Below are 57,251 nucleotides of genomic sequence, written 5' to 3'. Positions count from 1 at the left end.
GCGGCGCGCGCGTCAGACCGCGTTCTTCTGGCGCAGCGTGAGCACGTCGAGCAGCATGCGCGCCGTCGAGATGTTCGTTGCGCACGGCACGTCGTGCACGTCGCATGCGCGCACGAGCGCGTTGATATCGGGTTCGTGCGGCTGCGGAGTCATCGGGTCGCGCAGGAAGATCACGATGTCGACGTTGCCTTCCGCGAGCCGCGCGCCGATCTGCAAGTCGCCGCCGTGCGGGCCCGAGAGCATGCGCTCGACGTTCACGCCCGTCGCGGCCTCGATGCGCGAGCCGGTCGTGCCAGTCGCGACGATCTCGCAGTGACGCAGCGTATCGACGTATTCGGTCGCCAGCTTGACGATGTCATCCTTCTTGTGGTCGTGCGCGATCAGTGCGACGCGGGTTGGCATGGCGTAACTCTCCTTGGCGTGTGGTTTGCGTGCGTAATAGTCGTGCTGCGTGTCGTGTCGTGTCGTGTCGCGTCGTGGCGCGTCGTGTCGTGTCGTGTCGTGTCGTGTCGTGTCGTGGCGCGTCGTGTCGTGTCGTGTCGTGTCGTGTCGTGTCGCGTCGTGGCGCGGCGCGAGGAGCGCCGCGGCTGCCCAACGCCGGCTCGATTTCAGTAGGTGCCCGGATAAGCCCCGCCGTCGATCAGCCAGTTCTGCCCGGTGATATAGCCCGCGTGCACGCTACACAGGAACGCGCAGGCGCGGCCGAATTCGTCGGGCGTACCGAAACGTCCGGCCGGAATCGTCTTCATACGGCGCGCGCGCGCTTCCTCTTCCGAAATCTGGCTCGCCTTCGCCTGCGCGACGAGGGTGGCCTGGATGCGGTCGGTGTCGAACGCGCCCGGCAGCAGGTTGTTGATCGTGACGCCCGTGGCCGCGACCTGGCGCGCCACGCCCGCGACGAAGCCGGTCAGGCCCGAGCGCGCGCCGTTCGAGAGGCCGAGCACGTCGATGGGCGCCTTCACCGAGGAGCTCGTGATGTTGACGATGCGCCCGAACCCGCGCGCGATCATGGCGTCGATGGTGGACTGGATCAGCGCGATCGGCGTGAGCATGTTCGCTTCGAGCGCCGCGATCCACGCCTCGTGGGTGTACTTGCGGAAGTCGCCCGGCGGGGGGCCGCCCGCATTGTTCACCAGAATGTCCGGCGATGGGCAGGCCGCGAGCGCGGCGGCGCGGCCCGCTTCGGTCGTGATGTCGCAGGCCACCGCCTTGACGTCCACGCCCGTGCTCCTGCGGATCTGCGCGGCGGTTTCCTCCAGCGTCTGCGCGGTGCGCGCGACGATCGTCACGTTGACGCCTTCGGCGGCGAGCGCCTCGGCGCAGCCGCGTCCGAGTCCCTTGCTGGCCGCGCACACCAGCGCGTTGCGTCCTGCGATGCCCATGTCCATCGTTCTCGTGTCCTTTTTGCGTGGATGACCGTCCTGTGACAGGGCGGACACGGCCAGGCCTTGCGCCGCGCCGCCCTGCGACCTTTTTGGGATTCTAGAAGAATCGGGCGCGGCGCGTGGAAGGCCGATGGCGCGCGCCCCGGCAACCGGTGGGCAAAGTCGCGTCGCAACGCGCCATGCGCGCGCCGGTGCGGGCATGCTTACCGTATACTTGCGCCTGTAGCGCCGCCCGGCGCCCTCGCAAGCCTTGAGCGCTTGCCACGCGCGGCGGGCCGTGCTCGCCGCCACCGCGCAACCCGGGCATGCGCTTCGGGCTCGCGCGGCGACGGCACGACCGATTCTCCGATTCCCTTGCAGCCTTGTGCGCCCCGTCATGAAACAGGACAGCCGTTTCCCGAATCTCTTCATCCTCGATCACCCGCTGATCCAGCACAAGCTCACGCATATGCGCGACAAGGACACGTCCACGCGCACGTTCCGCGAGCTGCTGCGCGAGATCACGCTGCTGATGGGCTATGAAATCACGCGCGACCTGCCGGTCGCGTCGCGCCGCGTGCAGACGCCGCTCGTCGAGATCGATGCGCCGGTGATCGCGGGCAAGAAGCTCGCCATCGTGCCGGTGCTGCGCGCGGGCGTGGGCATGTCCGACGGCCTGCTCGAGCTGGTGCCCTCCGCGCGCGTCGGCCATATCGGCGTGTATCGCGCCGACGACCATCGCCCGGTCGAGTATCTCGTGCGGCTGCCCGACCTCGAGGACCGCACTTTCATTCTGTGCGATCCGATGGTCGCGACGGGCTACTCGGCGGCGCACGCCATCGACGTGCTCAAGCGCCGCGGCGTGTCCGGCGAGCGCATCCTGTTCCTCGCGCTGGTGGCCGCGCCGGAGGGCGTCGACGTGTTCCAGAAGGCCCACCCGGAGGTGAAGCTCTACGTGGCGTCGCTCGATTCGCATCTGAACGAGCACGCTTACATCATCCCGGGTCTCGGTGACGCCGGCGACCGGCTCTTCGGCACGAAGAACTAACCGCTGTGCCACGGTTGTCCAGGGGCGGCCAGCGGAAACTGGCCGCCCTCGCCCCTTACCCGCCTTGGGCCGGCACACCCGATCCTGCCCCCTTAGTGCCCTCGGCGGCCGGCGTAACCGGGAATCGTCTGGCGTTACGTTACGTAGGCAGGCGAAGCCGGTCGGTCCCGGCGTGATAAAATTCAGATCCACCTGAACGGGCGCTGCGTCCCGTCCTGCCGGCACATCGCGCTGCGCGGGTATGACGCGCGAGCCACGCGCAAAATTCTCGCGCGCCGCGCGAACGAGGCGCGAAGGCCGCACCCGGGAAAATCGCAACGACAACAGCACATTGCACACTGCACGCGCATGGCGCGTGCGACGGAGAAAGGTATGGCGGGTCATTCGAAATGGGCCAACATCAAGCACAAGAAGGCTGCTGCTGACGCGAAGCGCGGCAAGGTCTGGACGCGGCTCATCAAGGAAATCCAGGTCGCGGCGCGTATGGGCGGCGGCGATGCCGATACGAACCCGCGCCTGCGTCTGGCTGTAGACAAGGCGTACGACGCCAACATGCCCAAGGACAACATCAACCGCGCCATCCAGCGCGGTGTGGGCGGCGTCGATGGCGCGAACTACGAGGAAATCCGCTACGAAGGCTACGGCATCGGCGGCGCGGCCGTCATCGTCGACACGATGACCGACAACCGCACCCGCACGGTCGCGGAAGTGCGCCACGCGTTCTCGAAGTTCGGCGGCAACATGGGCACGGACGGCTCGGTTGCGTTCATGTTCGATCACGTCGGCCAGTTCGTGTTCGCGCCGGGCACGCCCGAAGACGAGCTCATGAACGCCGCGCTCGAAGCGGGCGCCGACGACGTCGTGACGAACGACGACGGCTCGATCGAAGTGGTCTGCCCGCCGTTCGACTTCACGAAGGTGAAGACCGCGCTCGAAGCCGCGGGCTTCAAGGCCGAAATGGCCGAAGTCACCATGAAGCCGCAGAACGAGGTCGAATTCACGGGCGACGACGCCGTGAAGATGCAAAAGCTGCTCGACGCTCTCGAAAACCTGGACGACGTCCAGGATGTGTACACCAACGCGTCGATCGCCGAGGAATAAGGCGTCGGCGCGGGAGGCCGCGTCGAGGTCTGCTTCGGCCCCGCCTCCTGCTTGCGATTTTCACGGCCGGCGCACTGCGCGCCGGCCGCAACTGTTTCTGGTCTTGGTCTTTCGGGGATTCTCATGAAGTTACTCGTCGTCGGTTCTGGCGGCCGCGAACATGCGCTGGCGTGGAAGCTCGCGCAGTCGCCGCGCGTGCAGCTCGTCTACGTCGCACCCGGTAACGGCGGCACCGCGCAGGACGAGCGGCTCGCCAACGTCGACATCACGGACATCCACGAGCTCGCCGATTTCGCCGAGCGCGAAGGCGTCGCCCTCACCGTGGTCGGCCCCGAAGCGCCGCTCGCCGCGGGCATCGTCAACGTGTTCCGCCAGCGCGGGCTGAAAGTGTTCGGCCCGTCGAAGGAAGCCGCGCAGCTCGAAAGCTCGAAGGACTTCGCCAAGGCGTTCATGAAGCGCCACAACATCCCGACCGCGGCCTACGAGACCTTCTCGGACGCCGCGGCGGCGCACGCGTACGTCGAGAAGAACGGCGCGCCCATCGTCATCAAGGCCGACGGCCTCGCTGCCGGCAAGGGCGTGGTCGTGGCGATGTCGCTGGAAGAAGCGCACCAGGCCATCGACATGATGCTCGCCGACAACAAGCTCGGCGACGCCGGCGCGCGCGTGGTGATCGAGGAATTCCTCGCGGGCGAGGAAGCGAGCTTCATCGTCATGGTGGACGGCAAGCACGTGCTCGCGCTCGCCTCGAGCCAGGACCACAAGCGCCTGCAGGACGGCGATCAGGGCCCGAACACGGGCGGCATGGGCGCCTACTCGCCCGCGCCCATCGTCACGCCGCAGCTGCACGCACGCGTGATGCGCGAAATCATCCTGCCGACCGTGGCGGGCATGGAGAAGGAAGGCATCCGCTACACGGGCTTCCTCTACGCCGGTCTGATGATCGACGCGCAGGGCAACCCGAAGACGCTCGAGTTCAACTGTCGCATGGGCGATCCCGAGACGCAGCCGATCATGGCACGACTGAAGGGCGACTTCTCCAAGGTCGTGGAGCACGCCATTGCCGGCACGCTCAACCAGGTCGAGCTCGAGTGGGACCGTCGCACGGCGCTCGGCGTCGTGCTCGCCGCGCACAACTATCCGGAAACGCCGCGCAAGGGCGACCGCATCAGCGAGATCCCCGCGGAAACGGCCGATTCGGTGACGTTCCACGCGGGCACGCAGATGGTGGACGGCAAGCTCGTGACCTCGGGCGGCCGCGTGCTGTGCGTGGTGGGTCTCGCCGATTCGGTGCGCAGCGCGCAGAACGTGGCGTACGAGACCGTGAACCGCATCTCGTTCGACGGCATGCAGTATCGCAACGACATCGGCTATCGCGCCGCGGGGCGCAAGCAGTAAGCGCAGCGCTTTGCCGGGGCGCCCGCTTCGATGCGAGCGGCCACGCCCCGGCGCGCTCACGGCGTATTCGTCTGGGCGGTTTACGCCCGCCGAAAAACCATCCACCGCGCAGCAGTCGGAAGCGCGTGCAGCCCGGCAGCCCACGCGGCCGCCGTTGGCGTCGGAGGGCGCGCCAATCGGCGCTACACTGCCGCTGTCAGGCCGCGCCGGGCGGTCTATCCGAGTCACCCAACGAATAACCCGACGAATAACCGATTCGAGCGCCCGCTCGCTGCCGTCCCCATTTCATCGATGACTGACACCTCTAACAGCGCCTACCCCGACAGCGCCGCCGTCCGCGCCTGGCTGGCCGGCCTGCAGACGCAGATCGCCGACACGCTCGGTGCCTTCGACGGCAAGCCGTTCGCCACCGACAACTGGCAACGCGGCCCCGGCGAGAAGCTGCGCGGCGGCGGTTGCACGCGCATCATCGAAGGCGGCGAGTTCTTCGAGCGCGGGGGCATCGGCTTCTCCGACGTTTCCGGCGACGCCTTGCCGCCCTCGGCAACGGCGGCGCGCCCCGAACTGAACGGCCGCGGCTTCGAGGCGATGGGTGTTTCGCTCGTGCTGCATCCGCGCAATCCGTATTGCCCGACCGTGCACATGAACGTGCGCATGCTGCTCGCCACCAAGTCGGGCGAGGCGCCGGTGTTCTGGTTCGGCGGCGGCATGGACCTCACGCCTTTTTATGGCTTCGAGGAAGACGCACAGCACTTCCACGGCGTGTGCCGCGACGCGCTCGCGCCCTATGGCGAGGACCTGTACCCGCGCTTCAAGCGCTGGTGCGACGACTACTTTTTCCTGAAGCACCGCAACGAAGCGCGCGGCGTGGGCGGCATTTTCTTCGACGATTACGCCACTGGCGGCTTCGACGAGGCGTTCGCCATGCTCAGGAGCGTGGGCGACGGTTTCCTGAAGGCGTATCTGCCGATCATCGAAAAGCGCCGCGCAACGCCCTACGGCGAAGCCGAACGCGAATTCCAGGCGTACCGGCGCGGCCGCTACGTCGAATTCAATCTGGTCTGGGACCGCGGCACGCATTTCGGCCTGCAAAGCGGCGGCCGTACGGAATCGATCCTCATGTCGATGCCGCCGGGCGCCACCTGGCGCTACGACTGGCAGCCGCAGCCGGGCACGCCGGAAGCGCGCCTCTACAGCGACTTCCTGCCCGTGCGCGACTGGGTCTGACGCCGTGACGCAAGCTTTCATCGTCCCGCCCAACGCGCTCGAACGGCGCGTCGGGCTGCTCGGCGGCACGTTCGATCCGATCCACGAGGGCCACCTCGCGCTCGCACGCCATTTTGCGCGCGTGCTGGGCCTGAACGAGCTGATCCTGCTGCCCGCTGGGCAACCGTGGCAGAAGCCGGGCGTGACCGCGGCGCAGCATCGGCTCGCCATGACGCGCGCCGCCGCTGCCGCGCTCGCGCTGCCGGGCGTGACGGTGACAGTGGACGCCGACGAAATCGAGCACAACGGCCCGACCTACACGGTAGAAACGCTGCGCCGCTGGCGCGAGAGGCGCGACGTCGACGGCAACGCGAGCAACGAGAAAGCGGCGCTCACGCTGTTAATGGGCGCCGATCAACTGCTGCACCTCGATTCGTGGCACGAATGGCGCGAGCTTTTCGCGCTCGCGCATCTGGGCGTGGCGAGCCGCCCCGGCTTCGACTTCACGGCGCTGCCGCCCGAAGTCGCGCACGAAGCCGCCGCCCGCCGCGCAAGCGCCGCCGCGCTTGCGACGACGCCGCACGGCCGCCTGCTGGTCGACGAAACGCTCTCGCTCGACGTTTCGGCGACCGAAATCCGGCGCGACCTGCCGGCCTGCGTGGCAAGCGGGCAACGTCGCGGCACCGCCGCCGACAAGCTTCCTGCGGCCGTGTGGGACTATATCCTTCAACATCATCTCTATCTGCATCACGGGTAACTATGGACATCCGCAAACTTCAACGCGCCATCGTCGACGGTCTCGAAGACGTCAAGGCACAAGACATCCGCGTCTTCAACACGAGCCATCTGACCGAGCTGTTCGACCGCGTGGTCGTCGCGAGCGGCACCTCGAACCGCCAGACCAAGGCGCTCGCCAACAGCGTGCGCGAGAAGGTCAAGGAAGCCGGCGGCGACATCGTCAGCACGGAAGGCGAGGACATCGGCGAATGGGTGCTCGTGGATTGCGGCGACGCGGTCGTCCACATCCTCCAGCCCGCGCTGCGCCAGTACTACAACCTTGAGGAAATCTGGGGCGACAAGCCGGTCCGCGTGAAGCTCGCGACCAACACGGGCTTCGTGGGCGCGCGCCCGAGCGAGCCGATGGACGACGAAGACGAAGACGAAGAAGTCGCGCCGGCCGTCAAGAAGCCCGCGCGCAAGAGCGCTGCGCGTAAAACCGCGAAGTAAGCGGCAGCGCGCTCGCAAACGACCATCGACCTGCACGATGAAACTGCATATCGTCGCCGTCGGCCACAAGATGCCGGACTGGATCGCTGAGGGCTTCGAGGAATATACGAAGCGCATGCCGCCGGAGCTGCGCATCGAGCTGCGCGAGGTGAAGCCCGAGCAGCGTTCGTCGGGCCGCGCAGCCGAGAGCGTCATGGCGGCCGAGCGCACGCGCATCGAAGCCGCGCTGCCGAAGAACGCGCGCATCGTCGCGCTCGACGAACGCGGCAAGGACTGGACCACGATGCAGCTCGCCCGTGCGCTGCCGCTGTGGCAGCAAGACGGCCGCGACGTGGCGTTCCTGATTGGCGGCGCGGACGGCCTCGACCCCGAACTCAAGGCGCGCGCCGACACGCTCCTGCGCCTGTCCTCCCTCACGCTGCCGCATGCGATGGTGCGCGTGCTGCTGGCCGAGCAGCTTTACCGCGCGTGGACCATCACGCAGAATCACCCCTATCATCGCGTGTGATGCAGGTATAAGCGCGAGAGCGCCGCTTTTCGTCGTGCGCCTGCGCGCAGCTTGCGCCCCGCTCGAGCCCCGCTTGCGCCCGAAATGGCAGGCGCGCACGTCAACCCGAAGTCCGTAACGACAAAGACGCTCCGATGCCCACCAACGCGCCCTATCCGTTCGTCTATCTCGCCTCGCAGAGCCCGCGCCGCCAGGAGCTGCTGCAGCAGCTCGGCGTGCGCTTCGAGCTGCTGCTGCCGCGCCCCGACGAAGACGCCGAAGCGCTCGAAGTCGCGCTGCCCGGCGAGCAAGCCGCCGTCTATGTCGAGCGCGTGTGCGCTGCAAAGGCCGACGCCGCCCGCGCGCGCCTCGTCGCTGGCTCGCACAAGCACGCGCCGATTCTGACCGCCGACACCACGGTCTCCATCGACGGCCATATTCTCGGCAAGCCGCACGACGCGGCCGTTGCCTATGCGATGCTCGAGCGCCTCGCCGGGCGCGAGCACGAAGTGCTCACGGCGGTGGCCGTGGTCAACGCCGAAGGGGTGTGCCTGCCCGTCGCGGTCTCGCGTTCGCACGTGCGCTTCGCCCCCGCGCTGCCCGCCGCGATCGCGCGCTACGTGGCGAGCGGCGAGCCGTTCGGCAAGGCCGGCGCATACGGCATACAGGGCCGCGCGGCGGAATTCGTCGAGCGAATCGACGGGTCCTATTCGGGTATCATGGGTTTGCCACTATTCGAAACGGCCGCTCTCCTGCGCGCCGCGGGCATCGACTTCTAGAACAAATCATGAACGAAGAAATCCTGATCAACGTCACGCCCCAGGAGACGCGCGTCGCATTGGTCCAGCAAGGCGCAGTACAGGAGCTTCACGTCGAGCGCACGCTGTCGCGCGGGCGCGTCGGCAACGTCTATCTCGGCAAGGTCGTGCGCGTGCTGCCGGGCATGCAGTCCGCGTTCATCGACATCGGTCTCGAACGCGCCGCGTTCCTGCATGTGGCCGATATCTGGCATCCGCGCATTGCCGGCGAAGCGCATGCGAGCGTGCATCATCAGCCCATCGAAAAGACCGTGTTCGAAGGGCAAACGCTCATGGTGCAGGTCGTGAAGGATCCGATCGGCACGAAGGGCGCACGGCTTTCGACGCAGGTGAGCATAGCGGGCCGCACGCTGGTCTATTTGCCGCAGGAACCGCACATCGGCATCTCGCAGAAGATCGAGAGCGAGGCCGAGCGCGAAGCGGTGCGCGCCCGCCTCACGGCCGTGCTGCCCGCCGACGAAAAAGGCGGCTATATCGTGCGCACGATCGCTGAAGACGCCACAAGCGAAGAGCTTGCGGCGGACGTCACGTATCTGCGCAAGACGTGGGCGACGATACTCGCCCAGGCGCAGCGCGTGCCCGCCACGAGCCTGCTGTATCAAGACCTGAATCTCTCGCAGCGCGTGCTGCGCGACTTCGTGAACGACGAGACCTCGCGCATTCAGGTCGATTCGCGCGAAACGTTCCAGAAGCTCACGGAGTTCGCCACCGAATTCACGCCCGCCGTGCTGCCGAAGCTGCATCACTACTCGGGCGAGCGGCCGCTCTTTGACCTCTACAACATCGAGGCCGAAATCCAGCGCGCACTCTCGCGCCGCGTGGATCTCAAGTCGGGCGGCTACCTCGTGATCGACCAGACCGAGGCGATGACGACCATCGACGTGAACACGGGCGGCTACGTCGGCGCGCGCAACTTCGACGACACGATCTTCAAGACCAATCTCGAAGCGGCGCATACGATCGCGCGGCAATTGCGTCTGCGCAATCTGGGCGGCGTGATCATCATCGACTTCATCGACATGGAGAACGTCGAGCATCGCGACCAGGTGCTCGGCGAGCTGAAGAAGGCGCTTTCGCGCGACCGCACGCGCGTGACCGTGAATGGTTTCTCGCAGTTGGGGCTCGTGGAGATGACGCGCAAGCGCACGCGCGAATCGCTTGCGCACGTGCTGTGCGAGCCGTGCCCGACTTGCCTCGGCAAAGGCCAGGTGAAGACCGCGCGCACCGTTTGCTACGACGTGCTGCGTGAAATTCTGCGCGAGTCGCGCCAATTCAATCCGCGCGAGTTTCGCGTGGTCGCTTCACAGCAGGTCATCGACCTCTTTCTCGAGGAAGAGTCGCAGCATCTCGCCATGTTGATCGACTTCATCGGCAAGCCGGTTTCGTTGCAGGTGGAGTCGAATTTGAGTCAGGAACAATACGACATCGTGCTGATGTAGCGCGACGCCGTGGCAGGCATCACCGGAGCACCGCAGTTGAATCACCAGCGCGTCACAATTGAACAGATCGGCGAATTCGACGAGATCGTCGACGTAAGAACGCCGCTCGAATTTGCCGAGGACCACGTTCCCGGCGCGATCAACGCGCCCGTGCTCAGCAACGAGGAGCGCGTGATCGTGGGGACGATGTACAAGGATTCGCCCTTCGAGGCAACGCGGGTTGGCGCGGCCATGGTGGCGCGCAATATCGCCACGCATCTCGACACGCTGTTTGCCGACCGTCCGCGCAACTGGCGCCCGCTCATCTACTGCTGGCGCGGCGGCAAGCGCTCCGGCTCGATGACGGCCTGGTTCAACATGATCGGCTGGCGCGCGCGCCAACTGGACGGCGGATACAAGGCGTACCGGCATACGATCGTGGAGGCGCTTGGCACGCTGCCCGAAGGATTTCGCTATATCGTGGTGGCAGGGCCGACCGGCAGCGGCAAGACGCGCCTCTTGAAGGCGCTGGGACAAGCGAACGCGCAGATGCTCGACCTCGAAGCGCTCGCCGCGCATCGCGGTTCGTTGCTGGGCGCGCTGCCCGAGCGGGTGCAGCCGTCACAAAAGTCGTTCGATACGGCGCTCGTGCAGACGCTGCGCGGCTTCGACGCCACGCGCCCCGTGTTTGTCGAGGCCGAAAGCCGGCGCATCGGCGTCATCACGCTGCCGCCCGCGCTCGTCGAACGTCTGCATGCCGCGCCTTGTGTCGTACTCGACGTCGCGCGCAAAGAACGTATCGACTTGCTGCTCGAGGAGTACGGGCATTTGTTCGATGAACGTACCTATTTCCGCGAGCAACTGAACAAGCTCACGCCGCTGCACGGGCGCGAGCGTATCGAATCGTGGTGCAAGCTGCTCGACGAAGATCGCAGGGCGGAGCTTTACGAGGCGCTCGTCGCGCAGCACTACGATCCCGCCTACACACGCAGCACGCGGCGCAACTTCGCGAAGCTCGAAAAATCGCTGCACTTCGCCTTCCGGCCCATGACGGGCGACACCCTCGCGCAAGCCCGCACGCTGCTCGCGCAACTGGAGGAAACGTCGTACGCCGCAGAACCTGCGAGCACCGAAGCCGAAGCGCCTCGCACCGTCTGACGCATCCCCTTCCCTCTTCGCGGATTTCACGAAAGGCGCGCGCGCCGCGATGGCTTAGCGCGAGTACATCGCGTTCCAGTCTTCGGGCGAAACCGTGCCGCGGCCGCCCGATTGCGAGGCGTTCGCCACGCCGCCGTAGCTGCTGTTTGCGCCATTCAACGCGGCGACCTTCGCCTGGGCGGCCTGGATTGCTTCGGGATAGTGGGCGTTGTCGCCATCACCGACGCGGTAGCCGACCTGCTGGAGCTGCACAAGTTCGGCGCGCACCTGGGCGCGGGTGATGGTCGAGTGTGACTGCGCAAACGAAGCGGTGGGCAGAGCGGCAGCGGCAAGAACGGTGGCGACGGCAACGGCTTGAATCAGGGACTTCATGGAAACGACCTCCAGTTGGATAGGCGGTCGACGTGCGACTGTGTGGGCATGCGACCGATGTACGCAGTCTAGGCTTGATGGAGATCAGGGTTAACCCTTGAACACCGAAAGGAGTCTTCCAGCGGACGGGAGAATCCGCGCGTGCCCCGTCAGACAGGCCTGAACGGGCGATGCGGAGGTCAAGGGCGCGTCCACGGGACGCCGGATGATCTGGCGCGTAATGTCGGGAGACCGCGGATGCGTCCCGCTGCAAAATCGCGAGCGGGACGCCAGTATCAGCGCGCAGCCGGTATGGGCGGCGTGGCGCGGCACATAGCCGGCAGCACGGCGGAGATGGCCGAGCAAACTTCGCTGATCTCGGCGGGACGCCCCGCGTCGCCGAGCGACATCGAGCGGCCGGGCACGTTGATGCCGAAGTGGCGCGCCGACGTCGCGGTGAAGATCATGACCGTGGGGCGGCCCACGGCGCTAGCCAGGTGCACGAAACCCGTGTCGGTGCCGACCACGAGCGCTGCGGCGTCGATATGCTGGGCCACCTCGGTCACGCTGAGCTTCGGCAGCACGACCGCGCCGGGGACACCTGCGGCAATCGCCTCGCCTTCGCGGCGTTCGGCCTCTGAGCCCCACGGCAGCAGCGCGGTCAGGCCCAATTCGCGCAGATGCGCGCCCACACGGTGCCAGTGCGTCACGGGCCACTTTTTCTCGTCGCTGGACGTCGCGTGAAAGAGCAGGGCGTAAGGCGCGTGCACGGCGCCGGCCAGCGGCGTGACGGACTTGGGGACGACGAGCCCGAAATCCGGCGCGCTATCGATCGTGTAGCCGAAGGTATCACCCACGGTCTTGCGCAGGCCCTCCCAGGCAAGCAGATCTTCGCGCGACGGGTAGCGCCGGTTGTAGGCGAATGCCGCGCCCGTCTCGCCGAGGCTTTCGCGCCGGTAGCCAAAGCGCAGCCGCCCGCGCGCGAGAAACGCGATGATCGCGCTTTTGTACACGCCGTGCAGGTCGAGGATCGCGTCGTACTTTTCAGCGCGCAACTCGCCGATCGAAGCGGCGATGGCTTTCAGGTCGGCCATGCTGCGCGCGCGCTTGAAGCGGCGCAGCGGCGCGCCGAGCACGCGGTCGATGCCGGGATTCCAGCTCAGGATGTCGGTGAATGCGCCGTCGGCCGCCCAGTCCACCTTCACGCCCGGGAAGGCTCGGTGCAGGTCCGCGACAATAGGTTGACCATGGACGATATCGCCCAAGGACGTGACTTTGACTATAAGAATGCGGTCCATGATACCGAAAACTGACGGACCAGGCGCGACTGCGGCAGCACGCTTGGCCGGGCGCGAGCAACGAGCTCGCGGGACCCGCGATTATACGTCAGCGCCCTGCTGTCAAGCGTGATCGCAAGGCTGCGAAAGCCTGACTGGGCGAACCCTGAGCAATCGTGGTCGCACCGGGCCCATGCGTTAAAATCTGTCGCCGTAGAGATCGCCCGGACCAAAATCGCGCCAATCTGGCCCCACTACAGCCTTTCAAAGGCAAATATTCCGGGTAGGAGCTTCCTGTTTGAAAATCCTGCTGACCAATTTTCACTACGGCCGCGGCGGCGGCCACGACACCTACATCGGGGTGATCGCACGGGGCCTTGCCGGCCGGCATCAGATGTTCGTCGCAGCGCCTGCGACGAGCCGCCTGTATGCGCATGCGCGCGCGATCCCCAATGTCACGGCGCTGCCGCTTGAATTTCCGGCCAAGCTCAAGGACGTACGCCGCATGGTGCCGGCGTGGCGGGCGCTGCGCGCACTGCTCGAACGGGAACGCTTCGATATCGTGCACGTGAACGGCTCGCCCGATCACCGGCTCGTGATGTTCAGCATGATGGGCATGCTAGGGCCGCGTCCGCGCGTGGTGTGGACCAAGCACAATTCGATCGCGATCAAGGCCGACTTTCTCACGCGCGTGCGCGCCACGCGTGCAACCGACGTAGTCATCGCCGTGTCGGATTCGACCGCCAATTTCGTCAGCGCCTCGGTCTATGGGAGTAAGCCAGTGACGGTGGTCAAGAACGGGGTCGACATCGACGCGTTCGAGCCCGCTACCCAGGCCGACGTCGCCCAGGCGCGCGCGTTGCTGCTCGGCGAAGCTCAGGCCGGCAAGCTCGTCTTGGGAACCGTCACGGGCTTCGATTGGTACAAGGGCACGATGGACGTGATTGCCGCGGTCGCCGCCCTGCCCGCCGCACAGCGCGAGCAATTCGTGGTCGTGGTCGCCGGCGTCGAGCCGAACGAAGCGCAATGGCGCGAGATCGACGCGCTCGGCATGCGCGAGCAGGTGCGCGTGGCGGGTTTCGTCGAGGACGTGAAGTCGATTATCCGCGCGTTCGACATCGGCTTCGTGGTCTCGTATGCGGTCGAAACAGTCTCGTTCGCGTGCCGCGAGATGATGGCCATGGGCAAGCCCGTGATCGTCGCGCGCTACGCGGGCTTGCCCGAGAACGTCGCCGACGGATCGGACGGCTGGATCGTCCCGCCGCACGACCCGCCTGCCCTCGCGAAAACACTTACGCAGATCCTGGCGGAGCGCGACGCGCTCGGCGCAATGGGCCGGCGCGCACGCGTGAAGGCCGAGCGCGAGTTTTCGCTTTCGGAGTTCATTGATCAGACCGAGCGGGTATATCTGCAGCAGCTTGCGAAGTCGCCACCGTCATCCTCATAGACGCGCGCGCAACACAGGCCCCACCGCAATTCCGCTTTCGGGGCCAACGAATAGTTATTGAACATGGCGAATCGGGTAATTCATCTTTTCAACGGTTTTCTGAATCCGAACGGCGGCAGTGAACTCGAAGCGCTCGCGCTCGCCGAGCAATTGCGCGCGCATGGCGACGTACGGCTGTGGGCGACGTCTTCGCGCAGTCCGGCGTCGTTGCGGGAGCGTCATAGCCTCGAGCGGATCGGTTTTGGCTCGGCGTGCCGCGGCATCCGCCCCGAAGGCGGCACCTATGTGTTCGTCGGCGCGCACTGGCGCAACAAGCTCTGGCCGTTCGCCGTGCCCGCGCCCGAGCGCCTCATCTACGTGTTCAACACGTTTCATCCGAAGATTCTTTCGTTGACCTCGCAACATCCGCGGCTGCTGCGCTGGCCGCGAACGGAATACGTCTTCATCTCCGAATTCCAGAGAACGCTGCTCGACACGCCGGGCGTGATTCATCCCTCACCGATCGATATCGCGCGCTTCACGCCCGCCGCGCATAGCACAGCGCGCCGCCGGCCGGTCATCGGGCGACTGAGCCGCGACACGCTCGAGAAGCACGACGCCGAAGACCTCTCGCTTTACCGCGAATGGGCCGCCAGCGGCGCGCACGTGAAACTGCAAGGCGCGACCTGTCTTGCCGACCTGCTCGAGCGCGGCGCGCAACTCGAACTCGCGCCCGAAGGCGCGGCGCCGGCCGTCGATTTCCTGCGCTCCCTCGATGTGTTCTACTACCGCACGGGCAGCCACGTCGAAACCTTCGGCCGCGTCGTATTTGAAGCGATGGCGTGCGGCTTGCCCGTTGTCTGCCATCGCCGTGGCGGCTACGCGAACAGCATCCGCCACGGCGAAAACGGGTTCCTCTTCGACACGAGCGACGAAGCGCGCGAGATCATGCGCGCACTGCTCGATCAACCTGCCTTGCGCGCGGCGATCGGTAAAAATGCACGGCGCACGGTCGAAGCGCTCTATTCGCGCAGCGCGCTCGCTCGCCGCGCCCAGTTTTACCTTCGCCACGCGATGTCCTCAGAGGCAGCGTAAAGGAACCCACACTCATGCAAACGACGCTCTCCGATCGAAGCCAGCCCATGCAGGCGCAATCCTGGCCTTTGCTGCTCGCGCGGTTTGCGGCGGTGCTCTCGCTCGCGGCCGTGCCGCTCTCCACGGCGGGCGTGAATCTCGGGAGCGGGCTCGTGCTGTTGTTCGCCGCGTGCTCGCCCGAGGCCTGGCGCGGCTTGCGCAAGATCCGAACGTCGCCCACGAGCGTCGCTGCCATCGTGCTCTTTGCCCTGCTCGGACTAAGCCTGCTGTATACGAAGGCGAGCATGAACGAGGCGATCAACTTCCTGCTGAAGTATCGCAAGCTGCTGATGTTCCCCCTCCTCTTGCTCGTGCTACGCGGTGAAGACAGCGCGAAGTGGGGAAGCGCCGCGATCTGGGCGCTTTTCGCCGCGCTCACGCTCACGATGTTCCTCACCTACACGAATGCGTTCGGCTGGACCGCCGTCGGTCCGATGCACGACACGCAGGGCCCGATGAGTAAGCCCTGGGTCTTCAAGGACCACATTTCGGGCGGCCTCATGATGGCGTTCCTCATGTGGCTCTCGATCGCGCTCGGCCAGTCGAAGACGAAGCCCGTGTGGCGCGCGCTCCTCTACGCGAACGCGCTGCTCGCGCTCGTGAACGTCCTGTTCGTGCTCCAGGGCCGCACCGGTCAGGTCGTTGCGCTGGTCTATATCGCCGTGTTCGTGGTGTGGCAGCTCGTGCATTTGCGCAGCGCGCGCGCCGGACGCATTCGCCTCGTTGCGACGCTCGCATGCGTCGTCGCCTGCATGGGAATCGCGTACTACGCGTTCACGGCGAAGGACTCGCGCCTCGCCGACACGAGCCAGGAAATCACGAGTTTCGAAAACAGCAACCAGGTCACTTCGGCGGGCGTGCGTCTCGAGTTCTACCGTCGCAGCGTGGATCTCTTCGCGCACCGTCCCATTGCAGGCTATGGCGTGGGAAGCGTGCTGCCCGAGTTCGAGCGTTTTGCGAAGAACCAGACCGGCGGCCGCGCAGTAATGGCCGGCAACCCCCACAACGAATTCCTGCTGATGGGTGTGCAGCTTGGCGTGATCGGCATTGCGCTCTTCATGTGGCTGCTCGTCGCGCTCTACCGCGAGTGCCGCCATGTAGATCCGCTCGCGCGCAATGTGATTTACGGCTATCTGCTGGCCTTCTTCGTGGGCTGCCTCGCGAACTCGCTGCTGCTGAATTTCACCGAAGGCAGTTTGTTCGTCCTGCTGAGCGGCATTCTGCTGTATAGCCGGCGGGTGAATAAAACGGCGCAACCGCGCTAACGCAACCGCGACGTTCTATCGGCAGAAACAAAAAAGGCGAGCGCGAGGCTCGCCTTTTTTCATGCAGCGCGCAAAGCGCAACTTATGCCGCGCCTTGCTGATACTGGATGCGGTGCAGATGCGCATAAAGCCCCTGCTGCTCGAGCAGTTCGCGGTGCGTACCACGCTCGACGATGCGACCTGCCTCCATCACGAGAATGCGGTCGGCGCGCTCAATGGTCGAAAGGCGGTGGGCAATGACGAGCGTCGTGCGGCCCTTCATCAACGTTTCCAGCGCGGCTTGCACATGACGTTCGGATTCCGAATCGAGCGCCGAAGTGGCTTCGTCGAGAATAAGGATCGGCGCGTCCTTATAGATCGCGCGCGCGATGGCGAGGCGCTGACGCTGGCCGCCCGAGAGCTTCATGCCGTTGTCGCCCACCAGCGTGTCCATGCCTTCGGGCAGCGCCGCGATCGTGTCCCACAGGTTCGCGGCGCGCAGCGCGTTTTCCACGCGCACGCGGTTGGCGGTCTCGCCATACGCCACATTGTTCGCGACCGTGTCGTTGAACAGCACCACGTCCTGGCTCACCATCGCGATCTGACTGCGCAGCGCGTGGATGTCGTAATCGGTGAGCGGCACGCCGTCCAACAGCAACTGGCCGCCCGTGGGATCGAAAAAGCGCGGCAGCAGGTTCACGAGCGTGGTCTTGCCGCTGCCCGAGGGGCCCGCCAGCGCCACCATCTCGCCAGGCGCCACGCGCAGCGTCACGCTGTCCAGTATATTGCGCGCATTCTCGCCATAGCCGAACGACACACCGCGAAACTCGATCTCGCCGCGTGCGCGCTCGAGCGGCACGCCGCCGCCCGCAGGCTCGGCCGGCTCGTCGATCAGGCCGAAAATGAGTTCCGCCGCCGTCACGCCGCGCTGCAGCGGCTGGTTCACGTCGATCAGGTGCTTGAGCGGCGAGATGACCAGCAGCATCGACGTGACGAACGCGACGAAGCCGCCGACTGTGGTCTGGTCGTGCGAGGCCTGAACGACGGCGATCGTGATGACGATGGCGAGCGCGATGGAAGCCAGGAACTGCGTCAGCGGCTGAGCGAGACCGCCCGAGATCGTCATGCGCATCTGGTATCCACGCAGGCGCTTGCTGAGCGCGCCGAAGCGGTCGATCTCGTACTTCTCGCCGTTGTGGACCTTGACGACCTTGTAGCCGCCCACGGTCTCTTCGACGATATACGACAGATCGTTCGTGAGAATCTGATGCTCGCGGTTCAGGCGCCGCAGCCGGCGGTTGATCTTGCTGACGAGCCAGCCGATGCCGGGCAGCAGCACGGCGACGATCAGCGTGAGCCGCCAGTTCAGAATGAACAGGTAGCCCAGCAGGAAGATCACGGTGAGCGAGTCGCGCACGGCGGTGACGAGCACGCCCATCAGCACGTTCAGGATCTGGTTGACCTCGAAGACGATCGCGTTGATGACCGTGCTGGCCGTCTCGCGCTGGAAGAAGCCGACGCTCGCGTGGATCATGCGCTCGAACATCTTGAGCCGCAGTTCCAGCAGAATGCGGTTAGACACGTATTGGAGCAGGTAGCCCGACGCGTACTGCGCGAGCCCGCGCACGAGCGCGAGACCGATCACGGCCACCGGGACGATCCATTTGGCGCTCGGGCTGCCTTTAGTGCCGAAGCCATGATCGAGGAGCGGCTTGAGAAGCGCCGGAATGCCGGCCTCGGTCGCCGCGACGATGGCCAGTGTGAGGATGGCGGCAATCGCCACCCCCAGAAGCGGTTTCAGATACGGCCAGAGCCGCCGCAGGACCGACATCGGGCTCGAAGCCGTGCCGGAGCCGCCGATCTGCTTGCTAAGTGTGGACTGGAGGGACTTCTCGCTCAAGGCATCCTCTGGAATAACGCGTTGCCGCTACAACAAACTGGAAATGCGGACTCGAACAGGCGGTGCGCCGCCTGACGGTGGGGTATCGCATTGTATATGGTCGGCGCACCGGGCCGCCGGGCTCCGGGGCGACAGGGGGCGTACGCCATGTATGCGCTCTATCTGTATACTTGCCGCTCGCGCGGCTGCGCCCGCTTCCCCTCCCATCCAGGCCGCATGAAAAACACCACGCTCGGCATCGCCATCATCACGAAAAACGCCGCATTGCGGCTCGCGCAGTGCCTCGATTCGGTGGCGTTCGCCGACGACATCGTGGTGCTCGACAGCGGCAGCACCGACGCCACGCTAGACATCGCCCGCGCCCACGGCGCGCGCGTGCTGCAAACGCCAGACTGGCCCGGCTTCGGGCCGCAGAAAAATCGCGCGCTCGAGGCGCTCGGCACCGACTGGGTGTTCTCGATCGACGCCGACGAAGTCGTCTCGCCGGAACTGGCCGCGTCGATCCGCGCCGCCATCGCTGCACCGCGAGCCGAAGTCTACGCTGTAGACCGCCTGTCCAGCTTCTGCGGCGCGTGGATTCACCATAGCGGCTGGTACCCCGACTGGATTCCGCGCCTCTTCAAGCGCGGCAAAGCGCGTTTTTCCGACGATCTCGTGCACGAGCGGCTCGTGTTCAACGCAAGCGACGCGAGCGCGCAGCGCCTCACCGGCAAGCTGCTCCACTACTCATACGAGGATTTCGACGCCGTATTGCGCAAGCTCGACGCCTATTCGGGCGCGGGAGCTCGCCAGCGCGCGGCAAGTGGCAAAAGCGGCAGCTTCCGCAAGGCTGTGGCACGCGGCGCCTGGGCGTTCTTGCGCACCTACGTGCTGCGCGCCGGGTTTCTCGACGGGCGAGCAGGTTTCCAGATCGCGGTATTCAACGCGGAAACCGTGTACTACCGTTTCCTGAAGCTCGCGCTGCTCGCCGGTCAGGGCAAGAACAGCGCGAACCCGGATCAGTAAACAATCTCGATTTCGCTGCCCGCGAACTCGCCACGCAGCGCGGCGAGCAGATCGTCGGTGGGCTTGACGCGCCAGGCGTCGCCCAGACGCACTTCGCCTTCCGCCCGATCGTTGCGATAAACGATCTGCACCGCGAGCCCGTTCGGAATGACCGCCTGCGCGCGCTCGCCGCGATCGCGTCCGAAGCCGCCGCGGCCGCGCGTTTCCGTGGCAGGCGCCGGCAGCGAGTCGTCGGGCTTCGCGCGATACGCTTCGAGCACCGTGCGCAGCGCGCCGGCATTGGCATTGCCGTTCATCTGCAGCTTCACGGCTTGCGCGTAGCGGCTGCGCGCGCGCTCCAGATCCATCACGGTATCCACGGTGAAGCGAATACCGCCCGTGAACGCGTCATTGCGCGCCCCGCCCTGCACGACGAGCAGCTCGTCTTCCTTGAAGAGCGCCTTGTGCGCTTCGAACTGCTCGTTGAACACCGTCACCTCGCACTGGCCGGTGCCGTCGTCGAGCAGCGCGATCAACATCTTGCCGCGCTGGGTCATTTGCGTGCGCAACGAGGCGATCACGCCCGCGATCAGCTTGTCGCGACCTTCCTTCAGCTCGCCGATCTTCTGGCGCACGAAGCGGCGCACTTCGTCCTTGTAGGCGTCGAACAGGTGGCCCGAGAGGTAGAAACCCAGCGCCGCTTTCTCTTCCTGGAGCTTGCGCTTCTCGCCCCATGCCGGCTCGTCCACCAGTTCGTGCGCGGCGAGCGGTGCATCGCCCATGTCGAAGAGGCCGGCCTGCATGGCGTTGGCGCTCGCCTGGTCGGCGGCTTCCATCGCCATCGGCACGGATGCGAGCAACTGCGCGCGGTTCGCGTGAATCGTGTCGAACGCGCCAGCGCGGATCATCGCTTCGATGGTGCGGCGATTGACGAGACGACGGTCGATGCGCTCGCAGAAGTCGAACAGATCCTTGAACGGACCGCCCTCTTCACGCGCGCGCAAGATTTCTTCGATGGCGTTCTGGCCGCTGCCCTTGATCGCGCCAAGACCGTAGCGGATCGTGCGCGAGCGCTTGCCTTCGGCCACGCTGGCGTCGGCCACCGGCTCGAAGCGGTACGCCGAGGCGTTCACGTCCGGCGGCAGCACGACCATCTTGTTGGTCAGGCAGTCCTCGAAGAGGATCTTCACCTTGTCGGTGTCGTCCATGGCGAGCGACATGTTCGCCGCCATGAATTCGGCTGGATGGTGCGCCTTGAGCCACGCCGTGTGATAAGCGAGGAGCGCGTAAGCGGCCGCGTGCGACTTGTTGAAGCCGTAGCCCGCGAACTTCTCCATCAAGTCGAAGGTCTCGTCGGCCTTCTCGCGCGTGAGGCCATTCTTCGCCGCGCCTTCCGCAAAAATCTCGCGGTGCTTGGCCATTTCCTCGGGCTTTTTCTTGCCCATCGCGCGACGCAGCAAGTCCGCGCCGCCGAGCGAGTAGCCGCCGATGATCTGCGCCATCTGCATCACCTGCTCCTGATAGACCATGATGCCGTAGGTCTCTTTCAGAACAGGTTCGACACGCGGGTCGGGATACTCCACCACTTCGCGGCCGTGCTTGCGCGCGCAGAAGCTCGGGATCAGGTCCATCGGGCCCGGACGATACAAGGCCACGAGCGCGATGATGTCCTCGAAGCGGTCGGGCTGCGCGTCCTTGAGCATGCCCTGCATGCCGCGGCTTTCCAGCTGGAACACGGCGACTGTATTCGCCTTCTTGAGGATCTGGAACGACGGCGCGTCGTCGAGCGGCACCTGGGCGAGCGACCAGTCCTTCTTCGACGGATCGAGCATGCGGATATAGCGCTCGGCCCAGTCGAGAATCGTGAGCGTGGTCAGACCCAGAAAGTCGAACTTCACGAGGCCGACGGCTTCCACGTCGTCCTTGTCGTACTGGCTCACGACGCCGCTTTCGTCGCCCTGCGTGTAGAGCGGGCAGAAGTCGGTGAGCTTGCCCGGCGCGATCAGCACGCCGCCCGCGTGCATGCCCACGTTACGCGTGAGACCTTCCACGAGCTGCGCGAGGTCGAGCAGCTGATGCACTTCGTCTTCGTTGTCGTAGCGCTCCTGCAGGAGCGGCTCTTCCTTCATCGCGTCGGCGATGGTGACGTGCTTGCCCGGCTTGAACGGAATCAGCTTGGCCACGCCGTCTGTGAAGTTGTAGCCGAGATCGAGCACGCGGCCAATGTCGCGCACCGCGGCCTTCGCGGCCATAGTGCCGAAGGTGGCGATCTGTGAGACGGCATCCGCGCCGTACTTCTCCTTCACGTACTGAATAACGCGATCGCGCCCGTGCTGGCAGAAGTCGATGTCGAAGTCGGGCATCGACACACGTTCCGGATTCAGGAAGCGCTCGAACAGCAGGTTGTAGCGCAGCGGATCGAGGTCGGTAATACCGAGCGCGTACGCGACGAGCGAGCCCGCGCCCGACCCCCGGCCCGGCCCCACCGGCACGCCGTTGTTCTTCGCCCAGTTGATGAAGTCAGCCACGATCAGGAAGTAGCCCGGGAAGCCCATCTTGATGATGGTCCCGCACTCGAATTCGAGCCGCTCGTTGTAGCGTGCGCGCTCCTGCTCGCGTTCGGCTTCGTCTGGATACAGCTGTACGAGGCGCTTTTCGAGACCCTCTCTCGAAAGCTGCACGAGATAGTCGTCGAGCGATAGGCCGTCCGGCGTCGGGAACAGCGGCAGCTTCGGCTTGCCGAGTTCGAGCGTCAGATTGCAGCGCCGCGCGATTTCGATGGTATTCGCGATTGCCGAAGGAATGTCCGCGAAAAGCGCGACCATTTCTTCCTGCGTGCGAAAACGCTGATCGGTCGTGAAGCGCTTCTGGCGGCGCGGATTCGCGAGGATGTCACCCTCCGAGATGCACACGCGCGCTTCGTGGGCGGTGTATTCCTCGTCGGTCATGAACTGCATGGGGTGCGTGGCGACCACCGGCAGCTTCAGTTGCGACGCGAGCGCCACCGCCTGCTCGACATACTGCTCGCCGCCGGGCTGGCCGCAGCGCTGCAGTTCGATGTAATACGCGTTCGGGAACAGCTTCGCCCAGCGCTGCGCATGGCGCTTCGCGCTTTCCGCATTGCCCGCCGCGAGCGCGAGACCCACGTCGCCCTGTTGCGCACCCGAGATCGCGAGCAGCCCCTCGGCGAGCCCTTGTTCGAGCCACGCAACGTCGACTTCCGCGCGACCGCGATACTGATTCGTGAGCCACGCCTTGGAAAGCAGCTCGCACAGATTCAGGTAGCCGCGCTTGTTCTTCACCAGCAGCAGCAGGCGCGACGGCTTGTCGCGGTCGTCGGGATTCGCGATCCAGACGTCGCAGCCGGCGATGGGTTTGACCCCTTTGCCACGGGCTTCGGTGTAGAAACGGACGAGGCCGAATGCGTTGCCGAGGTCGGTAAGCGCGAGCGCGCCCTGGCCGTCCTTGGCCGCCGCCTTGACGAGGTCGTCGAGGCGCACGATGCCGTCGGCAATCGAGAATTCGGAGTGGACGCGGAGATGGACGAAGCGGGGATCTGACATGGCCGTCATTGTACCTTTAGGGGCACGCGAATTTCGGCGCACGCTCGCATGGGCAATTGATGTTGGCCGGGGCGGCCCAACCAATCTGGCCTGGACCTTGCCGCGGGCGCTCGGCGCCGCATGGCGTGTCGACTACGCCGCAGGCGGCGCGAGGCGCGATTGAGGGATAATAGCGGATTGCGCCCGCCGCGCGCCCTGCCCCAATTCCCGTTTTTCGGGGACCCGCATCTGAAAGGCAAGCACGCGCGCCCGGCTCCAGTTTCACGCGCTTTTTTAATGGCGCTTTTCCAGTTGCACCATGCGTATCCTCAATCTTTCCGCTTACCAGTTCGCCACGCTCGACAGGACCGCCGAGTGGCGTCCGCTCGTGCTCGAGCGCTGCCAATCGCTCGATCTGCGGGGCACGATCCTGCTCGCGCCGGAAGGCATCAACCTGTTCGTTGCCGGCGATGAAGGCGACGTGCGCGCCTTCATGGACTTCATCAATCACGATCCGCTCTTCGAGGGCAAGTTCGCGACGCTGCAGTTCAAGGAAAGCTTCTCCCAAACGCGGCCGTTCAACCGTATGCTCGTGCGCCTGAAGCGCGAGATCATCACGATGAAGAAGCCCGCGATCCGCCCCGAGGAAGGCCGCGCGCCTTCCGTGGCGCCTGTCGTGCTCAAGGAGTGGCTCGACCGCGGCTTCGACGACGAATGCCGCCCCGTCGTCATGCTCGACACGCGCAACGCGTTCGAAATCGATGTCGGCACGTTCGACAAGGCGCTCGACTACCGCATCGACAAGTTCAGCGAATTCCCCGGCGTGATCGAGGCGAACCGCACCGATCTCGAAGGCAAGACGGTCGTGTCGTTCTGCACGGGCGGCATTCGCTGCGAAAAGGCCGCCATCCACATGAAGGAAATGGGCATCGAGCACGTGTATCAGCTCGAAGGCGGCATTCTCAAGTACTTCGAGGAAGTGGGCGGCGCGCACTACAACGGCGACTGCTTCGTGTTCGACCAGCGCACCGCGCTCAATCCGCAGCTCGAGCCGACGGACACCGTGCAGTGCTTCGCGTGCCGAGCCGTCGTGACGCCGCAGGAGCAGGCTTCGCCGCTCTACGTGGTGGGCAAGAGCTGCCCGGCGTGCCATCCGGAGCGCGCGGGCGCACCGGATGCAGCCGCTCAGGCTGCCGCTTAAGCTGCGCGCGTGAGCGCAACGCCACAAGGGTATCGCGGGCGCTTCGCGCCCTCGCCCACTGGCCCGCTGCACTTTGGCTCGCTCGTCTCTGCGCTCGCGAGCTGGCTCGACGCGCGAGCGCATGGCGGCGCCTGGCTCGTGCGCGTGGAGGACATCGACGGCCCGCGCACCGTGCCGGGCGCAGCCGAAGACATCCTCGCGACGCTTGCGGCCTTCGGCTTTCACGCCGACGAGCCGCCCGAATGGCAGAGCCGCCGCACCGGTCTTTACCGCGGGGCGCTCGACCGGCTGATCGCCTCGGGCCACGTCTATCCGTGCGGCTGCACGCGCAAGGAAATCGCCGATTCGCAACTGGGCGCGCATCAGCGCAACACCACGCTGATCTACCCTGGCACCTGCCGCGACGGCCTGCACGGCAAGCCCGCCCGCGCGTGGCGGCTGCGCGTGCCTGACGCAGCAACGGCGGACGAACCCGCAGGCGCGCACGCCAATCCCGCATTGATCCGCTTCGACGACCGCTGGCAAGGCCCGCAGCATCAGAACCTCGCAACCGAAGTCGGCGATTTCGTGCTGCTGCGCGCGGACGGCCAGTGGGCCTACCAGCTTGCCGTCGTCGTAGACGACGCGCAACAGCGCATCACGCACGTGGTGCGCGGCGCGGACCTGCTCGATTCGACGGCGCGGCAAGTCTGGCTCCAGCAGTGTCTTGGCGTGCCGACGCCCGCGTATCTGCATGTGCCGGTCGTCACGAACGCGGATGGCGAAAAGCTCTCGAAGCAGACCGGGGCGCAAGCCCTCGATGCGTCACGGCCGCTGGAGGCGCTGATGGCCGCGGCGCGGCACCTGGGACTCGAATTGCACGATACCGCGCCCGCGACGCTCGCAGCGTTCCAGCTCGATGCGATCGATGCGTGGAAGCGGCGGCTCGCGCAATTGCCGGCCGCTTAAACAAAAACGGCATGCCGCCCGAAGCGATATGCCGTCTTTCTGCACCGCGCGAATCTCTCGCCCTCGAACTCAGCTCGACTAAGACGACGTCGGCTTGTTGCGCCACGACGACCCCAGGCCGCCCAGCAGCGCGGCGAGCGGCTGCTTCGATTGCTGCTTTTGCGGCGCGGCATTCGCGGGCTTGTCTTCCGCCTTGCTGCGCGCGCTCGCCGAGGGCTCGTAGGGCTTCAGGAAAAAATCGTCGACGGGCTGCGAACGATGATGATGCGGGCGCTCGAACGACGCCGCGCGGCGGTGCGTGCCGCGCTCGCCGCGTTCACCGCGGCCTTCGCGGCCTTCATGGCCGTCGCGTTCGCGGCGGCGGCCGCCACCCTCGTGATGCGGCACCGGCACGTCGACCACGAGGCGCTCCACGGTCAGCGGACGCTTGATGAGCTTCTCGATATCGGCGAGTTGCTTCTTCTCGTTCGGGCTGCACAGCGAAAGCGCGTCACCCGAGGCGCCCGCGCGGCCGGTGCGGCCAATGCGGTGCACGTAGTCTTCGGCGTTGAACGGCAGGTCGAAGTTGATGACAGCGGGCAGTTCGGCAATGTCGAGGCCGCGCGCGGCCACGTCGGTCGCCACGAGCGCTTCGATTTCGCCGCGCTTGAACGCGTCGAGTGCCTGCATGCGCTCGCTCTGCGTGCGGTCGCCGTGGATCGCGGACGCGACGATGCCCTGCTTTTCGATCTGGCGCGCGAGACGGCTCGCACCGATCTTGCTGTTGCAGAACACGATCACCTGCTTCAGGCCCCGGTCGCGGATCAGCTGAACGACCGCGCCGGTCTTGTCGCCCTCGGCGACTTCGTACACCACCTGGGTGACGTTGGTCGCGGTGGAGTTGCTGCGCGCCACCTCGATGGTCTGCGGCGAGCGCAGATAGGTCGCGGCGAGCTTCTTGATCTCGCCCGAGAACGTGGCCGAGAACAGCAGCGTCTGGCGCTCCTTCGGCAGCAGGTTCAGGATGCGCTGCAGGTCGGGCAGGAAGCCCATGTCGAGCATGCGGTCGGCTTCGTCGAGCACGAGCATCTGCACCTGACCCAGGTTCGTGGTCTTTTGCTGCACGTGGTCGAGCAGGCGGCCAGGCGTCGCGATCAGGATTTCCACGCCGCGGCGCAGCTCGTCGGACTGCGGATTCATGTCGACGCCGCCGAACACCACCGCGCTGCGCAGCGGCGTGTGCTGCGCGTAGGTGCGCACGTTGTTGGCGACCTGGTCGGCCAGCTCGCGCGTGGGCGTGAGAATCAACGCACGCACCGGATGGCGGGCGGGCGAAGCGCTCGTGCTCGCCATCGGCAGGAGGCGTTGCAGGATCGGCAGCGAGAAGCTAGCCGTCTTGCCCGTGCCGGTTTGCGCGGCGCCCATCACGTCGCGGCCCGTGAGCACCACGGGAATCGCCTCCGCCTGGATCGGCGTGGGCGTCGTGTAGCCCTGCTCCTTGACCGCCCTGAGGATTTCGGGGGCCAGACCAAACTGGTCAAAGTTCGCAGTGCTGGGCGTGACGGCTGTGTCGGACATGGTGGCTTCGCTATAAAGGCGCTATTCGCGCAAGGCGCGGGAGCGCCTCAAATGGTCACTGCTGGGCATTGCAGGTCGATGCAAAGGCGCCGGACAACACGTCAGGCGCCCTCCTGCGACGGGCGGAACACACGCCCGCGAGGGCTTCCCGGCAAACGGATGGCCCGGGATGGCCTGTGGACGACGAGACAATCTGCCGGGGACGGGGCGCCGGCTGCATCGCCGCGCTCGCTCGGGTTCAACCCAGCCAGACTCGCTCGATTCCAGATGGTTCCGGCGCCGTCCTCGTCTCTTGACGGGCGCGCGCACCGGAAATGTGAAACGACTCGATCGGCGATTCAGCCGATCCAGCAAGCCGCAGGACGGCTTGCTGCTTGCTTGCTTGCTGCTTGTTGCCTGCTTTCGGCTTGCTTGCTGCCGGCGTTCTGCCCGCTCTTTGCGGCAGGCGCAAAGGGCCGAAAGGCCGGTATTGTAGCACCTCGGCATAGATCCCTATGGCAGCGGGCCAGGCGTTCTGCAACATGGCGCACCGGAAATTCCCGCGTGCCATGCGGCGATGCATCGCACCCTTTTCCGCCAAGCCGCCAGCCCGCCGCTCGCCATTCACCACGTCTCGCGGATCACCATCAGCCGCAGTTCGGTCATATCCTCGATCGCGTAGCGCACGCCCTCGCGCCCGAGGCCAGAGTCCTTGACGCCGCCGTACGGCATGTTATCGACGCGAAATGACGGAATATCGTTGATCACCACGCCGCCCACATCGAGCCCGTCCCATGCGCGGTGCGCGTTGGCGAGCGAATCGGTGAACACGCCCGCCTGCAGGCCGAAATCGCTGTCGTTGACAATCTCGATCGCCTGGCCGAAGTCGTCGAAACGCTCGAGGATCGCGACCGGCCCGAACGCCTCCTTGCGGTAAAGATCGGTGTCGCGGCGCACATCTTCGAGCAGCGTGGCCTCGAACATCGCGCCGTCCACCTTGCCGCCGGCGACAATCTTCGCACCCGCGAGCACCGCGCTCTCCATCCAGCCCGCGAGACGTTTCGACTCGGACTCCGAGATCATCGGTCCAACGAAGGTCGTTTCGTCCTTCGGGTCGCCCATCTTGAGCGTCTTGACCTTGGCGATGAGCTTCTCGCGCAGCGTGTCGTAGATCGACGCATGCGCGAGAATGCGCTGCACGCCGATGCAGCTCTGCCCCGACTGGTAGTACGCCCCGAAGGCCAGCCGGTCGACGACGTAATCGAGCTTGCCGCCCTGATCGCCGTCGACGATGGCCGCCGCATTGCCGCCCAGCTCCAGCACCACCTTCTTCTTGCCGGCCTTCTTTTTGAGATCCCAGCCGACCGCCGGCGAGCCCGTGAACGAGAGCAGCTTGAAGCGCTCGTCGGTGGTGAAGAGGTCGGCGCCGTCGCGGTGCGCGGGCAGGATCGAGAACGCGCCCTTGGGCAGGTCGGTCTCCGCCAGCACCTCGCCGATGATGAGCGCCCCAACCGGCGTGCGGCTCGCCGGCTTCAGCACGAACGGCACGCCGGCGGCCAGCGCCGGCGCGACCTTGTGCGCCGCCAGGTTGAGCGGGAAATTGAACGGCGAGATGAACGAGCACGGCCCGATCGGCACGCGCTTCACGTAGCCGTGATAGCCCTTCGCGCGCGCCGAAATCTCGAGATTCACGATCTCGCCGTCGATGCGCACGCTCTCTTCGGCGGCCACACGGAACGTGTCGATCAGGCGCGTGGCCTCGCCGCGCGAGTCGTTGATCGGCTTGCCCGCCTCGATGCACAGCGCCATCGCCAACTCGTCGAAGCGCTCGCGAAAGCGCGCCACGCAATGGTCGATCACGGCCTGACGCTTGTACGGCGGGTACGCGCGCATGGCGGGCATGGCGGCTTCGGCTGCCGCGATGGCCTGGTCGATCGCTTTCGCGTCGGCGAGCGCGACGCGCGTGGCGACTTCGCCGCTGTATTTGTCGGTGACTTCGAGGTCGGTATTGGCGGCAACGGCCTCGTTGGCCAGATAGTACGGATAAGTCGGTTTGAGCATGACGGGTTCTCCGTAAGTGCGGCGTCAAAGCTGCGCGCTCAGGCGCTTGATGTCGCGATTGAGCACGCGCTCGTTGTCCGAATAGTCGATGGGCACGTCGATTACATGCACGCCCGGTTGCACGAGGCACTGCTCGACGAGCGGCTTGAGCTGGTCCGCCGAGCCCACGCGGTGACCATGCGCGCCGTAGCTCTGCGCATAGTCGACGAAATCGGGGTTCTGCAGCGTCATCCCGTAATCGGGGAAATTCATGTTCTCCTGCTTCCAGCGGATCATGCCGAACGCGTCGTCGCGCAACAGCAGCACGACGAGATCGAGCTTCAGGCGCACCGCCGTCTCCAGTTCCTGCGAATTCATCATGAAACCGCCGTCGCCGCACACCGCCACGACCTTGCGCTGCGGATGCACGATCTTCGTGGCAATGGCCGAAGGCAGCCCCGCACCCATCGAGGCGAGCGCGTTGTCGAGCAGGATCGAATTGGGCTCACGCGCGCGGTAGTAGCGCGCGAACCAGATCTTGTACATGCCGTTGTCGAGGCACAGGATGCCGTCCTCGGGCATCGCGCCGTACACGTCGTGCACGAGCCGCACCGGATACATGGGAAAGCGCTCGTCGTGCTGGCCTTTGGCGAGATGCGCCTCGAAATGGCGCTTGATCTCCTCGAAGCGCGCGAAGTCCCACGCGTGCTCGCGCGGTTTCAGGCTCTCCTTGAGCTGCCACACCGCGTTGGCGATGTCGCCCACCACTTCGATCTGCGGGAAATACACGGGGTCGACTTCCGCGCCGAGAAAATTCACGTGGATGACGGTTCTCTCTTCCGCGCTGCGCATGAAAAACGGCGGCTTTTCGATCACGTCGTGGCCGACGTTGATGATGCAGTCGGCGTGCTCGATCGCGCGATGCACGAAATCGCCGTCCGACAGCGTGGCATTGCCGAGCCACAGTGGATGCGACTCGTCGATCACGCCCTTGCCCATCTGCGTGGTGAAGAACGGGATGCCGGTTTCGTCGACGAATTCGCGCAGCACGTTGCGCGTGGTCTTGCGATTGCCCCCCGCGCCGATCATGAGAAGCGGATGGCGCGCCTTGCAGATCGCCGCCACCGCGTGCGCGACGGCCTTTTCCTCGGCCACGGGCCGGCGGCTGAAGCTCTTGGGAATAGGCTTGCCGTCGCCCTCTTCGTCGGCCACGTCTTCGGGCAGTTCGAGATGCACGGCGCCGGGCCGCTCCTGCTCGGCCTGGCGAAACGCCTCGCGCACGAGCGCCGGAATGTTGCCGATGGAAACGATCTGACGCGCGTACTTGGTGAGCGGCTCCATCATGCGCACGACGTCGACGATCTGGAAGTGGCCCTGCTTGCTCGACTTGATGGGCTTCTGGCCCGTGACCATCAGCATGGGCATGCCGCCGAGCTGCGCGTAGGCGGCGGCGGTCACGAAGTTGGTGGCGCCGGGCCCCAGCGTGGCCAGACACACGCCGGTGCGGCCCGTCAGCCGCCCGTAAGTGGCGGCCATGAAGCCCGCGGCCTGCTCATGGCGCGTGACGATCAGACGAATCTTCGAGCGCCGCAGCGATTCGAGCAGGTCGAGGTTCTCTTCCCCTGGAATACCGAAGACATAATCGACGCCTTCTGCTTCGAGCGCCTTCACGAACAGATCCGATGCTTTCATCGACCACCTCGCTGGCAAGAGCGTGGCCGGCGGCGCGGGCGGCAGCCGGCCTTCGCGAACAGGCCGACAGGTTACTCCCGCCAGGCGGAATGCGTCGTGAAGCGTGCGTCCGGCGTCAGCGCATGATCGTCGCGCAGCCCGAGAGTACCGGCTTCGGACTAGCGTCGGACGTGACGTCGTAGAGATCCGCGCCGGGGCCCTTGGTCCACCACGTGTAGCGGTCGGCGACGTACTTCACGCCAGACGCAGCGATCACGCCGACGAACAGGAGCTTGCGGCCTTTCACCGGCACGACCGCGAAGCTCTGGCCGTTGGCCGCGTTCAGATAGGTGACCTTGAAGGTCTTGCTGTTGGCGCAGGTGTAGCTGAACGTGTGGCGCGACTGCACGTGAATATCGCGTATGTCGAGCGCTGCGCCCGGCGCGGCATTGCCCGATGCGGCATGCGCCGCGCTCGCGGCCAGGGCGCATGCGAGCGCCGGCACGGCCAGCGCGCGAGCGAACGAAAACGGGACATTGCGCTCGCGAGCGCGGCTTCGGCGTCGCTTCATCGAGTTCTCCGGAGATTGCCTGAATGGCGTGGATCGGGCAGCGCGCCAGGTCATGGACGCACGTTCAGGGGTCGATCGCATCCGCGCAGGCGTCGGTGGGCGCGGCCGCCAGGTGGCCAACGAGCGGCACGATCTTCAAACCCGCCGAGGCCACGCGGCACGGCGCGGCCGCCACACCGCAGCCCGCGAGCGCAAGGCCGCAGAGCGCGAGCACGCTCAGACGGCGCGCATGAAACACCAGTAGCTTGCCCATTCGCACCTTTTCACCTTTGGCTGACATGAGAACCCGGGACACGCGGCGCCTCTGTCGGGGCTGCCGGGCGCACGGCCGCGGGAAAGGGGGCGATTATCGTGCAATCGACGCGCTGGCAGCTTGTGGCAAATCAAACGCGGATCGAGCCGCGCATGCCGAGCCCGCTTTGGCTGGACTCAGTGTACGCCGTGGGCACGTTAGCTCGACACATCTGCCGCAACCGGACGCACCGCCGCAGCCGCTTCGCGGGCGCGCGAGCGGGCCTCGTCCGTGTCGGCGCCCGTGGCGAGCGCAACGCCCATGCGGCGCTTCACGAAGCTCTCGGGCTTGCCGAACAGGCGCAGATCCGCGCCCGGCACGGCCAGCGCCTGCGCAACGCCTTCGAATGCGATGCCGCGCGCGTCCATGCCGCCGTAGATCACGGCCGAGGCGCCCGGACCGCGCGCCGTCGTATCGACGGGCAGGCCGAGAATCGCGCGCGCATGCAGTTCGAACTCGGAGAAGCGCTGCGACGCGAGCGTGACGAGCCCCGTGTCGTGCGGGCGCGGGCTCACTTCCGAGAACCACACCTCGTCGCCGCGCACGAACAGTTCGACGCCGAAGAGACCACGGCCGCCCAGCGCCTCGGTCACCTTGTGCGAGATTTCGCGCGAGCACTCGAGCGCCTTCGCGCTCATCGGCTGCGGCTGCCACGATTCGACGTAGTCGCCGTCCACCTGGAGGTGGCCGATCGGATCGCAGAAATACGTCTGCACCTGGCCGCTGGCCGGGTCGATGGCGCGCACGGTGAGCTGCGTGATTTCGTAGTCGAAGTTGATGAAGCCCTCGACGATCACGCGACCGCGGTTCACTCGGCCGCCCGCGAGCGCGTATTCCCAGGCGCGCTCGACGTCGGCGTCGCTGCGCACGACCGACTGCCCCTTGCCCGACGACGACATCACCGGCTTCACCACGCACGGATAGCCGACCTTGGCGACGCCCGCCTTCAGCTCGTCGAGCGAATCGGCGAACGCATAGGGCGAGGTGGCGAGGCCGAGTTCCTCGGCGGCGAGGCGGCGAATGCCCTCGCGGTTCATCGTTAGCTGCGCGGCGCGCGCGGTGGGGATCACCTCGGCGACACCCTCGGCCTCGACGGCCGCTAGCGCATCGGTGGCGATCGCTTCGATTTCGGGCACGACGAGATGCGGGCGTTCGGCGTCGATGAGCGCGCGCAGCGCCTGGGGGTCGGCCATGTCGATCACGTGCGCGCGATGCGCGACCTGATGGCCGGGCGCGTTTTCGTAACGATCGACGGCGATCACCTCAACGCCGAGGCGTTGCAGCGCGATGATCACTTCCTTGCCAAGCTCGCCCGCGCCGAGCAGCATGACACGGGTGGCGGAAGCGGAAAGCGGCGTGCCGATGCGGGGGCGGGTTTGCATGATGTCTCCGGAGTGGCGGTATGGCGCAAATGCGTAAGAGCGCCGATGTTAACACGCGGCCTTGCCGCGGCGAGGCGCGTTGGCGCGTCGGCGGCAGCCCGCTTCAGGCGCGGCGCACACACGTTTGCGCTCGCATGCTGCAGCGCGGTGCGTTACGCTTACGCCTTCGTCGATTACGAGGAACGATGCGATGCCTATTAGCCAGACGGCGAGCCAGACGCCGATCCAGGCACCGAGCCAGAGCCCGCGCATGAATATGCGTCAGCGCCTGCGCCCTGCCCGAGGCGAATTCGCGCGAAAGCTGGCCTCGCGCACGGCGATGCTCGCTGCGGCCCTGCTGGTGTGCGCGTGCAAGCTGCCCGTGCACACGGACGCCTCCGCGCCGCTGCCCGATCCGTTCAACCCCGCCACGACGCAGCTGCTCGACAACACGCACTGGCAGCTCGTGGAATGGAAGCGCGCCGACGGCACGATGCGCGCCCTGCCGGGCCGCAACGCCGAAAACCCCGACGCTCGCCCCATTACGCTCGACCTCTCGACCGAGAGCGGCCAGCGCCGCGCAAGCGGCTTTTCGGGCTGCAACCGTTACTTCGGCGCCTATACGCTCAAGAACGGCCTGCTCTCGTTCGGTCAGCTCGGCGGCACGCGCATGGCGTGCATCGGCGCGGGCGGCGATATCGAGGGCGCTTATCTGGAAGCGCTCTCGCATATCGCACGCTCCGGCGTGCAGATGCGCCAACCGCAATCGCTCTTTCTCGTGCTCGAAAACGGCGACCGCCTGACGTTCGCCGAGCAGGGCGCCGAACCAGGCGCGGGCCCGGCCGCGACGCCCGGCGCCGCCTCGGACGCCAAACCGGCGCAGTGAACGCTGCGCGCATGAGCCGCCGCGCCCTTGCCCGGCGCGGCGCTTTTTTTGTTGCGCGCGAACCAAAACGGCCCGTGCGGGGTCTTTGGCGTGTCGGGCGCGCAACGCCTGCCGTGCCGCGCGCAACACCGCCCTCAAGTGGATGGCGGCGCGCAGGGGCCGAGCGGGTACACTCCACACGTCGCACACCTTCTCTACGTACATCTTCGGCATGCACACGGTAGTTCCTGGCTGGTTCGGCGTTTCGGCCGTCTGGTTCATCCCTCTGATCTGGCGTCTCGTCAAGTCCGTGCTGCCGGGCGGCGCGGGCCTGCGCGGCCCGGGCACGATCCGGCTCTGGCTCGGCTTCGCCGGCGTGCTCGTGGCGAGCTGCGCGCTCGAGGCGACGCTCATCGACATCGCCGGTTTCAACGCACTCGGCCACGCACTTTCGGGCGGGCTCGGCAAGCTCATCGGCCACGTCGCCGCGCCGCTCGCAATGACGGCGCTCTTCCTCGTGAGCTTGCCGTGGCTGCTCGACTTCCATTGGCGTGAATTCCTCGCCTGGGCCGACATCTCGCTCGGGCTCGGCCTGAACATCCGCGCCGCGCGTGAGACCGAAGACAGCCCGCGCCGCGAACGCCGCAGCCGCCGCGCCGCGGCCGAAGAGGGACTGCCCGCGCATAGCGCCGCCACCTTCAATCCGCCGATGCCTGGCGACGGCGCGCGACGCAAACGGCCGACGATCTGGCGTCCGCCGGCGCGTGACACACGTGACACACGTGACACGCGCGAGGGTCGCGACACTCCGCGCAGAGCCGGCGCGATGGCCGCGGGACTTGGCGCAGCATCGGCCGCTGCCACCGCACCGAACGCGTTTGCGGACGCGGGTTCGTGGCGAGCCGAACCGGGCTTCCGTGGTCCCGCCGATGCCTCAGCGGCTTGGGCGCGCACCGAGCCGACCGCGGCCGCCGACTGGCTGCGCGGCACGCGTGCGCCGGCCCAAATGCCGCCTGCGGGTGCGTCGCGAGCCCCGATGGAGCCGCCGCGCGCGCCGTTGCAACCCGGCGCGCCGCTCGGCGACGCACGCCGCCAGCCGGTGCGCGGTGCGAGCGCCGTGCAGGACGTCGCGGGTGTGCATGGGGCGCAGGCCGTCCCTGCGCAGCCCAATGCGCCGTGGCGGGCGCAGACGGCTAACACGCGGCCGGCCATGGCCGCCGCTATGACCGGCGCGGGTGCGCGCACAGCTGCGGCAACGGTTTCAGCGGCGGTGCACGGTGCGCCGCTCGCGGCCGGCGCCGCCGCAGCGGCGGCCGCCGCGCGCAGTGCCGCGTTCGGCACGACGCCGGCGCCGCTCGATCCACTGACTTCGCCGTTCGCACAACCCGTCATGCCGCGCCGCGCCGCGCCGCCTCCCGCGGCGGGCAGCACGGCCGCGCGCGCCGCGGCCGCCGCGCCGCCGCGCGTCGCGAAGCCGCCTAAGCCGTACGTCTGGCAGGGGCAGCCCGCGCGCGTGAACCCTCCCCCGCCCATGGGTGCGCCGCACACCGCGTCGTTCGGCTCGCATCCGGCAGAAAAGCCGCCCGCAACGCCCGCCTACTCGCGCCCCGCGCCTACCAGCGCGCCGCAGGCGGAGGCACCGCTCTCGACGAGCGTGCTCGAAACGTTGCGCTCGATCGAAGAGAACGCCGCACGCTGGACCACGCTCGCCGGCGCGAGCCTCGCACGCCGCACCCTGGACGAAGCGGGCGCGCTCGCGGGCGAGGAACAAACGCACGCCCAATTCCCGAGCGCATCGCCGGACATTGCGACGGCGGCGGCGCCGGTGACGCCGTCGGGCGGGTCGCTGGAAACGACGTTCGCCCCAGTCACGCCGCCGGACGGTGACTACGTTTCGCCAAGCGTGGGTGAGCCATCGTTCGTGGAAACGCACGCCTCGCCGCAACCGGGCGACACGTCACCAGGCGCGACGTCCGCTGCCCCCTCCCCTGCCGCGGCTCAGACCCCGGCATCGTCCGAGCCGAATTCCGTCAGCGCCGGCTACATGGCTGCGCCGACTGCCTGGCAACCGATGGCGTCGCACGTGGACGAAGCTACGCAAAGCGCCTCGAGCGAGACGACGCATGCGGAGCCGCTGCAAGCTGCGGCGCAGGAACCCGCCACACCCTCGCCCTGGCCAACACTGGATCACGGAATGCCGTGGATCCTGCTCGACGATGAACCGTCCATCGCTCCCGCCGAGACGCACGCCGTCGAACCGTTCTTCGCGTTCAGCCCATCGACGGTGCAGGAGCAGGTGCCTACGCCTGAGCCCGCAGCGGTTTCTCGCGTTGTGGCACCGGCGCCAGAGCCAGTGCCCGCAGCGACGCAAACGCCGGTCGCCGCAAGCGCGCAGGCCGGGCAACCCGCGTCGGCCGAATCGCACGCTGCGCACCAGGCAAACGACGAGTTCGACACATCGGCCGCGTCGAACATCGTGCACTTCCCCCGCCTCGATCGCGAAACGCAACCGGATGCCGCCGCCGCGCTTGCGCAGCACGGCGCGCCCGTAAGCGAGCAACCGCTCGAAGCAAGCACCCGCGCCGACGTAGTGGTCGAACCGGCGTCGACGACGACCCGCGACGAATCGGCGTACGGCACGTACGGCAGCGCGTTCGAAACCTCTGCGCACGCGACGCCTGCAGATGTCGCGCCGACGGTTACGCATGCGGCTCCCGCAACCCCCTTCGACGCACTGCCTTCGCCGGTGGCAGAGCAGAAGGCGAGCGAGCCTTTCGCGCCCGTCGCGCGCAGCGAATCTGCCAGCGTCGATGCGTTCCCCGCGTCGATAGATGAAGCGCAAGGGGTTGCGGACGAAGCGGCTGAGGCGTTGCGGGCACCTGGCGCGCCGGCAACCCAGACCACGCCTTTTGACGCGACGCCCCTGCCCGCAACGCCGGCGCCCGCACCCGCAGCAACGCCGCCGTGGGTTGCCGAAACGCCAACGCAAAGCCGTCCTGCGCCCGCCGAGGCCACGCTCGCTCCGACTCCCTCGCAGCCTGCTGCGTCGGTGGCCATTCCGATCGCGGCGCCCTACCCCGCCGTCGCCACCGAACGCATAGCGGAGAGCTCCGACTTCGAGGCCGTCTCCGAAGCCATCGAAGCACCCGAAACCATCGAAGCCCCCGAGCCCGTAGTCCAGCGCGCTCCCGTACGCGGCCACGCGCCGACGTCCTTCGCGTTCGAGCCGCTCAGCGCATCGGCGGTCGAACTGCCCGGGCTCGATCTGCTCGAGCGCGCATCGTCCGAGATCGAGCCCGTCTCCGAGCAAAAGCTCGCCGAAACGAGCCAGCTCATCGAGCAGCGTCTTCAGGAGTTCAAGGTCCCCGTGACGGTGGTCGGCGCCTCGGCGGGTCCGGTCATCACGCGCTTTGAAGTGGATCCCGCGCTTGGCGTGCGCGGCAGCCAGATCGTCGGCCTGATGAAGGATCTCTCGCGCGGCCTGGGCCTCACATCGATCCGTGTGGTCGAAACGATCCCCGGCAAGACCTGCATGGGCCTCGAACTGCCGAACGCCCGCCGCCAGATGATCCGCCTCTCGGAGATCCTCGAATCGGCGCCGTACCACCGCTCGCAGTCGAAGCTCACGATCGCGATGGGCAAGGACATCGTCGGCCATCCGATCGTCACCGATCTCGCCAAGGCGCCGCACATGCTCGTCGCGGGCACGACGGGTTCGGGCAAGTCGGTCGCGATCAACGCGATGATCCTTTCGCTGCTCTACAAGGCGACGCCCGAGGACGTGCGGCTCATCATGATCGATCCGAAGATGCTCGAGCTTTCCGTGTACGAAGGCATTCCGCATCTGCTCGCACCGGTCGTGACCGACATGAAGCTCGCCGCCAACGCGCTCAACTGGTGCGTGGGCGAGATGGAGAAGCGCTATCGGCTGATGTCGGCGGTGGGCGTGCGCAATCTCGCGGGCTTCAACCAGAAGATCCGCGACGCTCAAGCCCACGAAAAGAAGATCGGCAACCCGTTCTCGCTCACGCCGGAAGCCCCCGAGCCGCTCTCGCCGCTGCCGATGATCGTGGTCGTGATCGACGAACTCGCCGACCTCATGATGGTCGCGGGCAAGAAGATTGAAGAATTGATCGCGCGTCTCGCCCAGAAGGCGCGCGCCGCCGGCATCCACCTGATTCTCGCGACCCAGCGTCCTTCGGTGGACGTCATCACGGGTCTCATCAAGGCGAATATTCCGACGCGGGTGGCGTTCCAGGTGTCGTCGAAGATCGACTCGCGCACGATTCTCGACCAGATGGGCGCCGAGTCGCTGCTCGGCCAGGGCGACATGCTGTTCCTGCCGCCGGGCACGGGCTATCCGCAGCGCGTGCACGGCGCGTTCGTCGCAGACGAGGAAGTGCACGCCGTGGTGGAGTATCTGAAGCAGTTCGGCGAGCCCGAGTACGTCGAAGGCATTCTCGAAGGCCCGGCTGCCGAAGGCGCGCCGCAGGACCTGTTCGGCGACTCGCCCGACGCCGAAGCCGATCCGCTCTACGACGAAGCCGTGGCGTTCGTCGTGCGCACGCGGCGCGCGTCGATCTCGTCGGTGCAGCGGCAACTGCGCATCGGCTACAACCGCGCCGCGCGTCTGGTCGAACAGATGGAAACGGCGGGACTCGTTTCGCCGATGGGCATCAACGGCAGCCGCGAAGTACTCGCGCCGGGCGGCGGCCAGGGCGAATAAGAAGGCGCGCCTCGCGCCTTCTTTCGCCGTCTCGAGACGCTATAGCCCGGCTATTGCGCGACGAACTTGAAATCGACCGGCGAGCCGATGTCGATGCGCTTCGGGTTCGGCTCGAGCAAACCCGTCTGCTGATCGCGGCGGAACACGTAGGCGGTATCGCTGTTCTGGTTGCCGACGATGAGCCACTGCCCGGTCGGATCGATCGCGAACTCGCGCGGCGACTTGCCGAGACTCGACTGGCGCCCCACGCGCTTGAGCTTGCCGCTGTCGCCATCGACGGCAAAGATCGAAATATCATTGGCGTCGCCGCGATTGGAAACATAGAGGAACTTGCCGTCCGGCGACAGATGGAGCGCCGCCGCGCCCTGCGTTCCCTCGAAGCCCGGCTCCGCGAGCTTCTCCACTTGTTCCAGCTTCATGTGGCCATCGTGATACGCAAACACCGTCACGGTAGCGGCCAGTTCGCTCGTGAGATACGCGTGACGCCCGTCATTGCCGAAGATCAGATGACGCGGACCACTGCCCGACTTCACATCGGTATAACGCCACTCGGTCGGGCTCACGAGGCCGCGGCTGCCGTCCGGCGTGTAGAGATAAGTCCAGAGCTTGTCGGTGCCGAGATCCTGCGTGAAGAGATAGTGCCCATCCGGCGAAAACACCGTCGAGTGCACGTGCGCATTGTCCTGACGTCCCTTTACGGGGCCGCCGCCCTCGTGATGCACGGTGAGCACGGACTCGCCCAGCGTGCCGTCCTGCTGCACCGGCAGGACTGCGAAGCTGCCGCCCGGGTCGGCCGCGACCGAGTAGTTCGCCACGAAGAGATAGCGCCCATCCGGCGAGAGGCTCAGATAGCACGGATCGTTGCCCTGCGCCGACACCTTGTTGAGAAACGTGAGCTGACCGCTTGCGGCATCGAAGCCGAACGCGCTCACGTCGCCGCGCAGACTGGCGGGACCGTTGTCGCCCGGCAACTCGTTCACCGCATAGACGAAGCGGTTGTCCTTGCTCACGACGAGAAACGACGGGTTCACCGTCTTCGCCACGCTGACCGGCTGCATGTCGCCAGTCTGCGTATCGAAGTGATAGACGTAGAGGCCCTCGCTCTTGCCAGCCGTATAAGTGCCGACGATCAGGTTGTAAACACCGCCCGCGGGCGCGGTCGTGGATGCAGATTGCGCGAACGCATGCGTCGCGGCGACGGAAGCCATGATGACAACACCTTTGACGAGCTGGGTGAGGAGATGCGCGGGTCGGCGCTCAGTCCGGCGCGATCTGGACGGGCTACCCGCACCGGCAGATGACGGCACAGGCACGGCGTTTGCGGCGGCACGGCGAAGGAACATGTCGACCTCCTTTTTCTTGTCGATGCAGGGAAGCGGGTCGGCCTTCGTCGCAATGCCGACCGTATTCGTCCCGCTTTCGTCTGATGCAGATGGGACCCGGCCCAGTATAAGAGAGGTCGCGAGCGCCCGCCCCGCAAGCGCGCAGCAACGAGTCGAGGCCAAAGCCGAAGCAACAACAAGCAACAAAGGTAGCTACGCAAAGGTTCGAAACCCGCCGCAACCACGGAGCCGTCATGAACATTCACGTCGCCATCGGGCCGCTCGTCGCGCTCATCGCAGGCATTCTGATTCTCGCCGTGCCGCGTCTGCTCAATTACATCGTCGCGCTGTATCTGATCATCATCGGGGTCATCGGGCTGTTCGGCGTGGGCGGACATCTGTGACGCGTTCAGGTCGCGCCCGACGGCGTTTGTTGACGCAGGCGAGATGAGTATTTGCGCGTGCTGCTGCGCAAAACGCATTGCGCAGGCGCCCCCGCTGCCACTACTCTTGTGCGTGCATGCCGCACCGCTGCGGCAAGCGGCTTTCGTTTTTGAGCAACGCTGTCAATCTGCTTACTATGCCCGCACCCATTGAAGACTACGCATTGATCGGCGACGGCCACACGGCCGCGCTCGTTTCCCGCGCCGGATCCATCGACTGGCTCTGCTGGCCGCGCTTCGACTCCGGCGCGTGCTTCGCCGCCCTCCTCGGCACCGAAGAAAACGGCCGCTGGCTCATTGCGCCCGCGCAGCCCGAAGAGGGCGCGAAAGTCGAGATCATGACCACACGCCGTTATCGCGGCGACACGCTGATCCTCGAAACCGACTTCGAAACGCCCGAAGGGGCCGTGACGCTCATCGACTTCATGCCGCCTGGCAACGGCTGGTCCGAACTCGTACGCATCGTGGTGGGCCGGCGCGGCACCGTGCGCATGGAAAGCCAGTTCGTGCTGCGCTTCGACTACGGCTTTTCGGTGCCGTGGGTGAGCCGCCTCACCTACGAGAGCGGCATCAAGGCCACAGTGGGCCCCGACACAGTCGTGCTGCGCACGCCCGTGGACCTCCAGGGCGAGAACATGCACACGGTGGCGCAGTTCGACGTGAAGGAAGGCGAACGGGTGCCGTTCTCGCTTTCGTATGCGGCCTCGCACCTGCGTCTGCCGCCGCCGCGCGACCCGTTCACGGCGCTTGCGCGCACCGAAAACTTCTGGACCGAATGGGCCTCGCGCAGCACCGTAGAGGGCCGCTGGGCCGAACCCATCCGCCGCTCCCTCATCACGCTCAAGGCGCTGGCCTACGAGCCCACCGGCGGCATCGTCGCGGCGCCCACCACGTCGCTGCCGGAGCAGTTGGGCGGCACGCGCAACTGGGACTACCGCTACTGCTGGCTGCGCGACGCGACCATCACGCTGCTCGCGATGATGCGCGGCGGCTACTACGACGAAGCCCGCGCCTGGCGCGCCTGGCTGGGCCGCGTGATGGCCGGCTCGCCTTCGCAGTTGCAGATCATGTACGGGCTCGCCGGCGAGCGCCGCCTGCCCGAATTCGAACTCGACTGGCTGCCCGGCTACGAAGGCGCGAAACCGGTGCGCGTGGGCAACAACGCGGTCGGCCAGCTGCAGCTCGACGTCTACGGCGAAGTGATGAATGCTCTGCACCTCGCGCGCGTGGGCGGCTTGCAGGCCGACGACACCGCATGGTCGATCCAGTGCGCGATGCTCGAGCACCTGGAGACGATCTGGACCGAGCCCGACGAGGGCATCTGGGAAACGCGCGGCGGCCGCCAGCATTTCACGTTCTCGAAGGTGATGGCATGGGTCGCATTCGACCGCGCGATCAAGTCGGCGGAAAAATTCGAGCTGCCGGGGCCCCTCGATCACTGGCGCGAAATGCGCTCGACTATCCACGCGACCATTTGCGAGCGCAGCTACAACGAGGCTCTGAATTCCTTCACGCAGATCTACGGCGGCACCGATCTCGACGCGAGCCTGCTGCTCATGCCGCTGGTCGGCTTCCTGCCCGCGGCGGATCCGCGCATCGCCGGCACGGTCGCGGCGATCGAGCGCGACCTCCTGTGTGAAGGTTTTGTGATGCGCTACCGCACCACCGAATTCAACGATGGACTGCCGCCGGGGGAAGGCACCTTCCTTGCGTGCAGTTTCTGGATGGTCGACAACCTGGCCCTGCAAGGACGCATGGACGACGCACGCCACATGTACGAGCGCCTGCTGTCGCTCGCCAATGACGTGGGACTGCTCGCCGAGGAATATGACCCCATTGCGGGGCGCCTGGTCGGCAACTTCCCGCAGGCGTTCTCGCATGTGGCGCTCGTTCATACGGGCCTGAACCTGATGCGGCACGAACAGGAAATGGCGAGAGAGACGGGACATCCCGCGGTCGGCGGCGTGTCGGCCGAACGAGCTGTTGCATCCGCATCGTAAATGTTCGAAAGCGCCTGGACGTTTGCGCGAGCTGGGGTACACTACGGATGCTGCGTTGCACAACAGCCCGGCGGCACAATGCCGTCCGCGCCGCCTGGCAACGGGGCGAAACTGGTGTACCGCCTTGCAGCGTGCTTGCAGCCACCCGCTGCGAGACGCATGCCGGAGTGCCCGCGCTAAAGCCCTCCGGGCCGCGGCCGATAAACAACCTGACTGACCGACCAACCCTGCCGGCCCGCATCTGCTCCGCGCCTCACCCGCGCGACCTGGGTGCGAACCGCTCCTTGAAGATGCCGGAGCGCCCATGCTCTATCAAATCCGTGAATTCCAGCGCGCATTGCTCAGCCCGCTGACCGCCTGGGCCCAGGCCGCCTCGAAATCGTTCTCGAATCCGACGAGCCCGTTTTCACTCGTGCCGGGCGCCACGCGCTTCGCCGCGGGCTACGAACTGCTCTATCGCCTCGGCAAGGACTACGAGAAGCCCGAGTTCAACCTTCGCCAGATCGTGAAGGACGGCTTCAATATTCCGATCGTCGAGCAGACCATCATCGAGAAGCCGTTTTGCCGCCTGCTGCGCTTCAAGCGCTACGCCGACGACACCGGCGCCGTGGCCGCGCTCAAGGACGAGCCTGCCGTGCTCGTATGCGCGCCGCTCTCGGGCCATCACGCCACGCTCCTGCGCGACACCGTGCGCACGCTGCTGCAGGACCACAAGGTGTACATCACCGACTGGGTCGACGCGCGCATGGTGCCGCTCGAAGCCGGTCCGTTCCATCTCGACGACTACGTTGCGTATATCCAGGAATTCATCCGCCATATCGGCGCGAAGAATCTGCACGTGCTGTCGGTTTGCCAGCCTACGGTGCCCGTGCTCGCGGCCATCTCGCTGATGGCGAGCCGCGGCGAGGACACTCCGCTCACGATGACGATGATGGGCGGCCCGATCGACGCGCGCCGCAGTCCTACCGCCGTGAACTCGCTGGCCACCGAACATTCGCTCGACTGGTTTGCGAACAACGTGATCCACACCGTGCCGGCGAACTATCCGGGCGAAGGACGCGAGGTGTATCCGGGCTTCCTGCAGCACGCGGGTTTCGTCGCGATGAATCCGGGCCGTCACACCACGGCGCACTGGGACTTCTACAAGAGCCTGCTGCGCGGCGACGAAGAGGACGCCGAAGCACATCGCCAGTTCTACGACGAATACAACGCGGTGCTCGACATGGCCGCCGAGTATTACCTCGAAACCATCCGCACCGTGTTCCAGGATTTCAGCCTCGCTGAAGGCACGTGGGACGTGGCCGGCGAACGCGTGCGTCCGCAGGACATTCACGACACGGCGCTCTTCACGATCGAAGGCGAGCTCGACGACATTTCGGGCGCGGGCCAGACGCGTGCCGCGCACGATCTGTGCACGGGCATTCCCGAGACCAACAAGCATCATCTGACCGCCGAGAAGTGCGGCCACTACGGCATCTTCTCGGGCCGCCGCTGGCGCACGATCATCTACCCGCAATTGCGCGACTTCATCCGCCAGCACCAGCAGGCCGCCGGCAACGCGGGCAAGGAAACGGCTACCCGCGGCCGCTCGACCCAGGGCGCTGTAGCCTGACGAAGGTTCGCGCTCCACTCGAGCGCACGCAGTCCGCACCTGCAGCAAGACCCGCGCGCCGTCCCAGGACGGCGCGCTGCATTTGTGGAGCGTGAAACGGCTTCGCGAGTCTGCCGAGTGCGAGTCGTGCGCTATTTGCGCATGAGATACGCGAGCAGCATTTCCGTGTTGAGCTGAATGACCTCTGCGCGTTCGGCAGTCGTGCTGAAGTCGCGCCCGAGGGTGGCGTTGAGCGTGTAGCGATTCGAGACGATGTAGTAGCCCATGCCCGAAAGCGTCACGTAGAGGCGCAACGGATCGATGCTGGGGCGGAATAGTCCCGCGGATTCACCGCGCGTGAGAATCGAACCGAGCGTCGCCACGATCGGCGAGATCATCTCGCGAATTCGTGTGGACTTCTGCATATATCGCGCCTCGTGCAGATTCTCGTTGTTCACGAGCCGCAGCAGTTCGGGATTGTCGCGATAGTAGTCCCACACGAAATGCGCGAGCCGCGTGATCGCCTCGACGGGTGCGAGCCCCGAAAGATCGAGCGCGCGCTCGGCTTCATTGAGCGCGCCGAATGCGTGCTCGAGAACAGCCGTGAATAGTTGCTCCTTGCTGCCGAAGTAGTAATAGAGCATGCGCTCATTGGTTTCCGCGCGTCGCGCGATCTGGTCGACGCGTGCGCCGAACAGGCCGCCATTGGCGAATTCTTCCGCCGCGGCGAGCAGAATGCGGCGGCGGGTGCCTTCAGGATCTCTTTTGATTTTTGGCTGATTCATGGTGGCAGGATCTCGTTAAGCCGCGTTGTCCGGTTTACGTTGTCGGGCAAAACTACGCCTGGCCTCTCCTCGCCCTGGTATCGACAACGTTGTGCGGGGCGCGCCAGGTTAATGGACAGACACCCTCCGACCTACGGTCTTGCGTTCCTTCTTGTTTGTTTGATGTCGTTGCGAGCCGACATCGTTCTTCCCCCTGTCTGCTTCGCGCGAAGCACGTCGCCTGCCGTGCCCGACATGTACCGCTTACGTCTATTGATTTCCCCTGGACTGCGCGGTGCTTCGCATTAAGCGCTTTGATTATGGCACATGGCCCGCCGATGGCAATGCGGGAAATCGGCGATAATGCAGGCTTTGGCGCTGTGCGTGTGCACCCCTTGAGGCCAGCTGCGAAACCCTGCGCGCCCAAGGTCACGGCACCGCCCGCCCCGCCCCGATGTAGCGAACGTGAACGATCCCAAAACACTCGCAGATCGCATCGAAGATCTGCTGCCCCAGACCCAATGCACGAAGTGCGGCTATGACGGCTGCCGGCCCTATGCCGAAGCCGTCGCCGCCGGCACCGCCAACTACAACCAGTGCCCGCCCGGCGGCCTGGAAGGCGTCGAGCGCCTCGCCGCACTGCTCGGCAAACCCGTCATCCCGATCAATCCGGACAACGGTGTGGAGCGTCCACGTCCGGTGGCGTTCATCGACGAACAACTGTGCATCGGTTGCACGCTGTGCATGCAGGCGTGTCCCGTCGACGCGATCGTGGGTGCGCCCAAACAGATGCACACCATCGTCAAGGATCTGTGCACGGGTTGCGACCTGTGCGTCGCGCCCTGCCCGGTCGACTGCATCGCAATGATTCCCGTTACGGGCGAAGCGACCGGCTGGGACGCATGGACGCAGCAGCAGGCCGACGAAGCTCGCGTGCGGCACGACCGGCGCGCCGCGCGCCAGGCCGCCGAACGCAATGCGGCCGAGGCGCGCGCCGCCGCACGCCGCGCCGCTACGAGTGCGCCGCAGGCTCAAGCGCCGCAAGACGCCGCCACGCCACCCGCGAGCGCCCCCGCCGACGACGCGCAAGCGAAGAAGAAAGCGATCATCCAGGCCGCGCTCGAACGTGCGCGCCGCAAAAAGGCGGAAATGGCCGAACAGGGTGCGGGACCGCGCAACGTCGAGCACGTGAGCGCCGACGTGCAGGCGCAGATCGATGCCGCGGAGGCGCGCCGCAAGCGTATCGGTATCGAGTCGAACACATCGGACTCACCGCCCGACGACGACAAAGCCGCGCGATAGCGCTCGGCAACGCAACGCAACGGCCCCACGCACAACGAGCATGAACGCCACCAAGCGCCGCGCCATCTACGAAACGCTGCAAAGCCTCAATCCGCACCCCACTACCGAGCTGGAATTCAACACGCCGTTCGAACTCCTGATCGCTGTGATGCTCTCCGCGCAGGCCACCGACGTTTCGGTGAACAAGGCCATGCGCCGGATGTTTCCGGTCGCCAACACGCCGGAAGCGGTGCTCGCGCTGGGCGAGGAAGGAGTGGCTGATTACATCAAGACGATCGGCCTTTATCGCACCAAGGCGAAGAACGTCATTGCGACTTGCCGCATTCTCATCGAACAATACGACAGCGAGGTGCCGCCAATGCGCGAGGCGCTCGAAGCGTTGCCCGGCGTTGGACGCAAGACGGCGAACGTCGTGCTCAACACGGCCTTCGGCCAACCGACCATCGCCGTCGACACGCATATCTTTCGGGTTGCGAACCGAACCGGGCTCGCGCCCGGCAAGGATGTGCGCGCCGTCGAAACCGCGCTCGAAAAATTCACGCCGCCCGAGTTCCTGCAGGACGCGCATCACTGGCTCATCCTCCATGGCCGCTATGTGTGCAAGGCGCGCCGGCCCGAATGCTGGCATTGCGTGATCGAGCCGCTGTGCGAGTTCAAGCCGAAGACGCCGCCGCCGGAGCTCTGAGCGAGCGCAGGCTCCCGGGCGTAAAATGATCCGTTCAGGCGTCGCAGCAAGACGCTGCACGATTTAGCGCTTCACCCATACGACCGACTCAAGATGTTCAATCCCAGCCGCGACGAAGTCCGCCGCTTTTTCACCGAGACCTGGCGCAAACAGCGCGCGGGCGAAATCCTCACGCCGCTCGAGGCGATCGCCGCCGACTGGATCGTCGAGCACCCCGAATATCACGCCGAACTCGCCGACGCCGATGCGGCCGCCGCGCAGGACTACTCGCCCGAGCGCGGCCAGAGCAATCCGTTCCTGCATCTGTCGATGCATCTTGCGATCAGCGAGCAGCTTTCGATCGACCAGCCGCCCGGCATCCGCGCGGCGCACGACCGCCTCGCGGCACGTCTCGGATCGACGCACGACGCGCAGCACGCGATCATGGAATGCCTCGGCGAAACGATCTGGGAAGCGCAACGCACGAACACGCCGCCCGACACCGACGCCTATCTCATGCGCATCGAGCGCCGCGCTTCGCGCGATTGAATCGCAAACGAAGCCCGTCTCAAAGAACCAAGGCCGCAAAAAAACACCCCGCGAACGCCTCGCCGAAAACGAGGCCCACGCGGGGCGTTTCAGATGATGCGGCACGCATGGCGCGCCGCCCTCACGCTTACTTCTTGTTGACGAGGTCGCCGCCGAGCGATTCGATGTACGCGGCGAGATCCTTCATATCGCTCTGCGAAAGGCTCTGCACCTGCGCCTGCATAATCGGATTGTTGCGGCCGAGGTGCGGATTGCTCGTACCCATCTGATACTGGCGCAGCGCCCAGTAGATGTAGTCGGCGTGCTGGCCGGCGAGCTTCGGATATTCGGGGCTCACGGGCTTGTTCAGGCCCGGACCGTGACAGGCCGCGCAGTTGTGGCTGTCGGCGAGGACCTTGCCGTTGGAGGCGTCGGCCGCGTGTGCGGGATTGAGCGCGAGCGCGGCGGCCAGTGCGAGCCCGGCGCCCGCGAGCTTGATGGTTGCACCGGCAAACGAAGGCATAGCCGTGTAGGGCTTGTTCATGGGTTCTCCACCTGCCGGTTATTTATTCGGATTGTCTTTCGACGCGGCCGTTTGCGACGCATAGTAGGCCGCGATGTCGGCGATGTCCTGTTCGGTGAGCGAGGACGCGATCGCGTGCATCGTCTCGAAATGCCGGTCGCCCTTCTTGTAGGCGAGCAACGCGTTCATGATGTACTGCGCGTTCTGGCCGCCCAGAATGGGCACGTGGTAGACCTCGGGGTAAGCGGTGCGGTAGTCGGGAATACCATGACAGCCGATACACATCGCCACCTTGTCCTGACCCGCCTTCGCGTTGCCCACGATGTCCGCGTGAGCCGTGACCGCGAAGCACGCCAGCATGGTGATTGCGCCCGTGATGACGTGCTTGCCGACAATTTTTTTCATAGCATCCAACCTGGCTTGAGGGGATTCGAACGCCCGAACCGCAGGCCACGGCCTGCGCCGCATTACTGCTGTTTTACTTTTGGGGTCGCCGTGCAGGCCGAAAAAAATCGGTCCGAGTATACCGCGACGCCGCGCCGGCCGTCCACCGGCCGCGCCACGCCTGGCGGGCCTCGGAGCGGCTCGCGAGGCCCGGCGACGGGCCCGCGGGGGCCACGCAGCGCCCTGCCGCGCCGCCTCGCCCGCAGGCAACCCGGAGGAACCCTGGCACGCGCAACGGACTCGCCGCGCGCCGTCGCGAGACGGCTGGAAGCCCCCCGCGACCGTGCCCCAAAGAGCGGACCCAACGATACGCGGCGGCGCGCCGACGCAACACCCCATCTGACTTATACTGGGATTTTTTTCCCAGCGAGCGGATTCACCATGCGCGCCACGCGTTTCGAAGGCTCATCGCAGTACGTCGCCACCGACGACCTCAAGCTCGCGGTCAACGCCGCGATCACGCTCAAGCGCCCCCTTCTCATCAAGGGCGAGCCCGGCACGGGCAAGACCATGCTGGCCGAAGAAGTGGCCGCGGCGCTGGGTATGCCGCTCATGCAGTGGCACATCAAGTCCACCACGAAGGCGCAGCAAGGGCTCTACGAGTACGACGCGGTCTCGCGCCTGCGCGACTCGCAACTCGGCGACGAACGCGTGAAGGACATCGCCAACTACATAGTGAAAGGCGTGCTGTGGCAGGCGTTCGAGTCGGACGAGCAAAGCGTCCTGCTGATCGACGAAATCGACAAGGCCGACATCGAGTTCCCGAACGACTTGTTGCGCGAACTCGACCGCATGGAGTTCTACGTCTACGAGACGCGCCAGCTCATCAAGGCGAAACAGCGTCCGCTCGTCATCATCACGTCGAACAATGAGAAGGAGCTGCCCGACGCATTCCTGCGCCGCTGCTTCTTCCACTACATCAGCTTTCCCGATCCGGCGACGATGCAGCGCATCGTCGAGGTGCACTATCCGGGCATCCGCAAGGAACTGCTCAACGCGGCCATGGAAAGCTTCTTCGAACTGCGCAACGTCGCGGGCCTGAAGAAGAAGCCTTCTACGTCGGAGCTGCTCGACTGGCTCAAGCTTCTGCTCGCCGAAGAGATCCCGCCCTCGGCGCTGCGCGCGGTCGACGGCTCGAAGTCCATGCCGCCGCTCGCCGGCGCGCTGCTCAAGAACGAGCAGGACATGACGCTGTTCGAGCGCCTCATCTACATGAACCGCCACAACCGTTGACAAGGACGCTGCGCGCGAAAGCCGGAGACACCGCATGCTGATCGACTTCTTCTACACGCTGCGCGACGCGAAGCTGCCGGTTTCCGTGAAGGAGTACCTCACGCTCGTCGAAGCGCTCAAGGCGCGCGTGATCGCGCCCTCGCTCGACGACTTCTACTACCTCGCGCGCATGACGCTCGTGAAGGACGAGCAGTACTTCGACCGCTTCGATCAGGCCTTCGGCGCATATTTTCGCGGCATCGAGAAGAAGTCGGAGCTGGCCTTCGAGATTCCCGAAGACTGGCTAAAGAAGCGGCTGGAGCGCGACTTCACGCCCGAACAGCGCGCGCAGATCGAAGCGATGGGCGGCCTCGACAAGCTCATGGAGCGCCTCAAAGAGCTCTTCGAAGAACAGAAGGAGCGCCACGAGGGCGGCAGCAAGTGGATCGGCACGGGCGGCACGTCGCCCTTCGGCCACGGCGGCTATAACCCCGAAGGCATCCGCATCGGAGGCGAAGGCGGCCAGCGCAGCGCCGTGAAAGTGTGGGACGCGCGCGCCTACCGCGACTACGACGACCAGGTCGAAATCGGCACGCGCAACATCAAGGTCGCGTTGCGCCGCCTGCGCCGCTTCGCCCGCGAAGGCGCGGCGGAAGAACTCGACCTCGGCGACACGATCCGCAGCACCGCCGCGAACGCGGGCTGGCTCAACCTCAAGATGGTGCCGGAGCGCCACAACAACGTGAAAGTGCTGATGCTGCTCGACGTGGGCGGCTCGATGGACGATCACATCAAGCGCACGGAAGAACTGTTTTCGGCGGCAAAAGCCGAATTCAAGCATCTGGAGTTCTACTACTTTCACAACTGTGTCTACGACTACCTGTGGAAGAACAACCGCCGCCGCCACGCCGAGCGCACGCCCACGTGGGATCTGCTGCACAAGTTCACGCCCGACTACAAGCTCATTTTCGTGGGCGACGCCACGATGAGCCCCTATGAGGTGCTGCAGCCGGGCGGCTCGGTCGAGTACAACAACCCCGAAGCGGGCGCCGTGTGGCTGCGGCGCCTCGCCGACCAGTTCCCGCATTTCGCCTGGCTCAACCCCGAGCCCGAGCGACTATGGGAGTACCGCCAGTCGGTGTCGGTCATCCGCGAGATTCTCGGCCACCGCATGTATCCGCTCACGGTCGCCGGGCTCGAAACGGCAATGCGCGTGCTGAGCAAATAGGCGCCAGCAATCCCGCCGTTTTCCGCTTTTTCGAGGCGGCGCGTGCCTGAGGTGTCTTCAGGCCGCGCCGCCCGATGCCGTCATACCTACGCAAAATCTGGAGACCACCCGCATGACCGCCCCGTCTTCCCCCGACCTGCCAGCGACGTTCAGGCCGGGACCGCTGCGGCCTTTCGCCGACACCTCGCTCGCCACGATCGCGGCCGGCTTCGTCGCGATGATGACCGGCTACACCAGCTCGCTCGTGCTGATGTTTCAGGCCGGCCAGGCCGCGCATCTGTCCGACGCGCAGATCTCCTCGTGGATCTGGGCGCTGTCGATCGGCATGGCCTTGACCACTATCGGCCTGTCGCTGTGGTTCCGCGCGCCCATCGTGATCGCGTGGTCCACGCCGGGCGCGGCGCTGCTCATCAGCTCGCTGCCGCATGTGCCTTACGCCGAGGCGATCGGCGCCTATCTCGTCTGTGCCGTGCTGCTCACGGCGGTGGGCCTCACCGGCTGGTTCGACACGCTCATGAAGCGCGTTCCGGCAGGCATCGCGGCGGCGCTGCTCGCGGGCATCCTGTTCGAGATCGGCATCGAGATCTTCCATGCCGCGCAGGTGCAGACGCCGCTCGTGCTCACGATGTTCTTCGGCTATCTGATCGTGAAGCGCTTCGTGCCGCGCTACGCGATCGTCGCGACGCTCGTGATCGGCATCGCCGCCGCCGCCGCGCTCGGACTGCTCGACTTCAGCCACTTCCGCGTAGCGGTTGCCAGACCCGTGTTCACGATGCCGGCGTTCTCGCTCACGGCGGTGGTGAGCATCGGCATTCCGCTCTTCGTCGTAGCGATGGCCTCGCAGAACGTGCCCGGCATCGCCGTGCTGCGCGCCGACGGCTACGACCACACGGCCGCGCCCTCCTCCCCGCTCATCGCCACCACGGGCATAGCCTCGCTCGTGCTCGCGCCGTTCGGCTCGCACGGCGTGAACCTCGCCGCGATCACGGCGGCGATCTGCACCGGCCCGCACGCCCACGAAGATCGCACGAAGCGCTACATGGCGGCCGTCTGGTGCGGCATCTTCTACCTGATCGCCGGCACCTTCGGCGCGACCATCGCGGCACTGTTCGCGGCGTTTCCGCAGGCGCTCGTGGTGTCGATCGCGGCGCTCGCCCTGTTCGGCTCGATCATGAGCGGCCTCACCAACGCCATGCAGAACCCGAGGGAGCGCGAAGCCGCACTGATCACCTTCATGGTGACGGCTTCCGGGCTCACGCTGCTCTCCATCGGCGCGGCGTTCTGGGGTCTCGTGGCGGGGGTCGTCACGCAGTTCGTGCTGAACGCGCGGCGCGCCTGACGCGGGTGGGCCGCCGCCGCGTGCGCCTGCCAACGCCGGTGGCACGGTGCGTGCGGCGGGTTTGCCATGCGCCCTGCCCGCGCGAAACGCAACGCCACGCGTTTCCGCCATAAAATGACGATGTGAGCCGCGCCCGGACGCGCGGCAAGATTCTCCCGAGCCGGCTTCCCGCCCAATCCGCGCGGGCCGCAACGGCGCAGCGCCTTTCTCGCTTCGCCCGGCGCGCCTCAGGTTCACGCCTGAAGCGCACCGGCCGTTCAACTCTCACCGATGCAGGCGCGCACGCGCCCACAAGGCCTGACATGACTACCGCACTCGACCAGCTCAAGCAGTACACCACCGTCGTCGCCGATACGGGCGACTTCCAGCAATTCGTACAGTACAAGCCGCAGGACGCGACGACCAACCCGTCGCTGATCCTCAAGGCGGTCCAGAAAGCCGAGTACCGTCCGCTGCTCGAAAAAACCGTGCGCGATCACGCGAGCGAATCGCTCGAGTCGATCATCGATCATCTGCTGATCGCGTTCGGCACCGAAATCCTCAAGATCATTCCGGGCCGCGTCTCGACCGAGGTCGACGCCCGTCTCTCGTTCGACACGAAAAAATCGATCGACAAGGCGCACCACATCATCGACCTGTACAAGCAGGCCGGCATCGGCCGGGAACGCGTGCTGATCAAGCTCGCCTCCACCTGGGAAGGCATCCGCGCCGCCGAAGCGCTGCAAAAGGACGGCATCCACTGCAACATGACGCTGCTCTTCTCGCTCGCGCAGGCCGCCGCGTGCGCCGAAGCGGGCGCGCAGCTCATCTCGCCGTTCGTGGGCCGCATCTACGACTGGTACAAGAAGGCCAAGGGCGCCGACTGGGACGACGCGAAGGACGGCGGCGAGAACGACCCGGGCGTGCAGTCGGTGCGCAAGATCTACGCGTACTACAAGAAGTTCGGCCACAAGACCGAGGTGATGGGCGCGAGCTTCCGCAACACGAGCCAGATCGTCGAACTGGCCGGCTGCGACCTCCTCACCATCAGCCCGGACCTGCTGCAGAAGCTCCACGACAGCAACGAGAAGGTCGAACGCAAGCTCTCGCCGGAAGCGTTCAAGGACGCGAAGATCGAGCGCGTGGCCGTGGACGAGTCGTCGTTCCGCTTCCAGCTCAACGACGACGCCATGGCGACCGAAAAGCTCGCTGAAGGCATCCGCGCGTTCGCCGCAGACGCGATCAAGCTCGAAAAGATGATCGAAGAACTGCGCGCGAAGTAATGCGCCGGCGCGCCATGGAGCGCGTATTGCCGTATCGATGACCGAGGGCCGCACATCGCGCATGGCGCATGTGCGGCCCTTTGTTTTACGGGGCGGACTGCAACGACTGTTCCCGTCCGCACGCTCGCAAACCCTGACGACACACTGCTCGGTCACGTCATCGCGGGCGCCTAGAATCAGGGCAGCGGCGAACCCCGCCGCGCGATCCGGCCCCGTGCACACCCTCGCACGGAATCGCACGATCAAGGCCGGCCAACGTCCCGTCCGCAAGGAAACCGACGATGCAAATCCAGCCCTATCTCTTTTATCCCGGCAACTGCGACGAAGCGATCGCGTTCTATGGCGAAGCGCTCGGCGCGAAGGAAGTGATCAAGATGCGCTTCAAGGAGGCGCCGCCGGACCCCGCGCGGCCCATGCCGCCCGAATTCGCCGAAAAGATCATGCACGCGACGCTCCAGATCGGCGACGCGCAGATCATGGTGTCCGACGGCGGCTGCATGACGCAGAACGACAAATTCCTCGGCTTCGGCGTCTCGCTGACCGGGTCCGACCTCGCCACGGCTGAACGCTACTTCGACGCGCTGGCCAAAGGCGGTACGGTCACGATGCCGTTCCAGAAGACCTTCTGGTCGCCCGGCTTCGGCATGCTGACCGACAAGTTCGGCGTGCCGTGGATGGTCTCGGCGCCGCACGAGCAACCCGCCTGATCCACCGCCGCCACGAGTGGAAAAGCGCGCCCGGCGTCAGACCATGCGGTGCGTCGCGGCGCGCTCGATGTTCCAGCGCGGCTCGGTCTCGAGCAGGAGCGCACGCAGGCGCTCGACCTGCTCCTCCACACGCAGGCTGAGCCAGTAGGGCCCCTGCATCTGCGGCTCGGGGCAGCCCTGCGGCTGCGGACTTTCAGGGGCGGGCTCGGCCGCCCTGTCGTCCCGCCCATCGACCTCTCCCCGTGCCCCGACCGTGCGCAGCGCCTGCTGCGCCGCCTCGGGGTGGCGGCCGCCGCCAAAACGCAGCGCCCGCGCCGTGGCGAGCAGCGCACGGCGCACGGTCTCGCTGCGCTCGACGAACGCCACACGCACGAGCGCCTGCTCATAGCTGCCCGTGCCCGTACAGAGCATCTCCAGCGCGCTCAGCAGCGAGCGATGCAGGCGCTGCACCTGCTCGAGCCGCGCGATCGGCACGTCGATCTCCTTGGCGACCGAGGGCATCAGCGCGCGCAGTTGCACGAGCCGTGCGTTCAGGCGCATGAAGGTCTGCACCTGCGCGTCCGCGTCGACGTGCACGCCGTTCGCCACCCGCGTGTACACGCGCGCGCATTCACGCAGATTGTCGGCCAGGCTGTAGCGCCACGAATACGTCGCGTGCAGCGGCAAGGCAAACGAAAACACGAGCGCGATGACGATGCCGAGAATCACGTTGAGCGTGCGCCAGAGGCCCGTATCGATGAGGTTGTCGCCGTGCCCCGCGACGATGCACATGGTGATGGCGGCCAGGAGCGCGACGTAGCCCGGCTTGCCGATGGCGTAGTAGCCGCACACGGCGGCGACGAGCGACATCAGCCCGTAAGTGAGCCACAGGGACCCGGTAACGGCCTGCACGACAATGAGCACGAGCCCGATCACGGCGCCGAGCAGCGTGCCGAGCGCGCGTTCGGCGGCCTTCTTGCGGATGTTGCCCTGGTGCTGCAGGCCGCCGATCACGACGAGCAGCGTGACTGACGCCCAGATGCCGTGCGGAATATGGATGCCCGACGTCGCGAGAATCGAGGCGAGCATGGCGAGACCCACGCGCACGCTGTGGATCACCTTGGCGTTGCGGTAGCGATAGTACGGCGAGGTCAATGCGCGCCACGTGCGCGCGAGGCGCGAGCGGCGGCGCGGCGCTCGCAGGCGTCGCGCGCCGCTACGCCCGGTTCGGGAACCGGATTCGGTTTGGGATGAGGCCATGGCACGGGCTGAAAGTGAGCCGGATCAGCAATCATCGTGCACCAGAAAAACAAATGCCCGCAACTGTGCGTTGCGGGCATCGGGTACGAACTGGCCCGGCGGTATGCGCCGGGCATGAGCGGATCAGCCCTCGACGACGTCGAGATAGTCTTCCGGACGCGTGCGGTCCGCGCCCTTCTGCATGCCGACCACGTGCACGAGCGCCGACACGACGATCGCGACCACGAGGTTCACGATCAGCGACCACACCGCGGCGTAGCCCGGAATCGCCATGCCGAACAGGTGGATCGTGAAGATCGAGCCCTTCAACTGCAGCGAGATCGCCATCCACGTGCCCGTGGCAATGCCGGCCGCCCACCCGATCAGCAAACCGCGATAGTCGAGCATGCGCGTGTAGAGACCGAGCACGATTGCGGGCAGCGTCTGGATGATCCAGATACCGCCGAGCAGCTGCAGCTGGATCGCGTACGTGAGCGGCAGGCCCAGGATGAACGCCACCGCGCCGACCTTCACGATCAGCGAGACCAGCTTGGCGATGTTGGTCTCCTGCTCGTGATTCATGTTGCGGTTGATGAACTCCTTGTGGATGTTGCGCGTGTAGAGGTTGGCCGCTGCAATCGACATGATCGCGGCCGGCACCAGCGCGCCGATACCGATGGCCGCGAACGCCACGCCCACGAACCACGACGGGAAGAAGTGCAGGAACAGGGCCGGCACCGCGAAGTTCGGACCGAAGGCCTTGAAGTACGGCGCGAATTCCGGCATGTCCTTCACGCCTGCGGCGAGCGCCATGTAGCCGAGGAGCGCGAGCAGACCCAGCACCAGCGAGTACGCCGGCAGCATCGCCATGTTGCGGCGGATGGTGTTGCCCGACGACGACGACAGGATCGCCGTGACCGAGTGCGGGTACAGGAACAGCGCGAGCGCCGACCCGACCGCGAGTGTTGCGTAGGCGCTATAGCCGTTCAGACTCGTGGCATCCGGCGACTTGAGCAGCAGCTTGGCCGGCGGCACCGCGCCGAAGATGTGGCCGAAGCCGCCCATCTGCGCGGGAATCACGATGATCGCGACGATGATCGTGATGTAGATGAGGATGTCCTTCACCACGGCGATCATGGCCGGCGCGCGCAGGCCCGACGTGTACGTGTACGCGGCAAGAATCGCGAACGCGATGATGAGCGGCAGGTCGCCGACGAATCCCGTCGTGTCGAAGCCCAGTGCACCGATCACCACTTCGATGCCCACCAGCTGCAGCGCGATATACGGCATGGTCGCGACGATGCCCGTCACGGCGATGGCGAGCGCCAGCAGGCGGCTGCCATAGCGCGCGCTCACGAAGTCGGCCGAGGTAACGTATTGATGGCGCTTCGCGACGGCCCAAAGCTTCGGGAACACGACGAACGCGAACGGATAGATCAGGATCGTGTACGGCAGCGCGAAGAAACCCGTTGCGCCCGCACCGAAGACGAGCGCCGGCACGGCCACAAAAGTGTACGCAGTGTAGAGGTCACCGCCGAGCAGGAACCAGGTGACGATCGTGCCGAAGCGGCGGCCGCCCAGGCCCCACTCTTCAAGATGCGCGAGGTCGCCCTTGCGCCAGTGCGCGGCGACGAAGCCGAGAACCGTGACGCCGAGGAAGAACAGGATAAAGACAATCGTTGCTGTGACGTTCATTGCGCGCCCCCTTCATCGCCCTTGCTGCGGGTCTTCGTCTTGAAGTAGACGAGCGCGGTAATGACAGCGCTGATCAGCACCCAGAGAAGCTGATACCAGTAGAAAAACGGAAAATCCCACAGAGTGGGCTCGATCCTGTTGTACGACGGCACCCAGATCATCGCGATCCAGGGCAGCAGCAAAAGCCATAGCCAATGCTTGCTTGATTTTCCGGCGTCGGCGTCGTGAGCCATGACGTCTCCTCGTTGCTTATGTAGTTATGCGGCCTTGCTTTGTCTGCGGTCTGCCGCCCGGCGTGAGGCGGCCGATGGCCTCACAGACGGATGGTCCGCAAGGTCCCCGAAAGCGCTGAAAAGAGTATCGAGGCCACGCCGCACGGTCAAGCAGGGCGGACCCCAATTCCGAGGACGTTGTCAAGAGCCAACGGCTTGCGATTTGTCCGGATCATTAGCCGGAAATACGCTATGCAGGCGATCGGGATAGGGGCAGGCCTCGCGGCCCGACCCCTCCCACACCACCGTGCGTACGGGTCCGTACACGGCGGTTCGGATCGGTTGATCGACTACCGGCTAACCGATGGGAGACCGAGAGAACGTAAGTACCCGTTTGACAGGGCGAGGTTCACTGCAGGACTGTGACTGAGCCGCCACGCGCTGTGCGGTGCTCCGGCGGTTTGGGCTGCAAGATTGCGTTTCGCGCCACGGGCAGTGAGTTC

49 protein-coding genes are annotated in these 57,251 nt (G+C 66.0%); 29 read left to right on the top strand and 20 right to left on the bottom strand.

The genetic code is table 11. The features are described from left to right. Nucleotides 1-12 precede the first annotated feature (12 nt). Together M3I53_RS27870 and M3I53_RS27865 are read right to left on the bottom strand one after the other, a co-directional pair. Nucleotides 13-402, bottom strand: coding sequence for a methylglyoxal synthase (locus tag M3I53_RS27870; RefSeq protein WP_069265494.1), 390 nt, complete (start codon nt 400-402; stop codon nt 13-15). 206 nt (nt 403-608) lie between these two features. Beyond that, entirely contained in the window at nt 609-1,388 is a 780-nt protein-coding gene (locus tag M3I53_RS27865; protein ID WP_254319087.1) for an SDR family oxidoreductase, read from the bottom strand. Between the two features lie 373 nt (nt 1,389-1,761). Here M3I53_RS27865 and upp point away from each other — a divergent pair, with 373 nt between their 5' ends. From upp to mnmH, 10 genes are all read left to right on the top strand, one after another. Further along, the gene (upp, locus tag M3I53_RS27860; protein ID WP_254319086.1) at nt 1,762-2,412 is read left to right on the top strand and encodes a uracil phosphoribosyltransferase; all 651 of its coding nucleotides are present in this window, start codon (nt 1,762-1,764) and stop codon (nt 2,410-2,412) included. Nucleotides 2,413-2,784: 372 nt separating this feature from the next. Next, nucleotides 2,785-3,513 (top strand): YebC/PmpR family DNA-binding transcriptional regulator, encoded by a 729-nt coding sequence (locus tag M3I53_RS27855; RefSeq protein WP_069265309.1) that lies wholly within the window; start codon nt 2,785-2,787, stop codon nt 3,511-3,513. Nucleotides 3,514-3,636: 123 nt separating this feature from the next. Beyond that, a complete protein-coding gene (purD, locus tag M3I53_RS27850) occupies nt 3,637-4,911 on the top strand; it encodes a phosphoribosylamine--glycine ligase (protein WP_254319085.1) in 1,275 nt (424 codons plus the stop codon). A gap of 291 nt (nt 4,912-5,202) precedes the next feature. Beyond that, nucleotides 5,203-6,138, top strand: coding sequence for an oxygen-dependent coproporphyrinogen oxidase (hemF, locus tag M3I53_RS27845; protein WP_254319084.1), 936 nt, complete (start codon nt 5,203-5,205; stop codon nt 6,136-6,138). A 4-nt stretch (nt 6,139-6,142) separates the two neighbouring features. Further along, nucleotides 6,143-6,874, top strand: coding sequence for a nicotinate-nucleotide adenylyltransferase (locus tag M3I53_RS27840; protein ID WP_254319083.1), 732 nt, complete (start codon nt 6,143-6,145; stop codon nt 6,872-6,874). A gap of 2 nt (nt 6,875-6,876) precedes the next feature. Further along, nucleotides 6,877-7,344, top strand: coding sequence for a ribosome silencing factor (gene rsfS, locus M3I53_RS27835; protein WP_254319082.1), 468 nt, complete (start codon nt 6,877-6,879; stop codon nt 7,342-7,344). A 37-nt stretch (nt 7,345-7,381) separates the two neighbouring features. After that, nucleotides 7,382-7,852: a 23S rRNA (pseudouridine(1915)-N(3))-methyltransferase RlmH gene (rlmH, locus tag M3I53_RS27830; RefSeq protein WP_254319081.1), complete on the top strand. Its 471-nt coding sequence runs from the start codon at nt 7,382-7,384 to the stop codon at nt 7,850-7,852. 134 nt (nt 7,853-7,986) lie between these two features. After that, on the top strand, nt 7,987-8,610 hold the full coding sequence (locus tag M3I53_RS27825; protein ID WP_254319080.1) for a nucleoside triphosphate pyrophosphatase: 624 nt from the start codon (nt 7,987-7,989) through the stop codon (nt 8,608-8,610). A gap of 8 nt (nt 8,611-8,618) precedes the next feature. Next, nucleotides 8,619-10,088 (top strand): ribonuclease G, encoded by a 1,470-nt coding sequence (rng, locus tag M3I53_RS27820; protein ID WP_254319079.1) that lies wholly within the window; start codon nt 8,619-8,621, stop codon nt 10,086-10,088. A 36-nt stretch (nt 10,089-10,124) separates the two neighbouring features. Further along, nucleotides 10,125-11,225: a tRNA 2-selenouridine(34) synthase MnmH gene (gene mnmH / locus M3I53_RS27815; RefSeq protein ID WP_254319078.1), complete on the top strand. Its 1,101-nt coding sequence runs from the start codon at nt 10,125-10,127 to the stop codon at nt 11,223-11,225. A gap of 54 nt (nt 11,226-11,279) precedes the next feature. Here mnmH and M3I53_RS27810 read toward each other — a convergent pair whose 3' ends face one another. Beyond that, nucleotides 11,280-11,597, bottom strand: coding sequence for a DUF4148 domain-containing protein (locus M3I53_RS27810; protein WP_254319077.1), 318 nt, complete (start codon nt 11,595-11,597; stop codon nt 11,280-11,282). 275 nt (nt 11,598-11,872) lie between these two features. Next, a complete protein-coding gene (waaC, locus tag M3I53_RS27805) occupies nt 11,873-12,874 on the bottom strand; it encodes a lipopolysaccharide heptosyltransferase I (protein WP_254319076.1) in 1,002 nt (333 codons plus the stop codon). 277 nt (nt 12,875-13,151) lie between these two features. Between waaC and M3I53_RS27800 the strand changes: the two genes are divergently transcribed. From M3I53_RS27800 to M3I53_RS27790, 3 genes are all read left to right on the top strand, one after another. Further along, the gene (locus M3I53_RS27800; protein ID WP_254319075.1) at nt 13,152-14,300 is read left to right on the top strand and encodes a glycosyltransferase family 4 protein; all 1,149 of its coding nucleotides are present in this window, start codon (nt 13,152-13,154) and stop codon (nt 14,298-14,300) included. 63 nt (nt 14,301-14,363) lie between these two features. Further along, complete coding sequence (locus M3I53_RS27795) at nt 14,364-15,374, top strand: glycosyltransferase family 4 protein (RefSeq protein WP_254319074.1); 1,011 nt, start codon at nt 14,364-14,366, stop codon at nt 15,372-15,374. A 14-nt stretch (nt 15,375-15,388) separates the two neighbouring features. Next, entirely contained in the window at nt 15,389-16,678 is a 1,290-nt protein-coding gene (locus tag M3I53_RS27790; RefSeq protein ID WP_254319073.1) for an O-antigen ligase, read from the top strand. Nucleotides 16,679-16,760: 82 nt separating this feature from the next. On the opposite strand, the gene msbA is transcribed toward M3I53_RS27790, so the two are convergent. After that, entirely contained in the window at nt 16,761-18,488 is a 1,728-nt protein-coding gene (gene msbA / locus M3I53_RS27785) for a lipid A export permease/ATP-binding protein MsbA (protein ID WP_254319105.1), read from the bottom strand. 285 nt (nt 18,489-18,773) lie between these two features. Here msbA and M3I53_RS27780 point away from each other — a divergent pair, with 285 nt between their 5' ends. Next, entirely contained in the window at nt 18,774-19,562 is a 789-nt protein-coding gene (locus M3I53_RS27780; protein WP_254319072.1) for a glycosyltransferase family 2 protein, read from the top strand. Here M3I53_RS27780 and dnaE read toward each other — a convergent pair. Then, nucleotides 19,556-23,113, bottom strand: coding sequence for a DNA polymerase III subunit alpha (gene dnaE, locus M3I53_RS27775; protein WP_254319071.1), 3,558 nt, complete (start codon nt 23,111-23,113; stop codon nt 19,556-19,558). The two genes, M3I53_RS27780 and dnaE, sit on opposite strands and share 7 nt — an antisense overlap. A 289-nt stretch (nt 23,114-23,402) precedes the next feature. Here dnaE and M3I53_RS27770 point away from each other — a divergent pair, with 289 nt between their 5' ends. Both M3I53_RS27770 and gluQRS read left to right on the top strand, forming a co-directional pair. Then, nucleotides 23,403-24,284, top strand: coding sequence for a sulfurtransferase (locus M3I53_RS27770; RefSeq protein ID WP_254319070.1), 882 nt, complete (start codon nt 23,403-23,405; stop codon nt 24,282-24,284). 9 nt (nt 24,285-24,293) lie between these two features. Further along, the gene (gene gluQRS, locus M3I53_RS27765; RefSeq protein WP_254319069.1) at nt 24,294-25,232 is read left to right on the top strand and encodes a tRNA glutamyl-Q(34) synthetase GluQRS; all 939 of its coding nucleotides are present in this window, start codon (nt 24,294-24,296) and stop codon (nt 25,230-25,232) included. A 78-nt stretch (nt 25,233-25,310) separates the two neighbouring features. Here the strand turns inward: gluQRS and M3I53_RS27760 are convergent, their stop codons facing one another. The 7 genes from M3I53_RS27760 to purT form a co-directional block, all read right to left on the bottom strand. After that, entirely contained in the window at nt 25,311-26,789 is a 1,479-nt protein-coding gene (locus M3I53_RS27760; protein ID WP_254319068.1) for a DEAD/DEAH box helicase, read from the bottom strand. A 238-nt stretch (nt 26,790-27,027) separates the two neighbouring features. Next, a complete protein-coding gene (locus tag M3I53_RS27755) occupies nt 27,028-27,312 on the bottom strand; it encodes a hypothetical protein (RefSeq protein ID WP_254319067.1) in 285 nt (94 codons plus the stop codon). Nucleotides 27,313-27,392: 80 nt separating this feature from the next. Next, the gene (locus M3I53_RS27750; RefSeq protein ID WP_254319066.1) at nt 27,393-28,829 is read right to left on the bottom strand and encodes an aldehyde dehydrogenase family protein; all 1,437 of its coding nucleotides are present in this window, start codon (nt 28,827-28,829) and stop codon (nt 27,393-27,395) included. A gap of 24 nt (nt 28,830-28,853) precedes the next feature. Further along, entirely contained in the window at nt 28,854-30,500 is a 1,647-nt protein-coding gene (locus tag M3I53_RS27745) for an acetolactate synthase large subunit (protein WP_254319065.1), read from the bottom strand. A gap of 115 nt (nt 30,501-30,615) precedes the next feature. After that, complete coding sequence (locus M3I53_RS27740) at nt 30,616-31,050, bottom strand: MliC family protein (protein WP_254319064.1); 435 nt, start codon at nt 31,048-31,050, stop codon at nt 30,616-30,618. A gap of 64 nt (nt 31,051-31,114) precedes the next feature. Then, nucleotides 31,115-31,303, bottom strand: a complete 189-nt coding sequence (locus tag M3I53_RS27735) for a DUF6726 family protein (RefSeq protein ID WP_254319063.1) — start codon at nt 31,301-31,303, stop codon at nt 31,115-31,117. 197 nt (nt 31,304-31,500) lie between these two features. After that, nucleotides 31,501-32,724: a formate-dependent phosphoribosylglycinamide formyltransferase gene (gene purT / locus M3I53_RS27730; protein ID WP_254319062.1), complete on the bottom strand. Its 1,224-nt coding sequence runs from the start codon at nt 32,722-32,724 to the stop codon at nt 31,501-31,503. A gap of 256 nt (nt 32,725-32,980) precedes the next feature. On the opposite strand from purT, the gene M3I53_RS27725 reads away from it, so the two are divergent. Together M3I53_RS27725 and M3I53_RS27720 are read left to right on the top strand one after the other, a co-directional pair. Further along, on the top strand, nt 32,981-33,589 hold the full coding sequence (locus M3I53_RS27725; protein ID WP_375542596.1) for an META domain-containing protein: 609 nt from the start codon (nt 32,981-32,983) through the stop codon (nt 33,587-33,589). A gap of 211 nt (nt 33,590-33,800) precedes the next feature. Continuing rightward, a complete protein-coding gene (locus M3I53_RS27720; RefSeq protein ID WP_254319061.1) occupies nt 33,801-38,294 on the top strand; it encodes a DNA translocase FtsK in 4,494 nt (1,497 codons plus the stop codon). A 50-nt stretch (nt 38,295-38,344) separates the two neighbouring features. On the opposite strand, the gene M3I53_RS27715 is transcribed toward M3I53_RS27720, so the two are convergent. Beyond that, complete coding sequence (locus M3I53_RS27715; protein ID WP_254319060.1) at nt 38,345-39,502, bottom strand: lactonase family protein; 1,158 nt, start codon at nt 39,500-39,502, stop codon at nt 38,345-38,347. A gap of 368 nt (nt 39,503-39,870) precedes the next feature. On the opposite strand from M3I53_RS27715, the gene M3I53_RS27710 reads away from it, so the two are divergent. The 3 genes from M3I53_RS27710 (at nt 39,871) to M3I53_RS27700 (ending at nt 43,671) form a co-directional block, all read left to right on the top strand. Next, complete coding sequence (locus M3I53_RS27710; RefSeq protein WP_081771773.1) at nt 39,871-40,020, top strand: DUF3096 domain-containing protein; 150 nt, start codon at nt 39,871-39,873, stop codon at nt 40,018-40,020. A 176-nt stretch (nt 40,021-40,196) separates the two neighbouring features. Then, a complete protein-coding gene (locus tag M3I53_RS27705) occupies nt 40,197-42,059 on the top strand; it encodes a glycoside hydrolase family 15 protein (protein ID WP_254319059.1) in 1,863 nt (620 codons plus the stop codon). 304 nt (nt 42,060-42,363) lie between these two features. Continuing rightward, nucleotides 42,364-43,671, top strand: a complete 1,308-nt coding sequence (locus M3I53_RS27700) for a polyhydroxyalkanoate depolymerase (protein WP_254319058.1) — start codon at nt 42,364-42,366, stop codon at nt 43,669-43,671. A 131-nt stretch (nt 43,672-43,802) separates the two neighbouring features. Here M3I53_RS27700 and M3I53_RS27695 read toward each other — a convergent pair whose 3' ends face one another. Next, nucleotides 43,803-44,435, bottom strand: coding sequence for a TetR family transcriptional regulator (locus M3I53_RS27695; RefSeq protein ID WP_069265354.1), 633 nt, complete (start codon nt 44,433-44,435; stop codon nt 43,803-43,805). A gap of 444 nt (nt 44,436-44,879) precedes the next feature. Between M3I53_RS27695 and rsxB the strand changes: the two genes are divergently transcribed. From rsxB to M3I53_RS27680, 3 genes are all read left to right on the top strand, one after another. After that, complete coding sequence (rsxB, locus tag M3I53_RS27690) at nt 44,880-45,716, top strand: electron transport complex subunit RsxB (RefSeq protein ID WP_254319057.1); 837 nt, start codon at nt 44,880-44,882, stop codon at nt 45,714-45,716. A gap of 40 nt (nt 45,717-45,756) precedes the next feature. Next, nucleotides 45,757-46,401, top strand: coding sequence for an endonuclease III (gene nth / locus M3I53_RS27685; RefSeq protein WP_254319056.1), 645 nt, complete (start codon nt 45,757-45,759; stop codon nt 46,399-46,401). Nucleotides 46,402-46,494: 93 nt separating this feature from the next. Further along, nucleotides 46,495-46,929 (top strand): DUF1841 family protein, encoded by a 435-nt coding sequence (locus tag M3I53_RS27680; protein WP_028210468.1) that lies wholly within the window; start codon nt 46,495-46,497, stop codon nt 46,927-46,929. A 127-nt stretch (nt 46,930-47,056) separates the two neighbouring features. On the opposite strand, the gene M3I53_RS27675 is transcribed toward M3I53_RS27680, so the two are convergent. Together M3I53_RS27675 and M3I53_RS27670 are read right to left on the bottom strand one after the other, a co-directional pair. Beyond that, on the bottom strand, nt 47,057-47,452 hold the full coding sequence (locus M3I53_RS27675; RefSeq protein ID WP_375541770.1) for a c-type cytochrome: 396 nt from the start codon (nt 47,450-47,452) through the stop codon (nt 47,057-47,059). A gap of 18 nt (nt 47,453-47,470) precedes the next feature. Then, complete coding sequence (locus M3I53_RS27670) at nt 47,471-47,836, bottom strand: c-type cytochrome (RefSeq protein ID WP_069265359.1); 366 nt, start codon at nt 47,834-47,836, stop codon at nt 47,471-47,473. 420 nt (nt 47,837-48,256) lie between these two features. On the opposite strand from M3I53_RS27670, the gene M3I53_RS27665 reads away from it, so the two are divergent. The 5 genes from M3I53_RS27665 (at nt 48,257) to M3I53_RS27645 (ending at nt 53,623) form a co-directional block, all read left to right on the top strand. Then, nucleotides 48,257-49,108, top strand: coding sequence for a MoxR family ATPase (locus M3I53_RS27665; RefSeq protein WP_254319055.1), 852 nt, complete (start codon nt 48,257-48,259; stop codon nt 49,106-49,108). Between the two features lie 34 nt (nt 49,109-49,142). Next, nucleotides 49,143-50,315, top strand: coding sequence for a VWA domain-containing protein (locus M3I53_RS27660; RefSeq protein ID WP_254319054.1), 1,173 nt, complete (start codon nt 49,143-49,145; stop codon nt 50,313-50,315). 112 nt (nt 50,316-50,427) lie between these two features. After that, on the top strand, nt 50,428-51,654 hold the full coding sequence (locus M3I53_RS27655; protein ID WP_254319053.1) for a benzoate/H(+) symporter BenE family transporter: 1,227 nt from the start codon (nt 50,428-50,430) through the stop codon (nt 51,652-51,654). Between the two features lie 302 nt (nt 51,655-51,956). Then, a complete protein-coding gene (tal, locus tag M3I53_RS27650; protein WP_254319052.1) occupies nt 51,957-52,916 on the top strand; it encodes a transaldolase in 960 nt (319 codons plus the stop codon). Nucleotides 52,917-53,197: 281 nt separating this feature from the next. Continuing rightward, nucleotides 53,198-53,623, top strand: a complete 426-nt coding sequence (locus M3I53_RS27645) for a VOC family protein (protein ID WP_254319051.1) — start codon at nt 53,198-53,200, stop codon at nt 53,621-53,623. 36 nt (nt 53,624-53,659) lie between these two features. Here M3I53_RS27645 and M3I53_RS27640 read toward each other — a convergent pair whose 3' ends face one another. The 3 genes from M3I53_RS27640 to M3I53_RS27630 all read right to left on the bottom strand — a co-directional run bounded on the left by M3I53_RS27640 (nt 53,660) and on the right by M3I53_RS27630 (nt 56,769). Further along, nucleotides 53,660-54,862, bottom strand: a complete 1,203-nt coding sequence (locus M3I53_RS27640; RefSeq protein ID WP_254319050.1) for an FUSC family protein — start codon at nt 54,860-54,862, stop codon at nt 53,660-53,662. Nucleotides 54,863-54,985: 123 nt separating this feature from the next. After that, on the bottom strand, nt 54,986-56,536 hold the full coding sequence (gene mctP / locus M3I53_RS27635; protein WP_254319049.1) for a monocarboxylate uptake permease MctP: 1,551 nt from the start codon (nt 56,534-56,536) through the stop codon (nt 54,986-54,988). Further along, complete coding sequence (locus M3I53_RS27630) at nt 56,533-56,769, bottom strand: DUF3311 domain-containing protein (protein WP_254319048.1); 237 nt, start codon at nt 56,767-56,769, stop codon at nt 56,533-56,535. The genes mctP and M3I53_RS27630 overlap by 4 nt, the downstream gene beginning before the upstream one ends. Between the last annotated feature and the right edge of the window lie 482 nt (nt 56,770-57,251).

It is taken from the genome of Paraburkholderia sp. CNPSo 3272 (assembly GCF_024206495.1).
Classification (GTDB): domain Bacteria; phylum Pseudomonadota; class Gammaproteobacteria; order Burkholderiales; family Burkholderiaceae; genus Paraburkholderia.
This window is presented reverse-complemented; position numbering and strand designations above follow the sequence as displayed.

Bases quoted from the DNA above. Each gene is read 5' to 3' on its own strand.
- nth (WP_254319056.1), top strand. From the start codon at position 45,757: ATGAACGCCACCAAGCGCCGCGCCATCTACGAAACGCTGCAAAGCCTC.
- M3I53_RS27715 (WP_254319060.1), bottom strand. From the start codon at position 39,502: ATGGCTTCCGTCGCCGCGACGCATGCGTTCGCGCAATCTGCATCCACG.
- M3I53_RS27665 (WP_254319055.1), top strand. From the start codon at position 48,257: ATGCGCGCCACGCGTTTCGAAGGCTCATCGCAGTACGTCGCCACCGAC.
- M3I53_RS27810 (WP_254319077.1), bottom strand. From the start codon at position 11,597: ATGAAGTCCCTGATTCAAGCCGTTGCCGTCGCCACCGTTCTTGCCGCT.
- upp (WP_254319086.1), top strand. From the start codon at position 1,762: ATGAAACAGGACAGCCGTTTCCCGAATCTCTTCATCCTCGATCACCCG.
- M3I53_RS27740 (WP_254319064.1), bottom strand. From the start codon at position 31,050: ATGAAGCGACGCCGAAGCCGCGCTCGCGAGCGCAATGTCCCGTTTTCG.
- M3I53_RS27705 (WP_254319059.1), top strand. From the start codon at position 40,197: ATGCCCGCACCCATTGAAGACTACGCATTGATCGGCGACGGCCACACG.
- M3I53_RS27660 (WP_254319054.1), top strand. From the start codon at position 49,143: ATGCTGATCGACTTCTTCTACACGCTGCGCGACGCGAAGCTGCCGGTT.
- mctP (WP_254319049.1), bottom strand. From the start codon at position 56,536: ATGAACGTCACAGCAACGATTGTCTTTATCCTGTTCTTCCTCGGCGTC.
- msbA (WP_254319105.1), bottom strand. From the start codon at position 18,488: ATGTCGGTCCTGCGGCGGCTCTGGCCGTATCTGAAACCGCTTCTGGGG.
- M3I53_RS27760 (WP_254319068.1), bottom strand. From the start codon at position 26,789: ATGTCCGACACAGCCGTCACGCCCAGCACTGCGAACTTTGACCAGTTT.
- M3I53_RS27735 (WP_254319063.1), bottom strand. From the start codon at position 31,303: ATGGGCAAGCTACTGGTGTTTCATGCGCGCCGTCTGAGCGTGCTCGCG.
- M3I53_RS27790 (WP_254319073.1), top strand. From the start codon at position 15,389: ATGCAAACGACGCTCTCCGATCGAAGCCAGCCCATGCAGGCGCAATCC.
- M3I53_RS27745 (WP_254319065.1), bottom strand. From the start codon at position 30,500: ATGAAAGCATCGGATCTGTTCGTGAAGGCGCTCGAAGCAGAAGGCGTC.
- M3I53_RS27855 (WP_069265309.1), top strand. From the start codon at position 2,785: ATGGCGGGTCATTCGAAATGGGCCAACATCAAGCACAAGAAGGCTGCT.
- M3I53_RS27630 (WP_254319048.1), bottom strand. From the start codon at position 56,769: ATGGCTCACGACGCCGACGCCGGAAAATCAAGCAAGCATTGGCTATGG.
- M3I53_RS27755 (WP_254319067.1), bottom strand. From the start codon at position 27,312: ATGTTGCAGAACGCCTGGCCCGCTGCCATAGGGATCTATGCCGAGGTG.
- rsfS (WP_254319082.1), top strand. From the start codon at position 6,877: ATGGACATCCGCAAACTTCAACGCGCCATCGTCGACGGTCTCGAAGAC.
- M3I53_RS27700 (WP_254319058.1), top strand. From the start codon at position 42,364: ATGCTCTATCAAATCCGTGAATTCCAGCGCGCATTGCTCAGCCCGCTG.
- M3I53_RS27710 (WP_081771773.1), top strand. From the start codon at position 39,871: ATGAACATTCACGTCGCCATCGGGCCGCTCGTCGCGCTCATCGCAGGC.
- M3I53_RS27695 (WP_069265354.1), bottom strand. From the start codon at position 44,435: ATGAATCAGCCAAAAATCAAAAGAGATCCTGAAGGCACCCGCCGCCGC.
- M3I53_RS27825 (WP_254319080.1), top strand. From the start codon at position 7,987: ATGCCCACCAACGCGCCCTATCCGTTCGTCTATCTCGCCTCGCAGAGC.
- M3I53_RS27750 (WP_254319066.1), bottom strand. From the start codon at position 28,829: ATGCTCAAACCGACTTATCCGTACTATCTGGCCAACGAGGCCGTTGCC.
- M3I53_RS27670 (WP_069265359.1), bottom strand. From the start codon at position 47,836: ATGAAAAAAATTGTCGGCAAGCACGTCATCACGGGCGCAATCACCATG.
- M3I53_RS27795 (WP_254319074.1), top strand. From the start codon at position 14,364: ATGGCGAATCGGGTAATTCATCTTTTCAACGGTTTTCTGAATCCGAAC.
- M3I53_RS27780 (WP_254319072.1), top strand. From the start codon at position 18,774: ATGAAAAACACCACGCTCGGCATCGCCATCATCACGAAAAACGCCGCA.
- M3I53_RS27680 (WP_028210468.1), top strand. From the start codon at position 46,495: ATGTTCAATCCCAGCCGCGACGAAGTCCGCCGCTTTTTCACCGAGACC.
- rlmH (WP_254319081.1), top strand. From the start codon at position 7,382: ATGAAACTGCATATCGTCGCCGTCGGCCACAAGATGCCGGACTGGATC.
- M3I53_RS27725 (WP_375542596.1), top strand. From the start codon at position 32,981: ATGCGTCAGCGCCTGCGCCCTGCCCGAGGCGAATTCGCGCGAAAGCTG.
- M3I53_RS27675 (WP_375541770.1), bottom strand. From the start codon at position 47,452: ATGAACAAGCCCTACACGGCTATGCCTTCGTTTGCCGGTGCAACCATC.
- purT (WP_254319062.1), bottom strand. From the start codon at position 32,724: ATGCAAACCCGCCCCCGCATCGGCACGCCGCTTTCCGCTTCCGCCACC.
- tal (WP_254319052.1), top strand. From the start codon at position 51,957: ATGACTACCGCACTCGACCAGCTCAAGCAGTACACCACCGTCGTCGCC.
- rng (WP_254319079.1), top strand. From the start codon at position 8,619: ATGAACGAAGAAATCCTGATCAACGTCACGCCCCAGGAGACGCGCGTC.
- waaC (WP_254319076.1), bottom strand. From the start codon at position 12,874: ATGGACCGCATTCTTATAGTCAAAGTCACGTCCTTGGGCGATATCGTC.
- hemF (WP_254319084.1), top strand. From the start codon at position 5,203: ATGACTGACACCTCTAACAGCGCCTACCCCGACAGCGCCGCCGTCCGC.
- M3I53_RS27640 (WP_254319050.1), bottom strand. From the start codon at position 54,862: ATGGCCTCATCCCAAACCGAATCCGGTTCCCGAACCGGGCGTAGCGGC.
- M3I53_RS27655 (WP_254319053.1), top strand. From the start codon at position 50,428: ATGACCGCCCCGTCTTCCCCCGACCTGCCAGCGACGTTCAGGCCGGGA.
- M3I53_RS27865 (WP_254319087.1), bottom strand. From the start codon at position 1,388: ATGGACATGGGCATCGCAGGACGCAACGCGCTGGTGTGCGCGGCCAGC.
- purD (WP_254319085.1), top strand. From the start codon at position 3,637: ATGAAGTTACTCGTCGTCGGTTCTGGCGGCCGCGAACATGCGCTGGCG.
- M3I53_RS27770 (WP_254319070.1), top strand. From the start codon at position 23,403: ATGCGTATCCTCAATCTTTCCGCTTACCAGTTCGCCACGCTCGACAGG.
- M3I53_RS27870 (WP_069265494.1), bottom strand. From the start codon at position 402: ATGCCAACCCGCGTCGCACTGATCGCGCACGACCACAAGAAGGATGAC.
- M3I53_RS27720 (WP_254319061.1), top strand. From the start codon at position 33,801: ATGCACACGGTAGTTCCTGGCTGGTTCGGCGTTTCGGCCGTCTGGTTC.
- M3I53_RS27645 (WP_254319051.1), top strand. From the start codon at position 53,198: ATGCAAATCCAGCCCTATCTCTTTTATCCCGGCAACTGCGACGAAGCG.
- dnaE (WP_254319071.1), bottom strand. From the start codon at position 23,113: ATGACGGCCATGTCAGATCCCCGCTTCGTCCATCTCCGCGTCCACTCC.